General features: G+C 61.4%; 17 protein-coding genes and 1 pseudogene (1 of these 18 only partly in view). 4 read left to right on the forward strand and 14 right to left on the reverse strand.

Annotated elements, in window-relative coordinates:
• Positions 1 to 452: the final stretch of an alpha/beta fold hydrolase gene (locus tag LIX91_RS22045; protein ID WP_100071827.1), read on the forward strand. Its footprint begins 619 nt before the window's first position; the window shows 452 of its 1,071 coding nt (coding positions 620-1,071); the start codon falls outside the window, past its left edge; it ends in the stop codon at positions 450 to 452.
• A 26-nt stretch (positions 453 to 478) separates the two neighbouring features.
• Here the strand turns inward: LIX91_RS22045 and LIX91_RS22050 are convergent, their stop codons facing one another.
• The 4 genes from LIX91_RS22050 to LIX91_RS22065 form a co-directional block, all read right to left on the reverse strand.
• Positions 479 to 1,804 carry an NAD(P)/FAD-dependent oxidoreductase gene (locus LIX91_RS22050; RefSeq protein ID WP_226489150.1) on the reverse strand — a complete coding sequence of 442 codons (1,326 nt, stop codon included), beginning with the start codon at positions 1,802 to 1,804 and terminating at the stop codon, positions 479 to 481.
• A 40-nt stretch (positions 1,805 to 1,844) separates the two neighbouring features.
• Positions 1,845 to 2,513: a haloacid dehalogenase type II gene (locus LIX91_RS22055; RefSeq protein ID WP_046269344.1), complete on the reverse strand. Its 669-nt coding sequence runs from the start codon at positions 2,511 to 2,513 to the stop codon at positions 1,845 to 1,847.
• Positions 2,514 to 2,704: 191 nt separating this feature from the next.
• The gene (locus tag LIX91_RS22060; protein WP_226489151.1) at positions 2,705 to 4,060 is read right to left on the reverse strand and encodes an aspartate aminotransferase family protein; all 1,356 of its coding nucleotides are present in this window, start codon (positions 4,058 to 4,060) and stop codon (positions 2,705 to 2,707) included.
• 26 nt (positions 4,061 to 4,086) lie between these two features.
• Positions 4,087 to 5,172, reverse strand: coding sequence for a phosphotransferase (locus LIX91_RS22065; RefSeq protein ID WP_226489152.1), 1,086 nt, complete (start codon positions 5,170 to 5,172; stop codon positions 4,087 to 4,089).
• 288 nt (positions 5,173 to 5,460) lie between these two features.
• Between LIX91_RS22065 and LIX91_RS22070 the strand changes: the two genes are divergently transcribed.
• A complete protein-coding gene (locus LIX91_RS22070) occupies positions 5,461 to 6,144 on the forward strand; it encodes a GntR family transcriptional regulator (protein ID WP_100071831.1) in 684 nt (227 codons plus the stop codon).
• 155 nt (positions 6,145 to 6,299) lie between these two features.
• On the forward strand, positions 6,300 to 6,740 hold the full coding sequence (gene tspO / locus LIX91_RS22075; protein WP_226489153.1) for a tryptophan-rich sensory protein TspO: 441 nt from the start codon (positions 6,300 to 6,302) through the stop codon (positions 6,738 to 6,740).
• Between the two features lie 103 nt (positions 6,741 to 6,843).
• Here tspO and LIX91_RS22080 read toward each other — a convergent pair whose 3' ends face one another.
• From LIX91_RS22080 to LIX91_RS22105, 7 genes and pseudogenes are all read right to left on the reverse strand, one after another.
• Positions 6,844 to 8,022, reverse strand: a complete 1,179-nt coding sequence (locus LIX91_RS22080; protein ID WP_004404630.1) for a DUF2252 domain-containing protein — start codon at positions 8,020 to 8,022, stop codon at positions 6,844 to 6,846.
• A 195-nt stretch (positions 8,023 to 8,217) separates the two neighbouring features.
• Entirely contained in the window at positions 8,218 to 8,976 is a 759-nt protein-coding gene (locus LIX91_RS22085) for an NUDIX hydrolase (protein WP_226489154.1), read from the reverse strand.
• 215 nt (positions 8,977 to 9,191) lie between these two features.
• Positions 9,192 to 10,055, reverse strand: a complete 864-nt coding sequence (locus LIX91_RS25955; protein ID WP_410524763.1) for a methyl-accepting chemotaxis protein — start codon at positions 10,053 to 10,055, stop codon at positions 9,192 to 9,194.
• Positions 10,050 to 10,820 (reverse strand): annotated as a pseudogene (locus LIX91_RS25960) (MCP four helix bundle domain-containing protein); the annotation flags it as partial. The pseudogene LIX91_RS25960 and the gene LIX91_RS25955, both read right to left, overlap by 6 nt.
• Positions 10,821 to 11,297: 477 nt before the next feature.
• Positions 11,298 to 14,327, reverse strand: a complete 3,030-nt coding sequence (locus tag LIX91_RS22095) for an efflux RND transporter permease subunit (RefSeq protein ID WP_226489156.1) — start codon at positions 14,325 to 14,327, stop codon at positions 11,298 to 11,300.
• Positions 14,324 to 15,427: an efflux RND transporter periplasmic adaptor subunit gene (locus LIX91_RS22100; protein ID WP_226489157.1), complete on the reverse strand. Its 1,104-nt coding sequence runs from the start codon at positions 15,425 to 15,427 to the stop codon at positions 14,324 to 14,326. The genes LIX91_RS22095 and LIX91_RS22100 overlap by 4 nt, the downstream gene beginning before the upstream one ends.
• Positions 15,424 to 16,854, reverse strand: coding sequence for an efflux transporter outer membrane subunit (locus tag LIX91_RS22105; protein WP_003410521.1), 1,431 nt, complete (start codon positions 16,852 to 16,854; stop codon positions 15,424 to 15,426). The genes LIX91_RS22100 and LIX91_RS22105 overlap by 4 nt, the downstream gene beginning before the upstream one ends.
• A gap of 276 nt (positions 16,855 to 17,130) precedes the next feature.
• On the opposite strand from LIX91_RS22105, the gene LIX91_RS22110 reads away from it, so the two are divergent.
• The gene (locus LIX91_RS22110; RefSeq protein ID WP_103695826.1) at positions 17,131 to 18,465 is read left to right on the forward strand and encodes a diaminobutyrate--2-oxoglutarate transaminase family protein; all 1,335 of its coding nucleotides are present in this window, start codon (positions 17,131 to 17,133) and stop codon (positions 18,463 to 18,465) included.
• Positions 18,466 to 18,678: 213 nt separating this feature from the next.
• Here the strand turns inward: LIX91_RS22110 and LIX91_RS22115 are convergent, their stop codons facing one another.
• The 3 genes from LIX91_RS22115 to sypC all read right to left on the reverse strand — a co-directional run.
• The gene (locus LIX91_RS22115) at positions 18,679 to 20,640 is read right to left on the reverse strand and encodes a MacB family efflux pump subunit (RefSeq protein ID WP_226489158.1); all 1,962 of its coding nucleotides are present in this window, start codon (positions 20,638 to 20,640) and stop codon (positions 18,679 to 18,681) included.
• 2 nt (positions 20,641 to 20,642) lie between these two features.
• Positions 20,643 to 21,800: a macrolide transporter subunit MacA gene (gene macA, locus LIX91_RS22120; RefSeq protein WP_226489159.1), complete on the reverse strand. Its 1,158-nt coding sequence runs from the start codon at positions 21,798 to 21,800 to the stop codon at positions 20,643 to 20,645.
• 63 nt (positions 21,801 to 21,863) lie between these two features.
• Positions 21,864 to 50,072, reverse strand: a 28,209-nt coding sequence (gene sypC, locus LIX91_RS22125; RefSeq protein WP_226489160.1) for a syringopeptin non-ribosomal peptide synthetase SypC, incomplete at its 5' end; no start/stop codon positions are given.

Raw genomic sequence — 50,072 nt, forward strand, 5'->3', positions numbered from 1 at the left:
CCTGGAACAACGGCAACTACAGCGCGCAACCGCCGTCCCTACGCTTGGCCAACGCGATGTTCAGCATCGCTACCAGTGGCGGTACTCTGGCGTATCAGGCGGCTGCCCCGACCCGCGCTCAGGCCGACAAACTGGTGGATGAACGTCTCGGCGCTGCACAAACCGCCGACGCCAATGACTTTATCTACCAATGGCAATCTTCCGCCGACTTCAACGCAGCCCCCGGTCTGAAGAAAATCCAGGCGCCGGTGCTGGCCATCAATTCAGCGGACGATGAGCGCATCCCACCGGAAACAGGCCTGATGCAGGCCTCGATGAAAGAACTCAAGCACGCACGGCTATTACTTATCCCCGCCAGTGCCGACACTCGTGGTCACGGCACCACGAGCATGGCGAAGTTCTATAGCAAGGAACTCGGGCAGTTTATGCGCGAGACTGAAAAGGTGAAATAAATCCACCCCCTCGCCCCAGCTTCAGCTCAAAAGTCCGCCACCTTGCCCCAGGCGGACGTTTGAAAGCGGTCCGGATGATAAGGACGCGGATCAACAATGGGGCTCACACCGCTGACAATATCGGCAATAAGATGACCCGCGCCCGGACCAATACCAAAGCCATGCCCGCTGAACCCGGCCGCGATCACCAACCCCGGCAGGCTGGACATTTCGCCGATACCGGGAACGCCGTCTGGCGTACTGTCCACGTAACCGGCCCATGACGCCTTGATCGACGTACCCTGCAGTGCCGGCACCAGTTCCACCGCGCGCTTGTAAGTCAGCGCAACCGCAGAGGCGTCAGCGCTTGGGTCGAGAATGCGCATTCTCTCCATCGGCGTGGGCTGGTCCAGGCGCCAGCGCTTCAAGCTTTCGTGGCCTGCTTGCCAGCCTTCCAGCCCCCCAGGCGCCAGGTTGCGCCAGCGGCGCTGAAACATTGGCAGGAATTGTGTAGAGAACCTCAGCAACTGCGGCGTGATATCGACTCGCCCCCGGCCACTGATCGCCAGCGTGTAACTGCCATCAAAGCGGCGGGTCATGGACGCGCCGGTGGTATGCAGCGCACTGGGAATTTCCTGGCTCGGTGCGGTGACCGAAAGTACGGTCTGACGAATCGTCGCTTGCGGGAAGCGAATACCATACTGGCGACAGAACGAAGATGCCCAGGCGCCTGCGGCAAGCACCGCGAGCCGGGTGCGGATGGTGCCTTTTTCGGTGACGACTGCCGACAAGCGACCGCCTTCGGTCTCGACGCCCCGCACGGCGCAGTCCTGATGAACGCTACTGCCCAGTGCCATGATCGCGCGCGCGACTGCGGGGGCTGCGCGGGAAGGATCGGCAATGCCATCGGTGGGCGCAAACACCCCGCCTTTCCAAGGCTTGCCTGTTGCCCTGCCCCGTTCGGCGGCCTGCTCGGCGGTAAGCATCTGGGTCTGCACGTTGACGGTACGCGCAAACTCGCCCCAGCGCGCCCACCCTTCCAGCTCCTGGTCGTTGTTGCTCAGGTAGAGCAAGCCGCACCGCGTAAAGCCGGTCTGTTCACCGGATTGCTCGGCGAATTGCTCCCACAGTTCCAGGCTTTTGGTGGCCATCGGCAATTCACGCGCATCGCGATTCTGCTGGCGGCACCAGCCCCAGTTACGGCTTGACTGCTCGGCGCCTATGCGGCCCTTTTCGACCAGTGCGATCTTCATGCCGCGCCTGGCAAGGTAATAGGCGGTAAACGCGCCGATGATACCGCCGCCGATCACAACCACATCGGCCTCCGCCGGCAGATCTGCAGAGGTATGCACGGGAGTTAAAGGTGCTGGCATGTTCTGGTTATCCACATGAGTTCAAAAGAGAAACCTGTTGCTAGAGCCCGACCAGTCCGGCCAGCCCGCCGATATCCGCGATCTGGTGGTAGCCGAAAGCAGCATTGGCCGGCTGTTCATGCCCCCGGGCCACGAAGGCTTTGTGCTTGATCTTCATGTCGTGGGCCGACATCAGGTCATAGCGGAAGCTCGACGAAACGTGCAGCACATCCTCTGGCCCGCAGCCCAGGTTATCGAGCATGAATTCGAACGCCGCCAGACGTGGCTTGTAGGCCTGGGCCTGCTGGGCGGTGAAGACCTTGTGAAACGGTGCGCCGAGCTTGTCGACGTTTGACATGATCTGTTCGTCCATGGCGTTGGAAAAAATCACCAGGGGAATCTTGCCAGCGATTTTCGCCAAGCCCGCCGGCACATCAGGATGCGGCCCCCAGGTCGGCACGGCGTCGTAATACACCTGGCCTTCGTCGCGGTATTCGATGCCCCAACGCTTGCACGTGCGCGCCAAGGCTATCTTGAGAATCTGGTCATAAGGCAGCCAGCTACCCATGACCTGGTCCAGGCGATAGGCCGCGTAGTCCTTGATGAATTGTTCCATCCGCTCAACCGGTATGCGATCGGCAAACAGATCCCGCGTCAGGGCTGCGGTTTTGAAGTTGGTCAATGTGCCGTAGCAGTCGAAGGTGATGTACTTGGGGCGAAGATCGCTCATGAATGCGGTCCTTGATCAGTGATGAGGTCATTGCGGCGCAAACCGCTGTGGTGTGCCGAGCATCTGGTCCTCATGGGTTTATTACACCACCATGAGGCCGTAAATAAGCGCTTAAACGCAGGGCTGTCTGGTACAAAACGCCGTTTAACAGGCCCGCCTCGGCAGACTTTATCGAGGCGCCTGGGTGGGCTTCACAACTCGGCAAAAGCGCTTTCCAAGGCGTCAAGCAGGCGACCCGCCTCCCTTGCTGTCCAGATCAAGGGCGGGCGAATTTTCAGAATGCTCGCATCGGGTCCGGTGGCGGAAATGAGCACCCTTTTTTCCCGCAGATGGTTGACCAGGCGCAGAGCGGTCTGCATGTCAGGCGTTTTGCTGGCTCTGCCCTTTACCAGCTCGACGGCGAAGTACATGCCGGTGCCTCGCACGTCGCCAATCTGCTCATACCGCGCAGCCAGGTCTTTAAGGCCCGCCATGATCAGGCTGCCCACACGGTTGGCGTTGGCCATCAACTGCTCTTCGGTAATGACATCCAGCGTCGCCTGGGCGGCCGCAATCGCCACGCTGTTGCCGCCAAAGGTATTGAAATAGCGCATGTCGCGACCGAAGCTTGCGACCACCTCCGGACGCACCATCAACCCCGCCACCGGGTAGCCGTTACCCATGGGTTTGCCCATGGTGATGATGTCCGGCTCCACCGCGTGGCGCTGATGCCCCCAGAAATGCGTGCCGCTGCGACCGAACCCTGACTGGACCTCATCGGCGATGAACAAGCCTCCAGCCTTGCGCACTACCTCGGCGATCGGCCCGAATACATCGACCGGATCACAGAAAACGCCATCGGACGAGAACAGGCAGTCGGCAATGAACGCCGCGACGCCGCCGCCATGGCGCTGGATATCGCGGATCTGCGCCGCCACCTGGTCGGCCATGTAGCGACCCAGTGCTTCACGTGGGATGCGATAGGAGTCCGGAGCAGGCACCCGGCGCACGAACGGGTCGAGCTTGGCATTGATACCCAGCGACGGCGAAAAGGCTGCCACGGTCGCCGAGTTGCCGTGGTAGGCCTCGGCGGTGACGATGACCCCCGTATTGCCGGTGTGATGCCGTGCAATGCGGATGGCAAGATCGTTGGCTTCCGAACCGCTGCACGTGAACATCAAGTGCCCGTCGGCGCCCATCTCTCCGTCCGCCGTGGCGCGCAGCTGTTCGGCGTAGTCAAGAATGCCGTCCTGCATGTAACGAGTGTGGCTGCACAGCTTATTCATCTGCTCAGTGATGGCAGCGATAACGCGCGGATGGCAATGCCCCACCGACACCACGTTGTTGTAGGCATCCAGGTACTCGTTGCCGTCCTTGTCGTACAGATAAGCCCCTTTGCCACGCACGACCCCCACCGGCTCGTTATAGAACAACCGATAGGCAGGCCCCAGCAAATCGGTCCGACGCTGAATGTGTTCACGTGCAGCAACGTCGAGGCGATCGACGTTGGCAGGGTTGAAGCCGTTGGGCATGTCACCACGGATGGCCTGGATGTTTGAGTTGCTCATTTAAAACCCCCTAAGCAATGGATGAATCAGTGGGCGAAGTGCATCAGAAGCGCTGACATCTGTGACGGTGACCGGTTAAGCATCCAGTCCAGCTGGCCCCATCCCGGCGCCGCGTTCCTCAAGATGTAGGCACTGTTCTGCGGGAAAAGCTGCGAGCGCCAGGTGGTAATCAACGCTCTGGCAACCAGGCGCGCCATGGCCAGGTGCGGGATAAGGGCTAGCTCCTCAGGCGTGAGGTCGGAAACTTGCAGGTAGCCTCTGAGCAGATCCTTGGCGGGGGCAAAAATGTCGAGGTCCTGGCCGGGGTGCACTGCGAGCAACTGGTTCATCATGGCAGTGGACACATCGATGGCAATGGCAGTCTTGACCGTGTCGCCGAAATCGATGATCGCCCCGACGCACTGCGGGCGATGGGCATCGATGACGATGTTCGAGGTATTGAAGTCGTTATGCAGCACTTGTTGTCGGCACCCGGCGATCAAGCCCTCGACCTCGCCAAAGCGTTCCAGCGCCCGCTCCAGCGAGTGTCGACGCACGGGCTCTATGACACCATTGAGCAGGGGCTCAAGCACACGCAGGTGCTGCACATCCCAGCACACCTTGCGGGATTCTGCCGGGTGGGCAAAGTCGGCAGTCGCCAGCCTGAGGTGCGCGAGCAATTGGCCGATCTGCTCGCGCCCCTGGGTATTGAGGGTGGTTTTATCCAAGGGAGTGCCTGGCAGAAAGCTCAGAAGCCTCACCTGCCTTGACTCACCACTTTCCGTTACGACGGGGGTCAGGTATCCGCCGTCCAGCGCGGGGTAAACCCTGGGAATCGGCAATTGGGGCGCCCTGCGCCCAATATGCTGCATGACTTCGATTTGCAGCGAGAGCTCAACAGGAGCTTCCTGCGGGTTAGCGATCTTGAGCACATAAGACTGACCGCTTGAACAATCGCAGCGAAACGTATCGTCTTTTTCTGTGGCGAAGCGCGTCAACTGCGCGCTGATACCAAATTGCTCCAGCACAATGCGCCGGCCTTCTTCCAGCGACACTGGCGTGAAAGGCGCCGCCAAATCGCCCTGCAAGGCGATAAGGCTTTCGCTGAATTCTTCTTTTCCAATCACTTGCATCGCTGGACTCCTAGGCCGGCAAAGCCATGCATGGCACGACGTCGATGCGTAGATATTGTGCTACAACTATTTTTATTGGAAGCGAATATTTCGGTTGAAAGGCCTGATTTTCAGGTAATGTCTTTTAAAAAGGCATAATAATCATGTGGTTGAAATGATCTAAAAAAATTTCTAAAAATGAAATTGTTGTACAAATTAAAAAGAAGCTTGATCGCTTACTGGTGTGCGCACACCCAGTCGTACTAGAATCGCGCACTCTACCGAGCCCCAACCCCCGTCGTGGTTACCATGATTCTTTCCAGCGCGAACATCGAAACATCCCCAGCCAGGCTCTCGGCGGTCGAAGCACTGGCCGCGAAGCTCAAGGCCAGGATCCTGAACGGCGACTTCGAGCCAGGCGAATTCCTGCGGGACGTCAAGATGGCGGAAGAGTACGAAGTGGCGCGCAACACGTTTCGCAGTGCGGCACAGTTACTGGTGTCATTCGGCTTGCTGCTGAAAGTGCCTCATCGCGGATTCTGCATACCCGAGTTCGGCCCGGACGACGTCGTCGACATCGCCCGGCTGCGCGGGGTACTGGAAACTGAAGCAGTGCGCATGATTATCCTCAATGGCACGGTCCCGGCTGACGCGCTGGACGCCGTAGAAAGACTGCGCAATACCGCGCCCGATACCCCGCGCTCAGACATTGTCACCGCTGATGGTGACTTCCACCGGGCGATCATCCGCGCCAGTGGCAGCGCACGCCTGCAGCGCAGCTATGCCATGCTGGAAAGCGAGATTGAGCTGCTGCTGGTACTGCAACAGCCGTGTTATGAGGACCCCAAGCAAATCGTCAAGGACCATGAGCACTTGATAGCCTGCCTTCGCAGTCGCGACTTCGAAACAGCCCGCACTGCGTTTGTCGAGCATTGGGAGGATTTGAGCGCCAAGCTATTACGCGCACAGTTCGAGCGACGGCAATCGCTGTGAAGCCGTGCAGCATCGCTCGTCATTCAACGCTGGGAAATTGCACCCCTACGCCCTGCCCCTCACATCAAAAAAACGGACCTTTTCAACGCAAAGGCGTCCAACCTGGGTATCGCTAAGACCGATCAGCCTCATAAGCCCTCGACCCAGGACCACCCATGACCTTCTTCATTTTCCTTCTAGCCTGCTGCGCCGCCGGAGCAACCGGCATCATCTTCAAGCCGGGAGCATGGTACGAATCTCTTGAAAAACCGAGCTTCACCCCGCCTGACTGGGCGTTTCCGGTGGCGTGGACGACGATTTATCTGCTTCTCGCCTGGGCCGGCTATCGCCTGACGCTGATCCCCGGCAGCGAGATCGTGCTGGCCTTGTGGGCGGCTCAAATTGCGCTGAATACGCTGTGGACGCCGGTATTCTTTGGCGCGAACCGCCTCGATGCTGCGATGGTGATTCTGGTTCTGCTGTGGATCGTGGTTGCCGCGATGATCGTAATGGCCTTGCAGCTGGACATCATCACCGGGCTGATTTTGTTCCCCTATCTGGTCTGGCTCTCGGTGGCAGCGGCGCTGAACTTCTCCATTCTGCGCCACAACCGATAAGGGCCTGGCGCTGACTGCGTTATGCGTTATGCGTTCCTCAAGAATATGAGCGGAATATCGATTAACTGAATTCTGTTCCGCTCATCTCGGCATTCATAAGGCGCTACAGCGCGTAGCGCCGACAATGCTCAAGGTAGCCTTGCTCGTGACTGCCGACCAGTTGGACGACACTCGACCATAGCCAGGAGGGAGCGTCCAGGGTATCGGACCGATTGGCTTGCAGATCCCTGATCCACGCCGCGCGTGTGGCCAGGTCCATCTGTCTGGCGTGGGCGTTCCCAACCACTTTTGCGAGATACGCTGCGGCCTGCATGGCCTCTTGCTCAGTGAGCTCATCAAGTTCCAGCTTCATGTCCTGAGGAAGTAGCTCACGTATGAAGAACGAATGATCCAGCATTCGCACGGCAACCATTCGGCTGCCCAGGCCGGGCGACAGGTTGCGGGCGCCCTCCACTACCCGTTTGCCATTGTCTCTGGGCATGCGAGCCCTCGCCGTACGTGGGGCCGCCGCTGCGACGGCTTCCTTGACGTCGAGCAAGCAGAACTCTTCATCCTCTTCATCACCAACACCCATCAGCACTGCATAGCGAAGCAGGCCCAGAGAGCTGCATCCTTTTACCCAATAGGCGGAGTCGAGTAAGCGCACACGGTCATCCTGCGACCTGCCTTTGAGCGATGTCACCAGCGCATGAATCTCCGGCGTTTCACAAAGCTCCTTGATTGCATCGCGCTCCGCACGGGACAGTTGCCAGAAATGCTTGCCAAGCGGAATGGTCGGTTGCGTACCTTCGAAGCGTTCTTTGGCAAGATGCTTCCACGTGCGTTGCACCGCGCTGCGCATTCCGGCTTTCACTTGCGCAGGACGATCGGGCTCTTCATCGTCGTCGCCCATAAAAGCTTCTTCGTAGCCCTGCATCATCTCTTCCAGCATTCTTGCGGTGGTAACGCCGGGCAGATCCGAGCCTCGAGCAGCTGTCGCCAACGACAACCCAAGTCTCACCAGGTCATGGGCAGGATTACCGATCACGGCTTGATCGAGGTCGCGGATATGCATGTCGATGCGCCCTCTCGAATCCCCTGTGGGCCCCAGATTGCCGGCATGACAATCGCCACAGATCCAGACCGGCGGACCGCTGGGCAGACGTCTACCCGACTGGCTGTGAAGCCACTCATAGAACTGGGCGGTATTGCCTCGAACGAACGCGTGCGCAGATCGCGCCATTTTTAGATTGCGTAGATTGATGAGGGATTTGAGACGTGTATTTGGGCGAGGCGTTTTCATCGGAAAACCTTGAAGAGGGTTATTCCATTGACTCTTCATGTGACACGAATGTTTCAAGATATTTCAAATTTGATCAGTAGTCTCCATCCACTGCACAGCCCGACTCAGGCTACCCCGCTCCATTCCGGAACGCGTGCAATGCGCTAATTTTGCAGTGTCCGTGGGCAGTTCAATCCGCATGAATTGCCACAGACCTTAAAGCAGCGTTTCCGATTGATCACCCGTTGTGGTGAAAATCTCCTGTTTTTTATGAGCTCCGACATTGGCGGAATACTCGGTGGGAACGAGACCTTGGCTGAATGCGACATCCTTGAGCAACTGTCGGTTGGACATGCTATTGCTGTCGTCTGCCAGGTAGGCTTGCAACGCTACCCATTTGGCTTCCTCTATTTCGGCAGTGTCCAGGATGTTTATTCGCTGCGTCAGAGCCGTCATTCGGCAGATGAAGTGGATATTTGATTTGCCAAATTGGTAGGGATGTTTGGTAGTAAACGCCACAATGGATTCGAACTTCGATTCGATCCCGGTTTCCTCCAGCACCTCACGTTCGATTGAATCCTGAATTCGTTCAGCGTTGTCTACGTGCCCTCCCGGCAGCTTGAACCCCTGGGTGCCTCGCTCCTTCACGACAAGGAGTTCCCCTGCTTCATTAATCACGATGGCCCCCGCTCCTACAGTATGGGTAGGTATGAACGGGACGAATACCTGATCTAAAGGGCGCCGCACCAGAGTAAGTTGATCGGTCAGACAGCTATGGAAAGAGAACCCGGCAGCGGTGAAGATCGGAATACTCTGGGCATTGCTGATGGGCAGTGTGACCCAGGCCAGCGCCAGGTCCTCATTCTCGATGAGGATAACTAGCGCGTCGACAGCGTCTTGCAACGCTTGCGGATCATTTGGCAATGAAGCTGCGTTGACAATGATCCCGTTGAATCTGTCCCGTGTGAATTCCAATGTACACCTTTGGATTGGTCTATCTGCCAGGATTGTAATGAGGCGGGAGCAGCTTTGCGAATGCTCGCGGCTGGACAGGTAGACATTCTTAAGCAAGTCGCCTCTGCAAACTGGCAAGGTCGACCGTCAACAAGAAAAGAACAAGAGAAAGCAGTGTGTATTCCCGGTCAAAGCGGTCTAGACGATCAGACCGGAAATACACCTGCACAAACCCGTTAAAGCTTGAACTGCGCAACCATCGTGTTGAACGAAATCGCCAGCCGTGACAGTTCCTGACTGGATGCACTCGTCTGATTAGCGCCGGCTGCAGACTGTGCGCTCAGCTCCTGAATGTTGACCAGGTTGCGATCCACTTCGCGTGCGACCTGGGCCTGCTCTTCGGACGCCGAGGCAATCACCATGTTGCGCTCGTTGATCATCCCCACGCCGCTGGTGATTTTTTCCAGGGCGCTGCCGGCGCGCTGCGCGAGTTCCTGGGTGCTGGTGGCCGTCGCCAGGCTTTTGCTCATGGCAGCGACCGCACCGTCGGCGCCGGACTGCACGGTACCGATCATGCCTTCGATTTCCACCGTTGAAGCCTGGGTACGGTGTGCAAGGGCGCGCACTTCGTCGGCCACCACGGCAAACCCTCTGCCTTGTTCGCCGGCGCGTGCAGCCTCGATGGCAGCGTTCAGCGCGAGCAGGTTGGTTTGCTCCGCAATGCTGCGGATGACCTCAAGCACTTTGCTGATATCCCGGACGTGGCCAGCGAGCGTGGTCACAGACCCCGTCGACTCGGTAATTTCCCTGACCATCGTGCCGATGCCCTTGACGGTGTTATCTACCTGGCCACGACCGTTGGCGGCGTCGGTTGCCAGTGATTTCGACTCCTCCGACGTAGACACCGCATTGCGGGCTACCTCTTCAACAGCCGCTGTCATTTCGTTCACTGCCGTTGCAGCCTGTTGAATCTCGTCATTTTGCCGAGTAAGGCCGCGGGTGCTTTCTTCGGTGACCGCGCCAAGCTCTTCGGCTGCGGAGGCAAGCTGATCGGACGCGCTGGAAATCTCCTGAATGGTGCGTTTCAAATTGCCCTGCATCGTGCCGATCGCATTGAGCAGGTGCCCCGCTTCATCGCCTCGGGTGCTGGAAACGCTCTGGGTCAAGTCACCCGATGCAATACGTTGTGCAACTTCGATAGCACTTCTCAGTGGTCCGGTAATCATGCGAGTGATCAGAATACCCAACATGATCGCCACCACAAACGCGATGACAATACCCGCCGTCAACATGAATACCGAGTTGCTTTGCAGCCTGTCAGCGGCCTCTGCCCCCTCTTTGATCTGGCGCTTGTTGGAGTCGATCATGATCTGCAGGTAGCCGCGAGCCTTGTTGAACTCCCCATCGGCCAGCGCGTTGAGGCGATTGCGCGCGTCTTCCAGTTTGCCCGCCTGCTGCAGGTCAAAGATATTCTGGGAAGCAGACATGTAGGCTGACATCAGGGCGTCGTACTGGTCACCCGCTGCGCGCTCATCGTCTTCCTGCGGAGTGGCGCGGTAGACGGAATAGACCTTCTGCGCACGCTCCAGCTCGGCATTGATACTTTGGCGCATTTTCTCCGCCGTAGCCTTGTCCCGGGCATCGAGCAAACGATAAAGCCCGCGGTTATGAGTGGTCAGAGCGGTCATCGTCTCGTTGGTGTTGGCCACTGAAACCAGGTTATTCGAGAACGTCAGCTCAAGGGCATCGGAAAGCCGGTTGATACCGAGCATCCCCAGACCACCCACAGCCAATGTGATCATGGCGCAAACGATGAACGCGGCCATGAGTTTTTTAGCGAAACTGGTGCGATTTATCATGTTCATTGATTATCCATCATCGTTAAGTAAGGGGTCACTTCTGTCCGAGAGCCCTACTGCACTAGAGGCAAGTGGTTACACGTGGATTTTGCGCACTTTTGCTATAAGCGGTTCGTTGGGCTACAGAAATGGTCAGCCAATTTTCTGTGCCAGAGCGGAACCTGCCTATAACAACTAACGGCACCTCCGTGTAATGGCTATCTGCCGCTGGCTTGTGAGCTTTACAGGCCGCAAGGGGTGGAAAGTGCTGTTCATGGCACTTTAACCTTTCGCGATCCCTGACTTTATCGGCACTGATTGGATTTTATGAACAGGCATAGGGTGGAACGGACTAAATAAAGTGTTGATTAGATGAGGACGAGCACTGATGTGCTGGGTGAGTTCAGTAGAGTCCAGAGAGGAAACATATCGAAATGCGAATTATTCTCTCTGATGCTTATCCCTGTCAGGGCGCCTGCCTCAATGGCGGATTACACTGTTTTATCAAGGCCTGCGGAACAAACTTTTAAGCCTCTCATGACCATCATCGACATAAGTAAAGATAACGGGCACTACCAACAGGCTCAGTACGGTCGAGGCCAATAGTCCGCCGATGACGACCACCGCCATCGGCTGGCGGAAGCCAGACTCGCCACCCCATCCCAGTGCGGTCGGCAACATGCCTGCCCCCATCGCAATGGTGGTCATCAGGATCGGTCGGGCGCGTTTGTGGCAGGCGTCGATCAACGCTTCGTAGCGGCTTACGGTCGGCGCACGGCGAGCCATGATTGCGTACTCCACCAGCAGGATCGAGTTCTTGGTCACGATCCCCATCAGCATCAGCAAACCGATGACCGACGCCATGGAAAAACTCATCCCGCCGATCAACAGTGCCAACAGTGCGCCGCCAAGCGATAGCGGGAGCGCCGAGAGGATGGTCAGCGGCTGCATGAAGTCATGGAACAGCAATACCAGCACCGCGTAGATGCAGAATACGCCAACGGCCATCGCCAGACTGAAGTTGCCAAACAACTCGCTCATCAACTGCAACTCGCCCTGCTCCACCAGTTTCACTTGCGCTGGCAGGTTCTGCATGACCGGCGTTTGCCTGGCCTGTTCCATCACTTCGCCCAGATTGCTGCCATTGAGTTCGATGGACAGGGTGATATTGCGCAAGCGATCGATACGATCAATCTGCGCGGGGCCGCTGCCCATGCTGAGTTCTCCCAGCGACGCCAGCGCGATCTGGCCATCACGCCCGGTGACCCGCAACTGAGCGAGGCTCTGCAGGTCGGTACGTACTTGCGGCTGCATGCGCACCCGCACATTGACCTGGCGCTGGGACAGATTGATCTTGCCCAGGGACGAGCTGTATTCGCCATAGGTGGCCATGCGCAGGGTGTCGGCGATGTCCTGGCTGCTGACACCCTGCTCTGCCGCGCGGATAACATCCGGGCGCATCTGGATTTCCGGTCGTTGCACCGCCGCACTTGAGGTGACGTTGCCGATGCCTTTTATCTGGCGCAACTGCGGTTCAAGCGCGGCGGCGGTACGCTCCAGCAAATCGCCATCATCGCTGGCAAGGACGATGTCCAGCCGTTCGCCGCTGGCGTCACCACCGACCGTCACCCGCACACCAGGCAAACTGCGCAGACTTTCACGCATGCTCGCTTCCACCTGGGATTGTTTCAGGGCGCGTTGGTCACGCGGCAGCAGATCGACGGTCAGTATCGCGTTGCGATTGCCTGCACTGCCGGCATCGCCGCTGCCCGCCGAAATGAACACGTGGGCCACTTCAGGGATCGCACGCAAACGCTTCTCAGCCTGCAAGGCAATCTCGCCGGTCTGCGCCAGACTGCTGCCAGGTGGCAATTCCAGGCTGACGGTGCTGCTGGCAATATCCTGGGCAGGCAGAAAGCTGGTCGGCAGCAAGGGTATAAGCGCCAGCGAGCCGATGAATAAAGCGCCCACAATGGCCATGGTGGTTTTGCGGTGGCTCAGGCTGGTGTGAATCCAGCCCAGGTAACGCCTCATCAAACCGCCGTCGTGTTCGCCATGCGAGCGAGCCTTGAGAAAGTGCGCAGCCATCATCGGCGTCAGAAGACGGGCGACCAGTAACGAAAATATCAACGCAGCGCTGGCGGTCACACCGAACTGGCGAAACAGTTTGCCGGAAATCCCGCCCATGAAAGCGGTCGGCAGGAATACTGCGACCAGGGTCACGGTGGTTGCCAATACCGCAAGGCCGATCTCGTCGGACGCTTCGATTGCCGCCTGCCTCGGGGTTTTGCCCATGCGCAGGTGTCGCGCAATGTTTTCGACCTCAACAATGGCATCGTCGACCAGAATGCCGATTACCAGCGCCAGCGCCAGCAGCGAAACGGTATTGAGGCTAAAACCGGCAAAATACATCACGCCGAAGGTGGGGATGATCGACAAAGGCAGTGCCGTGGCCACGATCAAGGTCGCCCGCCAGTCACGCAGAAACCACCAGACCACCAGCACCGCCAGTAACATCCCTTCGTAGAGCAGCGCCATGGAGCCGCGATAGTTTTCCATCACCGGCTCGACGGCATTACTCGCCTCTTCAATACGCACATCAGGGTGCTGCCTGGCGAACTCACTGACTGCCTGGCGCAAATCCCTGGTCACGCCGACGTCGGAAAAGCCCAGGGAGCGGATGACCTGAAAGCCAATCACCGGTTTGCCATCGCGATACGCCAGGGTGGTGCGCTCGGCATGGGTATCGCGCACGGTGGCCAACTGCTGCACAGCGAGCATCCGTCCATCGCTGACGGGGATGCGGATAGCGCCCAGCGCCGCGGGGTCGTCAATACCGCCGAGGACACGCAGCGCCTGTTGACCGCTGCCCAGATCGCCTTGGCCGCCGGAATTGTCTTTCTGCATCGCACGCAAACGATCTGCAATGTCCGTCACACTCAGACCCAGACCGGCCATCAGCGCCGGATCAAGGTCAACCTGGACTTCGCGGTCCACGCCGCCCACCCGGCTGATCTTTGCGACACCACGCACGGTCAGCAGTTGTTTACTCAGCTCGTTGTCGACAAACCATGACAGCGCTTCTTCGTCCATACGTGGCGCATCGACCACATAGGTCAGCAACGCCGTGGTATTGGTGGTCAGGCGGGTTACCGATGGCGTATCGAGGTTGGCTGGCAATTCAGCCGCAGCGCTGTCCACCGCATTGCGTACTTCGTTGAGGGCTTCGTTGCCATCCTTGTCGATGTCGAAGATCACATTGATGAGGACACTGCCTTCGGTAATTTGCGTGGTGACATGCTTGAGCAGGCGCAGCGAGGTCAGCTTGTCTTCGAGTTTGCGCGCGACTTCGGTTTCCAGTTGCTCGGGGGCGGCCCCTTCCAGCGAGGCACTGATGACCACAGCAGGCAGATCGGTGTCGGGAAAGTCCTGGATGCCGAGACGCTCGAATCCGAGGAAACCAAACAGGGTCAGCAATAAAAACAGCATGACCGCCGGAACCGGGTAACGAATCGACAACGCGGAGATATTCATTGCGCTCGGGCCTCGGCGTTGACCAGCGTCACGCTGGCCCCGTCATTGAGAAAGGCACCACCACTGCGGACGATCTGAGCCTGCTCTGCCAGGCCGCCGAGAATTTCCAGCGCCGATCCACGACGCCGTCCGATCTCTACCACTTGCTGGCTGACGCGCATGTCCTTGCCCAGTACAAACACATAAGAGCGCCCATCGCGCAGGATCACGCTGGTGTCCGGAACCGTCAGCGCCGGGCTGGACGGCAGTTCGATGCGACCGCTGGCGTACATGCCGGAGCGGGCCATCGACCCTACCGGCAGGGATACGTAGACCAGCGCCCTGCTGGTCTTGCTGTCAAGCACTGGCGAGACCAGCCGCACGTGCCCTTCGACCTCATTACCGCCGGGCAGCTTCACACGGGCGAGGTGCCCGGCCTTGACGCCTGGCAGTTGCTGGGCATCCAGTTCCGCCTGCCACTCGATGCGGCCCTCCCGGATCATTCTGAACATTTCGCTGCCCGCCGACACCACATCGCCAAGCAAGGCCTTGCGCCCGGAAATGATTCCGTCATCCACCGCGACGATGCGCGTCTGCGTGAGCTTGATCCGGATGCTGCGCAGATCGGCATTCGCCGAGGCCAGGTCAGCTTCGGCGGTCTGCACCTTGACCCGGTACTCTTCCAGTTTCTGCTCGGACAGGGCGCCGCTCTGCCCTACCGAGGCCGCCCGTCTGGCATTGGAGCGGGCTTCCTGCAGTTGCGCAGAGGCCTGGGCGGCCGCTGACTTCTGCTTGTTTTCCTCGGCCAGCACGCTGTCATCGGCCAGGGTCGCCAAAACCTGGCCCTTCTTCACCTGATCGCCGATATCAGCTTTCAGGCTGGCGATACGCAAGCTTCCGGTCTCGGCACTGATCACGGCTTCCTGCCAGGGTGCTAGCGCACCGCTCGCCACCCGTTCCTGCGGCCAGTCTTCGCGGCGCGGTTGCACCGCCTCAACCGTCAGGCTGGTGGCCGGCGCGGCTGCGGCTGTCGGGGGCGGCTCTGCGCGGCCAGACAATAGCCAGCCCGAGACACCCAATACCGCCAGCGCCAGCAGCCCATACACACGTAACTTCCTCATACGCCGCCCCGCTTCGGTGTTTCACCGGCCAAACCTTCGCGACTGTCCTGCCATCCACCGCCCAGGGCCTTGTACAGGGCAATCCAGTAGCGCACCTGGTTTTGTTGCACGTTGATCAATTCGATTTCTGCCGACAGCGCCGAGCGTCGAGCCTCTTCGCGGTCCAGCAGGCTGGCATTACCGGCCTGCCAGTTGCGGTCTGTAGCCTCGAACGACGCTTCATAACCGTCGCTGGCCCGCTGCGTACTGGCTTGTGAACGCCGCGCCGCGTCCAGGCGCACCAGCGCCTGCTCGACCTCCATTACCGCCGTGCGCAGGGTTTGCCGGTAGGTCGCCAGCGCCGTGTCATAATCCGCCCGCGCAGAATCTACCGCCGCCCGGCGCTTGCCTGCATCGAACAGCGGAACAGTCAGTTGCGGGCCGAGGCTCCAGTCGCGGCTGAACACTCCGGTGGTGGTCCCCACTTCGAACGAGCCAACCAGACTCAGGCTGGGCAGACGATCAGCCTGAGCAGCGCCAATCTTCGCATTCGCTGCGGCCAGTTCGCGTTCGCTGGACGCCAGGTCCGGGCGCTGGCGCACCAGGTCGGCGGGTATTTCCCGTACATCCAGCAACGCAGGCTGCGGCAGTCGCGCGGGGTTATGGCTGAGCACTTCTCGTACCTGTTCCTCGTCGCTGCCGGTCAGCTCCACCAGACTCTTGAGCAGCACGTCGCACTCGCTCTGTTGTTTGATGAGAGTCGCATTGCTCGCCGCCGCACTGGCGTCGCTCAACGATGAGTCGGCGGCGGCGGTAAATCCGGCCTGAAACGACACGCGAGTCAGACGTGCGGTCTGCTCCTGGGATTGCGCCTGATCACGGTAAGCGTTCACCAGCATCTGGCAGCCGCGGTACTGCACGAAGTCATCACCGACCTCGGCGGCCAGTGATACGCGAGCGTCATGCCAGTCATTGACACGTGCTTCGAGCAGATTGCGTGAAGCCTCGTCGGTGCGTCGCAGTTTGCCGAACAGGTCCAGTTCCCAGGACGCATCGAGGGTTGCGCCGGAGGTCTTGCCGCTCTGACGCACCCCGCTCTGCCTGATGCCGGCGCGTGACTTGCTCAAGCCGCCGCTCACTTGAGGCAACCTGTCGGCAACGCTGTCGTCTACCGTCGCGCGTGCCTGGGCAATGCGCGCCAGAGCCTTGTCGAGGGACGGGCTGTCTGCCTGTGCCAGACGCAACAGGGTTGCCAGCGCAGGATCATTGAACTGTTGCCACCAATCCTGCAGCCCGACCATCGACGCGTCATGGGGCAGCGGCGCATGCCACTTGCTGGCAACTGCCACCGCAGGCAACTGGTAGTCCGGTCCTAGCGTGCAGCCGCTCAGCAGCGATACCAGAAACGTCGACAACAGGAAGTGACCAGCTGGTTTGCCAATAGACATAAAGCTCTCGAGGATTCCGGAACAGTGGTGTCTTGAGAAAGGAAGCAACGGGGCAGGAATCCGGACGATCAGGAGCGTTGTCGCGAGATTTCCTACAGCGCCACAAATCCCTTTCGTAGCATGCATTTAACGCTTGAGGCCGCGAGATGTCTGTCGTGGAATACGGGGACAGTCCGGCGGCGATAAGTTGGCGATCACCCTGAGGTTCTTACAGAATCGGGCCCTGCTCGAAGCGAGTAGCAATGCATCCGTACCTGTGCCAACAAGGGATCGACTATGGAAGAGTTAAGCAATCTCAAGAAACTGGAGTCGAATGCGCGTACCTACGCAGCGACCTTCCAGCAGCTGTTTGTCAGCGGCAAAGGCATGCGAGTCAAGGACGCCAACGGCCGGGAGTATCTCGACTGCCTGTCGAACGCTGGCACGCTGGCACTGGGTCATAACCCACCGGTAGTCCGCGAGGCGGTGATCGAATTCCTCAACAGTGATCATCTGCAGCAGGCCCTTGACCTGGCCACACCGGCCAAGCACGCCTTCGTCGAAGAACTGTTCGCGACGTTGCCAGCCAGCATGCGTGACAACAGCAAAATCCTGTTCTGCGGCCCCAGCGGTTCAGACGCGGTCGAAGCCGCCATCAAACTGGCTCGCCATTACACCCAGCGCTCGCCGCTGATGTCCTTCCACGGTGGTTATCACGGCATGACCGCTGGCGCATTGTCGGCCATGGGCAACCTCAACCCCAAAGCCGGCCTGCTGGCCCAGGGCACCCACTTCCTGCCCTTCCCCTATCGCTTCCGCTGCCCGTTCGGCACCGATGGCGAACACACAGACCGCCTTTCCATCGAGTACATCCGCACGGTACTCAGTGATCCGGAAAGCGGCGTGCCCAAACCGGCGGCGGTGGTGGTCGAAGTGATCCAGGGCGAAGGCGGCTGTATCGCGGCATCGGCCGAGTGGCTGCGCGCCGTGCGGGAGATCACCCGCGAGTTCGGCGTCTTGCTGATTGTCGACGAGGTGCAAACCGGACTCGGACGTACCGGCAACCTGTTTGCCATCGAACATTCCGGGATTACGCCGGATATTCTGGTGCTGTCCAAGGCCATCGGTGGCGGCTACCCGATATCCGTGATCGTTTATGCCGAGCATCTGGATACATGGGGCCCAGGCATGCACGCAGGTACATTCCGTGGCAATCAGATGGCGATGGTTGCCGGGGCTGCCACCATGCGTCATATCAAGGAACACGACCTGGCAGGCAATGCCTCGCGCCGGGGTGAACAGTTGCACAGCGGGCTGGAGGATATCGCCAGACAGTTCCCGTTTATCGGCGATGTTCGTGGCCGCGGGCTGATGCTTGGCGTGGAAATCGTCAAGCCGGCCAGCGGATCGCGTCCTGGGCCCGGCGATGGTGCACGTGCGCGGGCGATCAAGCTGGAGTGCTTCGACAACGGCATGATCATCGAGACCGGCGGACGCCACAGTGCAGTCGTGCGCTTCCTGCCACCGTTGAACATTACCGAGTCGGAAGTGGGCATGGTCCTCGACCGCTTCGAACAGGCCCTCAAGAGCAGTAGCGCCGCACGGGTTTCCAGCGTCAGCGCGGTAGGCTGAGCCCTCGCAAAAGCTTGCTCCGGAGGCTGACGCAGACGACAGATATCCGTCGACTGCACCAGCCTCTCGCGAGCAGGATCCCTGCCCTTAAGCTTCCAGCGTCGATCTCATACATCGATCTTTCTGACTCCGCCCGCACGCGCTTTTCGGTATGCGGTCGCGTACACGCGCGCCTATCCGATAGGCAGGACATCCTTGTCCTGCAATCCCTCGTCAATCCCGTGCCAGCGCCTCGATCGGATCGAGCTGTGCCGCGTTACGTGCGGGTACGAAGCCAAACACGATGCCGATCAATGTCGAGCAGATGAACGCCGTGACAATCGAGCCCACGGAGAACACCATCTGCCATTCCTTGACCAGCAGTGAAAACACATAGCCGATCACGAACGACAGGCCGATGCCGATAACCCCGCCTATCAGGCAGACCATCACCGCCTCCACCAGAAACTGCTGACGGATATCCGACTGACGTGCCCCGACTGCCATGCGAATGCCGATCTCGCGCGTCCGTTCCGTGACCGACACCAGCATGATGTTCATCACCCCGATACCGCCGACCGCCAGCGAGATCACTGCGATCAGCGACAGTAACAGGGCCAGCGACTGGCTGGTCTTCTGCACCGTTTGCATCACGCTGTCGAGGTTGTAGGTGAAGAAGTCCTTGGTTCCGTGACGCTTTTGCAACAGCTTGTTGACGTTGTCCTCGACCACCTTGCTTGGCTGTCCATCCTTGACCCGCACGGTGATGCCGTCCAGGTAGGTCTGACCCAGCAGGCGTCCGGAGGCGGTTTCGTAGGGCATCCAGATATTCAGGTTCTTGCTGGTGTCGAAGATGTTTTTCTTGTTCTCGGTCACGCCGATCACCGTACACGGCAGGTTGCCCACCAGGATCACCTGGCCCAGCGGGTCGACCTTGGGACCGAACAGGCGAATCCGCGTGTTGTGATCGATCACCACCACCTGTGCCTGCCGCCGGGCGTCATCCTTGTTGAAGCCCACCCCCAGGCCCAGTTTGGTGCCACGCACCTGGAAGTAGCTCGGGCTGACCCCGCTCACCGTTGCCGATACGTCGATATTGCGGTAGCGCACCAGCAGGTTGCGGCCGATATTCGGTGTGGCGCTGTCGATGTAGTACTCACTGCTCAACGCCGCCACATCGGACAGCGCCAGGGTCTGGATATCCATGGACTTGGTGTCGCCAAAGTCACTGCCTGGGAACACCTCGATGGTATTGCTGCCGATGGCCTGGATGTCCTTGAGCACATAGCGCTTGGCCCCTTCGCCGATCGCAACGATCGACACCACCGAGGTGATGCCGATGATGATCCCGAGCATGGTCAGCAGCGTGCGCATGCGGTGCGAGATCAGCGCCACCCACGCCATGACGAAGGCCTCCTGGAACAGGCCGATGTTGGCCATCAGCCGGTTGCCCTGCCTGGGTTTGGACGGCAGGCGCTCGGTGGCTTTTTCGTTGATGATCGGGCGATCGGTGTTGACCCGGTCGGCGATGATCTCGCCATCCCGCATTTCGATGATGCGCTCGGCGTGCGCTGCAACCTTCTCGTCGTGGGTCACCAGGATCACCGTGTGCCCGGCGCTGTTGAGCTCCAGGAGGATATTCATCACCTCCTTGCCGCTTACGCTGTCGAGGGCTCCGGTCGGTTCGTCGGCCAGAATGATCTCGCCGCCGTTCATCAACGCCCGGGCGATACTCACCCGCTGCTGCTGGCCGCCTGACAACTGGCTTGGCCGGTGCTCCAGATGCCCGGACAGGCCCAGACGCTCAAGCAGCTTCTGCGCACGCTCCACGCGCATGCCCTTGCCGGTGCCTGCGTAGATCGCCGGCATTTCGACATTCTGGATCGCCGCCAGGTGCGGCAACAGGTGATAACGCTGAAAAATGAAACCGAAGTGATCGCGACGCAGCTCTGCCAGCTCATCATCGGTCAGCGTACCGGTTTCACGCCCGTCGACCTTGTAGCTGCCGCTGTTGGCGTGGTCCAGGCAACCCAGCACGTTCATCAGCGTTGACTTGCCGGAACCCGAGGCCCCGGTAATGGCAACCAGCTCGCCGGCATTGATCGTGAGGTTGATGTCATTCAGCGCGATGAAGTCTTTTTCGCCGGCGACGAAACGACGGGTTATACCCTTGAGTTCCAGAAGAGCTCGACTCATGGTCAGGCCCCCGCTGTCGCTGGTGTAGCCGACGGTTCACCGATCACCACCTGGTCACCCTCGGCAAGGCCGCTCTTGATCTCGACCCGCACGTTGTTATTGATACCAGTCTGTACATTGCGGCTCTGGGCCTGGCCCTGCGCGTCCATCACGCGCACCGGGAAGCTGCCGTCGCCATTCTTGTCGCCCAGGGCCGCAACAGGCACAGTCAAAACGTCCTTGGCCTTTTCACGCACGATATGCACTTGAGCGGTCATCGAAATACGCAGACGGTGATCAGGGTTGGGGACGTCGAACAATGCGTTGTAGAACACCGCACTGTTTGGCTTGCTGGTGCTGCTGGATTGCGCATCAAGGAAGTTTTGCGGCGCGGGCTCCGTACCCTTCAGCTTGGCGTAATAGCGTTTTTCAGCATCACCGAGGATGGTGAAGTACACCTCTTGCCCGGGGGTGATATGAATCACGTCGGCCTCGGAGACCTGGGCCTTGACGGTCATGGTGTCCAGATCCGCCAATTTGAGAATCACCGGTGTCAGTTGGCTGGCGATCACAGTCTGACCTTCCTGCGTCACGATACCCACCACATCACCACTGATCGGCGCGACGATACGGGTGTAGCCCAGGTTGATCCTGGCGGTCTCGATCTGGATTCTTGCGTCGCGCACCTGTGCCTCCAGCGATCGCAGATTGGCAGCCCTGACCTCGAAGTCCGATTGCGCCGTATCGAAGTCCTTCTGCGAGATCGCGTCATCCGCACGCAGTTGCTTGTAGCGTTGGTAAATGGCTTTGGCGTCCTTGAGCTGCGCGACAGCCGCATCTTTCTGGGCGATCAGGTTCTGTTCGTTGACCTGCGACTGGCGCAGGGTGTTCTGCAGCACCACGGGATCGATTTCCGCCAGCCACTGACCCTGTTTGACCTTGTCGCCCAGATTGACCTTCAGGGACTTGAGCTGGCCCGAGACCTGCGAGCCGACGTCAACCTGTTTGATGCCTTGCAGCACCCCGCTGGCCAGCACCGAGTTTTCGATGTCGGTGCGTTCGACCTTGGCGGTCAGGTACTCCGGAGCTTTTTCCGGGGACTGGACGCTGTAGGCAATACCCGCTGCAAGAACCAGCAGCACGACAACGACGAGCACTTTGCGAAACTTCAACTTTTTCATAGAAAGCCACGAATGTGTTGAGGATTGACCCGGCGATCAGCCGCCGGGCTTGAAGAAGCGACGTTATTCATGGGGTAGCCACCAGTTCGCCAGATGCCGTACATGCTGCGCCTTGAGGATGGTGAAATGGTTGCCCGGCCCACGCCAGACAGTGAGATCCGGGGCACACCGGCGCCAGCCGCTGACCATCGCCTGTTGTTCGCGCTGATTGCCCGCCGCATCCAGCACCGGGTCATCGGCCAGCACCAGACGCACCGGCCCGGTGTAGATCTGCGATGGTTGATAACGTGTGCGCAGGGCCGTACCGAAGGCCCGTGCAGGCCCGCGCATTGCGTCCGGCGACGAACGCTGCGGCAACATCCCTGCGCGCACCATCCCGGCATGCAACAAGCGCATCTGGCCGACATCGTCCTGGGCCCGGAAGGCCGCACGATCGATGCCCAGCAACTTGCCCGCAGCCAGTTCCATGGTCTCGATCAAACGTTCCAGCACGCCTATCGCGGTGTAAGGTTTGCCCACCACCCCGTTGCCGCCCGGTGACTCGCTGTCGATCAGAGTCAGCGAAGCCACTTCGCGGCCATGTGCCGTCAGGCGCTGGGCCATTTCAAACGCCACCCAGCCGCCGAACGAATGACCCAGCAGATGCACCGGCCCTTCGGGGTGAGTGCTGTCGAGTGCTTGCAGATACGCTTCGGCGGCAGTTTCCACCAGGCTGTAAGGCACCGTGCGGCCATCCAGCCCGCGCGGTTGCAGCCCGTGGATCGGCCAGTGCGGGCCCAGTGCATCGGCCAGGCCGATGAAGCCGGTCACACTGTCCCCTGCTCCCGGTACACAGAACACCGGCGCGTGATCGCGACGTCCGCCCTGAATCGTCAGCAACGGCCGGTGGGCGCTGTCAGCCCCCCGTGGCCGATCGGGCAGATCAGCCAGCGCCTGGCTGATCGCCTGACCCAGGCCCTCGATATGCGGCGGCTTCATCATGCTCAAGTGATCGCCCGCCACCTTGATACTGCGCAACTGACTGACTGACAGTACGCTGTCCCAACCCAGGTAACCGCTGTGTTTCTGCGAGTTGGGTTGCCACTCGCTGGCAGTGAACAGGTGCAGCGGCACGCTGTTGGGGTAAACCGTGTAATTGGCCTGCGCATGACCGTGGGCCACCTCACGGTCGAGGTACTGGCAAAGACCCTCGTTCGTGTAGAGGTCCAGCTCCGGCGGCAGTGCACCCTGCTCACGGCAGTGCTGCAGGAGCCCGGCGAAATCAAAGGCCTGCCGGTTTGCACGCACTCGCTCCAGGGCCTCCAGAGCCTGCTCGCATTCGCCTCGGGCTTTCCAGAACTGCTCGCAGTGTTCCAGCAGGTGCTGACGGTGGGCGGTCTGCAGGTCCCAGCGCTCGCGACCCTGATCCACCAGACGCGGCATGTAGGTGTCGAGCATGCCGATAAATTCCACCTCCTCGTCCATGCCCTCCAGCTGGATGGCGATTTCGTAGGCCAGAAGCCCACCGAAGGACCAGCCCGCCAGGCGATAAGGTCCGTGCGGCTGAACGCTGCGCATCGCACCCAGCAAGCGCGTCGCCAGGCATTCCATGGTCAGCAACTGTTCCTGACCGAGCGGGATGCCGCTCAACCCGTAGACCGGAATATCGCTGTCGATGTGAACCGCCAGCGCCGCGAAGTGCACATCCTGGCCGGTGAATTCGTGGACCAGGAACAGCGGACGCTGGTTGCCGGTGGTGCGCACCGGCACCAGTTGCTCATGAAGCTGCGCTGCAACCTCTTGGCTGCGGCTGCCCAGCAAGCTGGCCAGGGCCGCCACACTGGCATGCTGGAAAACGTCGGCCAGGGACACCGGCAAACCACTCTGCACCAGTTGGTTGACCAGTCGCACGGCCATCAGCGAGTGACCGCCGAGATCGAAGAAGCTGTCATGACGTCCCACCTGCTGTAATTCGAGTACCTCCGCCCAGGCTTTCGCCAGACGAATCTCCAACTCCCCTGCCGGGGCTTCAAACGCATGGCTCGCGAACTGATCCGCTGTCGGCGCTGGCAATGCCTGGACATCCACCTTGCCATTGAGCGTCAGCGGCAAGTCTGGCAGGCAGATGAATACGCTCGGGACCATGTATTCCGGCAAGCTGGCGCTCAGTTGTGCACGCAGGGCCTCCGACTCGAGGGCTTCAACGTCAGCGTGCACGGTGTAATACGCCACCAGACGCGTGTCGCCCGGGCTGTCTTCGCGCGCCACCACCACGGAGTTGCGCACGCCATCGCACCCATGCAGGCTGCTTTCGACTTCCCCAAGCTCGACGCGGAAGCCGCGGACCTTCACCTGACCATCATTGCGCGCCAGGTATTCGAGGTTGCCGTCCGGCAACCAGCGCGCCAGGTCGCCGGTGCGATAGAGCCGCGCGCCCGCCTGCTGACTGAACGGGTCGTCGCTGAAGCGTTCGGCGGTCAGTTCCGGGCGGTTCAGGTAGCCAAGCGCGACGCCAACACCGCCGATGTAGATCTCGCCGACGCTGCCCATCGGCACCGGCTCGCCGCATGCGTCGAGCAGATAGATGCGCACGTTGGCGTTGGGTTTGCCGATTGGCAGGCTCAAGGTGCCCGGCTGCACGTCGAACACTTCGTAACGCGTGGCGCAGGTCGTGCCCTCGGTCGGGCCGTAGCCGTTGAACAGGCGCACCTGGGACGAATGCTCACGTACCCGGCGGAACGACGCCGGATCCGCCCGTTCGCCACCGCACTCCAGCATGCGCAAGCCCGCCAGAGCCTCGGGAATCAACCCGGCATACAGGTTGAACAAGGCGGTCGAACTGAACATCACCGTCACTGCATGGCGTTTGAGCAAGGCGGCAAAGGCTGCCGGTTCAAGCAACACGGAGGGCTCGACGATTATCGACTGACCACCATTGAGCAACGCACCCCAGATCTCCGGGCTGCTGGCGTCGAACGCCGGGTTGGAGGAAAACGCCACGCGGTCATCGGCACGGAAGTCGTAGTTGTCCCGCACCAGCCGCACAATGCCGTTGTGGGTCACGATCACGCCCTTTGGTATGCCGGTGGAACCGGAGGTGTAGATGATGCACGCCGGCGTTTCGCCTGCTACTTCATCTGCAAGGGTGACTGGCCCCTGTTTAGCCACTGCCAGATCCAGAGTGTCCAGATCGAGTCTCGGCGTCGTTTCAGGTGCCGTCAGCTCGCTGCGGGTCAGCAACAGGGTTGCTTCGCTGTCCTGGAGCATGAAGCGCACACGTTCGTCGGGGGCCAGGCGATCCAGCGCCAGGTAAGCCGCGCCGCACTTGAGCGTGGCCAGCATACCGGTCAGCAGCTCCACCGAACGATCCAGCAGGATCGCCACTCGGGTTCCCGCTTGCACGCCGCGCTGGCGCAAGTGCTGAGCCAGGGCGTTGGCGCGGCTGTCGAGTTCGGCGTAGGTCAGCGTCTGCTCACCCTGACGGGCCGCAAGCGCCTGAGGTCGAGATGCTGCATGCGCCTCGAAAAGGCGATGCATCAGCTGACCCTGAGGGTAAGCACGGTCGGTTGCATTAAGACCGCTCAACAGGTGCTCGCGCTCGACCGCATCCACCAATGGCACGTGTTGCAGTATGCGGTGTTCATTGGCGACCATGGCTTCCAGCAGGCGTTGGAAATAGCCCAGATAACGGACCATGGTACTTTCGTCGAACAGCGCCGTGGCGTATTCCAGCGTGCCGATCAATTGATCGCCAACCTCGGTCATGTCCAGCACCAGATCGAACTTGGCCGTGTGGTCGTTCACCGCCACGCCTTGCAGGTTCATGGTGCCCAGCGCCAGATCGGACGTTTCGTTGTTCTGCCAGGACAACATGGCCTGGAAGATCGGGCTGTGGGACAGGCTGCGTTGCGGACGAACCACCTCGACCACCTGTTCGAACGGCAGGTCCTGATGAGTCTGCGCCGCCAGCGTCTGACGCTTGACCTGCTGCATCAACGCTTCGACGCTGGGTGCGCCGGACAGATCGACGCGTATCGCCAGGGTGTTGACGAAGAACCCGATCAGGTCCTCCACTTCGGCACGCAGTCGATTGGCCACCGGTGTACCGATCACCACATCGTCCTGACTGGCCAGACGCCCCAGCAGCGAGGCCCATGCGACCATCACGGTCATGAACAGGGTGCTGCCATGCCGCTGGCTCAGGGCCTTGAGGCCGCTGGTCAGCTCCGCATCAAGTACCAGGCCGCGAATGTTGCCGCTGTAGTCCTGTTGTGCCGGGCGTGGCCGGTCGGTCGGCAAGGTCAGCAAGGCTGGCGCGCTACCCAGGGTCTGCTGCCAGTACTGACGCTGTTGCTGCAGCACGTCGCCGCTCAGCCAGTTGCGCTGCCACACGGCATAGTCGGCGTATTGCACCGGCAAAGCGGGCAACGGATCTTCGGCACCGGCACTGAACGCCGCATAGAGCGCACTCAGCTCACGGGTCAACACATCCGCAGACCAGCCGTCGGAGACGATATGGTGCATGGTCACCAGCAACACGTGATCGTCCTCGGCCATGCGCACCAGACGCCCGCGTACCAGCGGACCGTTGAGCAGATCGAAGCCCTCGTTGGCCTCGGCAGCGGTGATGGCGAGCAGTTGCTGTTCAGCATCCGCCTGCCCGGTCAGCACCTGCAGTTGCAGGCTGAAACCGATATCGGCCGGGGCGATGCGCTGCACCGGATCCTGGTCCTGCTCTTGCACAAAGGTCGTACGCAGCACTTCGTGGCGGGCGACGATACGGTCCAGCGCCCTCTCCAGCGCAGGGTTATCCAGAGTGCCACGTAGACGCAGCCCTGCCGGAATATGGTAAGCCGCGCTGCCGCCTTCCAGCTGTGCGAGGAACCACAGACGCTGCTGGGCAAACGACAACGGCAAGGTCTGGTCGCGAGGCACCGGTACGATAGGTGGCTGAACGCTGTCTTTGGCTTCGGCGAGTATCCGTGCCATGGCGGCCAGTTCAGGCTGAGCGAAGATATCCGCCAGGCCGAGCTCGACGCTCAAGTGCTGGCGCACCTGGGAAATCAGACGCATCGCCAGCAGCGAGTGGCCGCCCAGTTCGAAGAACTGGTCGTGACGGCCCACCTGTTCCAGGTCGAGCAGGTTCTGCCAGATCTGCGCCAGCGCCAGCTCGGTGTCGCCTTGCGGCTCCACGTGTTCGCGGCTGGCAAAGGCCTCGGCTTGCGGGGCTGGCAAGGCGCTGCGGTCAAGCTTGCGGTTCGGCGTCAACGGCAAGGCGTCGAGGACCACGAACGCACTCGGCAGCATGTACTCGGCCAACTGCGGCGCCAGCTCAGCGCGCAGGCTGGCGGCATCCAGGTCCGCTTGTGGCTGGGCGATCACGTAGGCCACGAGTCGTTTATCTCCCGGATTGTCTTCCCGAGCGATCACCACCGCTTCCTTGACCCCGGCGCAATTGCCCAGACGTGCCTCGATTTCGCCCAGTTCGATACGGAAACCGCGCACCTTGACCTGGAAGTCGTTACGCCCCAGGTACTCGATACGACCGTCGGCCATGTAGCGCGCCAGGTCACCGGTTTTGTACATCCTGGCCTCAGGGCTTTCTCTGAACGGATCCGCCAGGAAGCGCTCGGCGTTGACCTCGGCAAGGTTCAGGTAGCCCCGCGCCACGCCATCGCCACCGATGAAAATCTCACCGGCCACGCCGTATGGCACTGGCTGCTGGTGAGCATCAAGCAGGTAGATACGCGTGTTGGCCATTGGCTTGCCGATGGTCGCGTTGCCGCTGCCCTCGCTGCCGGCCACGGCGTCGTGGCTGACGTAGGCGGCGGTGCAAGAAACGGTTGCCTCGGTCGGACCGTAGGTGTTGATCAGGCGAGTATGCGCCGGGCGTACCTCGTCCCAGAGCTTGAGCTTCTGCGCCGACAGTGCGTCACCCGTGACGTTGATCAAGCGCACATGCTGCAGACGTTGCTCAGCGACATGCGGCTGTTTGTGCCATTCGGCCACCAGCGTATGCCAGTGCGCAGCGGTCAGGTGCAGGACGGTGGGTTTAATGCCGTGGGTTTCAGTTCCTTCGATGCCAAAGATCTCGCGACTTGGCGCCAAAGTGGCACCCGCCAGCAAGGCGGGGAAGATTTCCTCCACCGACAGGTCGAAGTTCAGGGTGTTCTGTTGCAGCACGGTGTCGGTTGAGGACAAGTCAAACAGCCGCACCGCATCGACGCTGTAGTTGACCAGGCCACGATGCTCGATCATCACGCCCTTCGGATTGCCGGTGGAGCCCGAGGTGTAGATCACATAAGCCAGGTTGCTAACGCCGAGGGCTTCCACCACCGGGTTATCGTTTCGCTCGGTAAAGGTGGTGCGCTGATCGTCGTCGAGCAACACCACTGGCAAGGTCAGGGTCGGCAAGCGCTTGCGCAGATCACGCTGGGTCAGCAATGCTGCTGGCTGGCTGTCGTTGATCATGTAAGCCAGGCGCTCGGCCGGATAGGCCGGGTCCAGCGGTACATAAGCAGCACCGGCCTTGAGCACACCGAGCAGGCCGACCATCATTTCCACGCCGCGCTCGACGCAGATCGCCACGCGATCATCAGGGCCGATGCCCAGGCCGATCAGGTGGTGAGCCAGACGGTTGGCCTGACGATTCAGTTCGGCATAACTCAAACGTTGCGCCTGGAAGGCCACGGCGATGGCGTCGGGCTGTGCCTGAACCTTTTCTTCGAACAGTTGATGAATCGTGGCGTCTTGCGGGTAAGGCACGTCGGTGGCATTAAGGTCGACCAGCAGATGCTGGCGTTCCACCGCATCAAGCAATGGCACTTGTTCCAGCAACTGGCGGTCGTCGGCGACCATCGCTTCGAGCAAGCGTTGGAAGTAGCCCATGTAGCGCTGCAGGGTGCTCTCGTCGAACAGTGCCGTGGCGTATTCCAGCGTGCCGATCAATTGATCGCCGACCTCGGTCATGTCCAGTGTCAGGTCGAACTTGGCCGTATGGCCAGCCACTGCGACGCCCTGCAGGGTCATGTCGCCAAGCGCCAGATCGGACGCTTCGTTGTTCTGCCACGACAACATGGCCTGGAAAATCGGACTGTGGGACAGGCTGCGTTGTGGGCGAACCACCTCGACCACCTGTTCGAACGGCAGGTCCTGATTCGCCTGGGCGGCCAGGGTCTGCTGTTTGACCTGCTGCAACAGGCTTTGCACGCTCGGTGTCCCCGAGAGGTCTACACGCACGGCCAGGGTGTTGACGAAGAACCCGATCAGGTCCTCCACCTCGGCGCGCATGCGGTTGGCCACTGGTGTACCGATCACCACGTCGTCCTGACCGGCCAGACGTCCGAGCAGCGCAGCCCATGCGGCCATGACCGTCATGAACAGGCTGCTGCCATGCCGCTGGCTCAGCGCCTTGAGGCCACGGGTCAGGTCGGCGTCGAGTACCAGCCCGAGCAACTGACCGCTGTAGTCCTGTTGCGCGGGACGTGGCCGGTCGGTCGGCAAGGTCAGCAAGGCCGGCGCGCCGGCCAGAGTCTGCTGCCAGTACTGGCGCTGTTGCTGCAGCACGTCGCCGCTCAGCCAGTTGCGCTGCCACAGCGCATAGTCGGCGTATTGCACCGGCAACGCAGGCAACGGATCCTCGGCGCCTTCGCTGAACGCTGCATAGAGCATGCCCAGTTCACGGGTCAACACGCCGGCGGACCAGCCGTCAGAGACGATGTGGTGCATGGTCACCAGCAACACATGGTCGTCATCGGCCAGGCATACCAGGCGTCCACGTACCAGCGGGCCGTTCACCAGATCAAAGCCCTCTTCGGCCTCTTCTGCGGCGATGGCAAGCAGTTGTTGTTCCGCATCGGCCTGCCCGGTCAGCACCTGCAGTTGCAGGCTGAAGCCGATATCGGCCGGGGCGATGCACTGCAGCGGATCCTGGTCCTGCTCCTGGACAAAGGTCGTACGCAATGCCTCGTGGCGCGCAACGATACGGTCCAGCGCCCGCTTCAGGGCGACTTGATCGAGGCTGCCGCGCAGACGCAGACCGGCCGGAATGTGATAAGCCGCACTGCCGCCGTCCAGCTGCGCGAGGAACCACAGGCGTTGCTGGGCAAACGACAGCGGCAAGGACTGATCGCGGGACACCGGCACGATGGGTTGCTGGCTGCTGCCGGCAGCGTGCGCCACTACCTGAGCCAGCGCCGCCAGTTCCGGTTGGGCGAAGATGTCCGCCAGGCTCAGCTCGACGCCCATGCGCTGACGCACCTGGGAAATCAGGCGCATTGCCAGCAGCGAGTGCCCACCCAGTTCGAAGAAGTGGTCATGACGCCCTACCGCTTCCAGGTTGAGCAGGTTCTGCCAGATCTGCGCCAGGGCTTTTTCGCTGGTGCCTTGCGGGGCGACATGTTCGCGACTGGCATAGGCGTCGTACGCTGGAGCTGGCAAGGCCTTGCGATCGAGTTTGCGATTCGGTGTCAGCGGCAGTGCATCAAGCAGCACGAACGCACTTGGCAGCATGTACTCGGCCAGTTGCGGCGCCAGTTCGGCGCGCAGTCTGGCGGCGTCCAGGTTTGTTTGTGGCAGGGCGATCACGTAGGCCACGAGGCGTTTTTCGCCGGGATTGTCTTCCCGAGCGATCACCACCGCTTCCTTGACCCCTTTGCAACTGCCGAGACGCGCTTCGATTTCGCCCAGTTCGATACGGAAACCACGCACTTTGACCTGGAAGTCGTTACGCCCCAGGTATTCGATACGGCCGTCAGCCATGTAGCGTGCCAGGTCTCCGGTTTTGTACATCCTGGCATCAGGGCTGTCGCTGAACGGATCCGCGAGGAAGCGCTCGGCGTTGACCGCTTCAAGGTTCAGGTAGCCGCGTGCCACGCCGTCGCCACCGATGAAGATCTCACCGGCCACGCCGTATGGCACCGGCTGCTGATGGGCGTCGAGCAGGTAGATGCGGGTGTTGGCCATCGGCTTGCCGATGGTCGCGTTGCCGCTGCCTTCGCTGCCGGCCACGGCGTCGTGACTGACGTAGGCCGCAGTGCAGGACACCGTCGCTTCGGTCGGCCCGTAAGTGTTGATCAGGCGCGTGTGTGCCGGGCGCACCTCATCCCAGAGCTTGAGTTTCTGTGCCGACAATGCGTCACCTGTGACGTTGATCAGGCGTACCTCGGCCAGGCGTTGTTCACCAGCCTGCGGCTGGTTGTGCCATTCGGCGACCAGGGTGTGCCAGTGAGCGGCGGTCAAATGCAGGACGGTCGGGTAAATGCCGTGATTTTCAGTTCCTTCACTGCCGAATATCTCGCGGCTTGGCGCCAGGGTGGCACCGGCCAGGAGTGCCGGGAAGATCTCCTCCACCGACAGGTCGAAGTTAAGGGTGTTTTGTTGCAGCACCGTGTCGCTCTGGGACAGGCCAAACAGTCGTGCCGCATCGACGCTGTAGTTGACCAGACCGCGGTGTTCGATCATCACGCCCTTGGGATTGCCGGTGGAACCGGAGGTGTAGATCACATACGCCAGGTTGCTCACGCCGAGGCTCGGTACGATCGGGTTGTCATCACACTCGGTGAAGCCCTGGCAATGCTCGTCGTCGAGCAGTACCAGCGGCATGGACAGCGCAGGCAAACGCTCCTGCAAGCCGCGCTGGGTGAGCAACGCCGCTGGCTGGCTGTCGTTGATCATGTACGCCAGGCGCTCGGCCGGGTAAGCCGGGTCCAGCGGCACATAGGCGGCACCGGCTTTGAGTACACCGAGCAGCCCGACGATCATTTTCACTCCGCGTTCGACGCAGATCGCCACCCGATCATCCGGACCGATGCCCAGGCCTATCAGGTGGTGAGCGAGACGGTTGGCCTGACGGTTCAGTTCGGCATAGCTCAAGCGCTGCGCCTGGAAAGCCACGGCGATGGCGTCGGGCTGTGCCTGGACCTTTTCTTCGAACAGCTGATGAATCGTGGCGTCTCGCGGGTAAGGCACGTCGGTAGCGTTAAGGTCGACCAGCAGATGCTTGCGTTCCACCGTATCGAGCAGTGGCACGTGTTCAAGCACCTGGCGGTCATCGGCGACCATGGCGTGCAGCAAGCGCTGCAGGTAGCCCAGATAACGGGCGATGGTGCTTTCATCGAACAATGCGGTGGCGTATTCCAGCGAACCGAACAGCTGGCCCTGGGCTTCGCCGATGTCCAGCGAGAGATCGAACTTGGACAGCGTATGGCCTGCGCTCAGGCTTTCCAGTTGCAGATCGCCGAGGGCGAAATCCCCGCCGCCCATGTCCTGCCAGCTGAGCATGGCCTGGAACACCGGGCTGTGCGACAGGCTGCGCACCGGCTTGATCACTTCCACCACTTGCTCGAATGGCAGGTCCTGATGGTCCTGCGCGCCTAACGTGTTGGTCTTGACCTGCGCGAGCAGCGTTTCTGCCGTGGGTTTGTCGCTGAGGTCGACGCGGATCGCCAGGGTGTTGACGAACAGGCCAACCAGTCCTTCGGCTTCACTGCGTGTGCGGTTGGCCACTGGCGTGCCGATGACCACGTCGTCCTGGCCGGACAGACGTCCCAGCAGCGCGGCCCAGGCGGCCATGACGGTCATGAACAGGGTGCTGCCGTGACGTTGGCTCAATGCTTTGAGGCCGCGAGTCAGATCTTCGTCGAAAACGATGGGCAGCACCGCGCCGGCATAGTCCTGCTGCGCCGGACGTACCCGATCGGTAGGCAACATCAGCAGCGCCGGAGCGTCTGCCAGGGTTTGCTGCCAGTAATCGCTTTGTTGCTGCAGCAGATCGCCGCTCAGCCAGCGACGCTGCCACACCGCGTAGTCCAGGTATTGCAGCGCCAGTGGCGCCAGCGGGTCGTCCTGGCCCTGACTGAATGCCGCATAGAGCGCGGCCAGTTCACGGGTCAGCACGCCAATCGACCAGCCATCGGAAACGATGTGGTGCATGGTCAGCAGCAGGACGTGATGGTCCTCCGCCATACGAATCAGGCGGCCGCGGATCAACGGGCCCTGTTCCAGATCGAAGCTTTGCAGCGACTCTTCACTGGCCAGTGCCTGAAGCTTCTCTTTAGCATCCACCAACCCTTGCAGATCGTGCAGTTGCAGGTTGAAGCCGGCATCTGCCGGGCTGATCCGTTGCAATGGCTGTTCGTCATCGCCCTGAATGAAGGTGGTGCGCAAGCCCTCATGGCGCGCCACGATGCGCTCCAGCGCCCGTTGCATCGCCGCGCGATCCAGCTCGCCACGCAGGCTCAGGCCGACGGGCATGTGGTAGGCCGCGCTGGCGCCTTCCATCTTGGCGAGGAACCACAGGCGTTGCTGGCCGAACGACAATGGCCAGGCCTGATCGCGTGCCACCGGCACGATATCCGGCAGGATGCTGCGTCCGGCTTGCGCGATGGCCAGCGCCAGGGCGTTCAGTTCGGGGTGGGCAAACAACGCGGCCAGGCTCAGTTCGACGCCCAACTGCTGGCGAATCTGCGAAATCAGGCGCATCGCCAGCAACGAATGGCCGCCCAGCTCGAAGAACTGGTCGTGACGACTGACACGTTCAACCTGGAGCAAGTCGCTCCAGATTCGCGCCAGCAGGGTTTCGGTTTCGCCTTGGGGAGCTTCGTAACCACGACGAATCAGCGCATCGGCTTCCGGTGCCGGCAAGGCCTTGCGGTCCAGCTTGCCGTTCGGGGTCAGTGGCAGTGCATCAAGCAGCACATAGGCTACCGGAATCATATGCGCCGGCAGTTGTTCCTGCAGCCAGCCGCGCAGGCTGTCGATGTCCACCGGAGCATGCCCTGCGCTCAGGGTGTAATAGGCCACCAGACGCTTGTCACCCGGTACATCATCGCGGGCAGCCACCACAGCTTCATGAATGGCTGGGTGTTTGGCCAGGCATGCATCGATCTCACCCAGTTCGATACGGAAGCCACGGATCTTCACCTGATCGTCGTTACGACCGAGGTATTCGATATTGCCGTCCGGCAGGTAGCGCCCCAGGTCGCCGGTACGGTACATGCGAGCCGCTGGCTGCGGGCTGAACGGATCCTTGAGGAAGCGCTCGGCAGTGAGGTCGTCACGGTTCAGATAACCCCGCGCCACACCCGCGCCACCGATATAGATTTCACCCGCAACACCCAGTGGCACAGGCTGCTGTTGCTCGTCCAGCAAGTAAAACTGTGTATTGCCAACCGGCTTGCCGATGTGCGGAGCGAAGCCGTCGTCGCGATCCATCGCCACCCAGCTTGAGTAGGTGGTGGTTTCAGATGGGCCGTAGAGATTGCACAGGCGCTGCACGCCGGTCTTCTCGAACAGCGATTCCACCAGGCTGCGTTTCAGCGCTTCACCCGCCACGTTCACGGTGTGCACCGATTCCGGCAGGCCGTTGACTTCCAGCAGCGCATTCAGCGCCGACGGTACGGTGTTGATCAGGCCGATATCGTGCTCGCCGTATTGCAGTTCAAGGACGTTTTTCACCACGTTGATGCTGCCGCCCGAGGTCAGCGGCGCAAAGCACTCGTAGACCGCGAGGTCGAAGTTCAGCGAGGTAGAGAAGAGTGTTTTTTCCAGAGCAGACGCATCGAAAGCCGTGTGCGCCCAGGTCAGGAAATTCACGGTATTGCGATGTTCGATCATCACGCCTTTCGGCAAACCGGTCGAACCGGAGGTGTAGATCAGGTACGCCAGATGCGCCGAAGTCAGCCCTGGCACCTGCGGATTCTGGACGGATTCGCCCTGCCAATTGCTCAGATCAAGATTGATCACAGGTACCGAAATGTCGGCCAGCAGGCCCTGAGTCGCGGTTTGAACCAGTACTGCAGCCGGAGCGCTGTCCTGCAACATGTAAGCGATGCGTTCTACCGGATACGCTGGATCCAGCGGCACATAGCCGCCACCCGCCTTGAGAATCGCCAGCAAGCCGACGACCATCTCCGCACCGCGCTCTACGCAGATCCCGACCCGCGAATCCGGCTGCACACCCTGCTTGCGCAAGGCGTGGGCCAGGCGGTTGGCCTGCTCGTCAAGCTCGCGGTACGTCAGACGCTGCTCGCCGTGGACCACTGCCAGCGCCTGGGGCGTGCGTTCTACCTGTGCTTCGAACATCCCATGGATGGTCTGCTGTTGCGAGTAATCCAGCGCAGTAGCGTTCAGGCCATGCACCAGATGCTCACGCTCTGCCGCCGACAGAACCGACAAGCCTGCCAGCGGCACCTCGCCGGACTGCTCCAGTGCGCTGACCACATTTTCCAGAGTGGTCTGCACATACGCGCAGACGCGTTGCGCGTCGATGCTGGCACTGGCTTGAATCGTCAAACTGAAGCCCGTTCCCTCATCGTTTACTGAAAGGGTCAGCGGATAGTTGGTGCGTTCTTCGCCACGCAGGCTTTCGATGCCTTGCCAGGCGTCCAGTGTCTGCTGGTTGGCCCCAGCGGCGACATGCCGGTAGTTGAGCAAGGCGCTGAACAGCGGCGTTGAAGCGGACACGCCACTGCAACGCTGTGCCAGTACCAGCGAGGCGTGTTCATGGGCAAGCAGCCCGCTGAGCCTGGCGTGGGTAGCCTTCAGACCGCTGCGCACGCCCTGCTCGCCCAGCGTGACACGCAACGGCAAGGTGTTGATGAACATCCCCAGCGCCCGGTCAGACCCGGCACCACCCTGCAGGCGGCCGAGCAGTACGGTGCCGAACACCACATCATCTTTGCCTGACAAGGCGCCCAGAACACGGGCCCATGTCAGGTGATACAGACTGGCGGAGCTGACTCCGAACTGACGGGCCTGCAAGCGCAGGCGGCGGCTCAGGTCCATGTCGACCGACTGGTGCGCTTCCTCGATACCGCGACCATCGCCCTGCACGTCCAGCAGGCCGAACGGCAGTGTTGGCTCATCGATGTCACCGAGCATGTCGCGGAAAAACGCTTCGTGCTCCTCGCGGCTCACGCCGAGCATGGCCTGCGCCACGTAATTGCGGTAAGGCACGGACGGTGGCAGAGAAGCTTGCTGCCCGAGCATGTACGACTCGATTTCGCTGGTGAGCGTGCGCAGCGACGTGGCGTCGTCCACCAGGTGATGGAACAACAGCATACCCAGCCAGCGGTCGTTCTCCGCGTCATGTGCATAACCGATGCGCAGCATCGGCGCCTGACGAATGTCGAGGCGCGTGTGACGAGGGTCCAGACGCTTGAGCAGTTGTTCGGCGATGTCGCCATCGGCCGGGTTCAGTACCAACTCATCCATACCCAGAGGCGCTTCACGCCAGATCACTTGCACCGCTGCATCGAGACGCTCCCAAAGCACAGCGGTGCGCAGGATATCGTGCCGGTCGATCACGCCTTGCAGTGCCTGGGCGAAACTGTGCAGACGCTCGAGGCTGTCAAAGGCAAACAATGCGTATTGCAGGTACGGGTCACCCTCGGTCGCTGCAAGGTGGTGATACAAAATCCCTTCCTGCAGCGGCGCCAGCGCGTAGATGTCCTGCACGTTGGCCAGACCGCCGGGCACACTTGCCACCACGCGGTCGATGTCATCCTGGCTCAGCGCGGCCAGAGGCAGCATCTCCGGGGTGATGCGCTCACAGCCGGCGGGAATAAGGTTGGCGGGTACTTCTACTGCACCCTTGCCGCCCACCGCTGCCGCCAGGGCGGACAGTGTCGGCTGACTGAACAGCACGCGCACATCGGCAACCAGATCGATCTGGCGCATGCGCTCGATCAGTTTAACGGCCAGCAGTGAGTGGCCGCCCAGTTCGAAGAAGTTGTCATGCCGCCCGACCTGATCCAGTTGCAGCAGGTCTTGCCAGATCCGCGCAATGGCCATCTCGGTGTCGTTTTCAGGTGCTGCGTAGCCACGACTGGCCAGCGCCGAGCGGTCGGGCACCGGCAACGCCTTGCGGTCGAGCTTGCCGTTGGCCGTCAGTGGCAACTCATCGAGTTGCACGTAGGCCGCGGGCACCATGTGCTCCGGCAATGTACCCTGCAGATGCTCGCGCAGGCTTTCGATGTCCAGCAGGCTTTCCGGCTGCTGCGCCGTGACATAGGCCACCAGACGCTTGTCCCCGGGCACATCCTCACGACACAACACCACGGCATCGCGGACGTCAGGATATTCAGCCAGGCGCGCTTCGATCTCGCCCAGTTCGATACGGAAACCACGAATCTTCACCTGCTCGTCGTTGCGCCCCAGGTATTCAAGGCTACCGTCGGCCAGCCAGCGGCCCAGGTCGCCGGTACGGTACATCCGCTCATTCGCTGCGTGGCTGAACGGGTTATCGAGGAAACGTTCGGCGGTCAGTGCTTCACGGTTCAGGTAGCCCCGAGCCACACCGGCGCCGCCCACATACAGCTCACCGACCACACCCACCGGCACAGGTTCGCCGCGGGCATCGAGGACATACAGTTGCAAGTCGGGAATGCGCCTGCCGATCGGGCTGGCGCCGAGACGCTGGGCGTCTTCGGCCTGCAACGGGTAATAGGTCACATGCACCGTGGTTTCGGTGATGCCGTACATGTTCACCAGTTGCGTGCGTGCGTTCGCTTGCCGGGCGTACCACGGCTTGAGCATCGCCGTTTCCAGCGCTTCACCACCGAAAATAACCTGACGCAGCGAATGTGCCCGGGTGTTTTCAGCCTGGGCAGCAATCAGCTGACGGAACGCACTTGGCGTCTGGTTGAGCACCGTCACTCCGGCACTGCACAGCAGGTTATAGAAGTCTTCGGGCGAGCGGCTGACCAGTTGCGGGACGATCAACAGACGGCCGCCATGCAGCAATGCGCCCCAGATTTCCCAGACCGAGAAGTCGAAGGCGAACGAATGGAACAGCGCCCACACGTCCTGCTCATTGAAGCTGAACCACTCTTCGGTGGCCGAGAACAGCCGCGCAACGTTGCGATGCTCGACCATCACACCTTTGGGCAGACCGGTGGAGCCGGAGGTGTAGATCACGTAAGCCAGGTTGGTGGGCTTTACCGGCACCTGCGGATTGCAGACGGATTCGCCCTGCAAGTCATCGTCGAGACTGATCACCGGCACTTCCGAGGCCGGCAAGGTGCCCTGCACTGACCGCTGACTCAACAACGCTACTGGCGCGCTGTCACCAAGGGTGTAGGCCAGCCGTTCAAGGGGGTATGCAGGGTCCAGTGGCACGTACCCAGCGCCGGATTTGAGAATGCCCAGCAAGCCGATGATCATCGCCGGGCCGCGTTCGACGCAGATCGCCACCCGATCATCCGGACGAACGCCGTGAGCCAGCAGGCGATGGGCAACCTGGTTGGCGCGGGCGTTGAGTTCGCCATAGCTCAGGGTCTGCTCTTCGAACATCAGCGCCACGGCGTCTGGTTGTTGCGCGGCGCGGGCTTCGAATTGCAGATGAATCGGTGTCTCGCTCGTGTAGGTGCTGCCGGGCTGCTTGTACTGTTCAAGCAACTGCTCGCGCTCGCTGTCCGGCAGTATGGAAATGGCGTGCAACGGGGTCTGCGGCGCCTGCTCCAGCGCGTTGACCAGATTGCTCAAGGTTTGCTGCATGTAGGCGCAGATACGTGCGCCATCGATCAGGGGTACAGTCTGTACGGTCAAAAGGAAGTCTTCGCCCCGGTCATCGACGTTGAGGGTCAGTGGATAGTTGGTGCGTTCTTCATCGCCCAGCGCCAGCGCATGCATGCCATTCCAGGCCGTCAGCGTCTCATCGGTCACGGCAACGCTGGTGTGGCGATAGTTGAGCAGCGCGCTGAACAACGGAGCCGGTGCGACCACGCCACTGCAACGCTGGGCCAGCGCCAGAGACGCGTGTTCATGCCCGAGTAATGCGGTCAACCGCTGGTGCGTGGCCTTGACCCCGTCACGCACGCCTTGGTCGCCCAGGCTCACACGCAGCGGCAAGGTGTTGATAAACACGCCAAGCGCCCGGTCTGAGCCTTCGCCGCCTTGCATCCGGCCCAGCAGCACGGTGCCGAACACTACGTCGTCACGCCCCGAGGCCTTGCTCAACAGCTGCGCCCAGGCCAGGTGGACCAGGCTCGCGGCACTCACTCCCAGTTGGCGGGCCTGAGCGCGCAAACGACGGCTGAGCTCCAGATCCACCGCCAGGCAGCCTTCTTCGATGTCATGACCGTCACCTTGCACCTCCTGCAAACCAAACGGCAGCGTCGCCTCGTCAACGTCACTCAACATATCGCGGAAGAACGCCTCATGTTCCTCCTGGCTCATGCCCAGGCGGACCTGAGCGATGTAATTGCGATATGGCACCGTCAAGCCCAGTTGAGCACCCTGCCCCAGCAGGCAGGCCTGCATCTCATGGCGCACTACTTCCAGTGTTGTATGGTCCATGACCAGATGATGGAACTGCAGCCAGCCCAGCCAGCGCTGGTTTGGCTCGTCCCAGGCATGTACAAGACGCATCATCGGCGCTCGACGAATGTCCAGACGCTGGTGGCGGGCGTCGAAACGCTGGTGCAACTGTGTCGCGACGTCGCCGCCTTGCGGATCCGGGTCAAAGCTTTCACGCGTCAGCAACGCCTGACGCCAGACCACTTGCATCGGTTCGTCCAGTCCTTCCCAGACCAGTGCGGTGCGCAGAATGTCATGGCGCTGGATCACGAACTGCAAGGCGCGGGCAAAGTCGTCGACATGCTCCTGGCTGTCGAAGGCGAACAGCGATTGCAGCAAATACGGATCTCCGCGCTCAGCGCTGAGGTGGTGATAGAGGATGCCCTCCTGCAACGGCGACAGCGGGTAGACGTCCTGCACATTCGCCACGCCGCCCGGCACGCTGGCGACCACCTGGTCGATCTGCGCCTGGGTCAGGTCGGCCAGCGGCAGCAGGTCCGGGGTGATGTGTTCGCAGTGCTCGGAAATCAGATTGGCGGGCACCACGATTTCCGTGCCACCGCCAACTGCCGCTGCCAGTGCCGCCAGGGTCGGCTGGCCGAACAGCACGCGTACGTCCGAGCTTAAGCCCGACTGACGCATACGCCCGATCAGGCTGACGGCCAGCAGCGAATGACCGCCCAGCTCGAAGAAGTTGTCGTGACGACCGACCTGGGCAACGCCCAACAGGTCTTGCCAGATAGCCGCGATCTGCGTTTCGGTTTCGCCTTGTGGGGCTTCATAGCCACGGCTGATCAGTGCGTCGGCTTCCGGTGCCGGCAGGGCCTTGCGGTCCAGCTTGCCATTCGGGGTCAGTGGCAGTGCATCGAGCAGCACATAGGCCACCGGGATCATGTAGGCCGGGAGTTGTTCCTGCAGCCAGCCGCGCAGGCTGTCGATGTCTACCGAAGCCTGCCCTGCGTTCAGGGTGTAATAAGCCACCAGACGCTTGTCGCCGGGCACATCTTCGCGAGCATTCACTACCGCTTCGTGGACGGCCGGGTGTTTGGCCAGGCGTGCATCGATCTCGCCCAGTTCGATACGGAAGCCACGGATCTTCACCTGATCGTCGTTACGACCGAGGTATTCGATATTGCCGTCCGCCAGATAGCGCCCCAGGTCGCCAGTGCGGTACATGCGTGCTGCCGGGTTTTGGCTGAACGGGTCTTTGAGGAAGCGTTCGGCAGTCAGGTCGTCGCGGTTCAGGTAGCCCCGAGCCACACCGGCACCGCCGATGTAGATTTCACCCGCGACACCCAGTGGCACAGGCTGTTGCTGTTCGTCCAGCAGGTAAAACTGCGTATTGCCCACTGGTTTGCCGATGTGCGCAGCGAAGCCGTCTTCGCGATCCATCGCCACCCAGCTTGAGTAGGTGGTGGTTTCAGATGGGCCATACAGGTTGCACAGGCGCTGCACGCTGGTCTTCTCGAACAGCGACTCAACCAGACTGCGCTTCAGCGCTTCGCCGGCCACGTTCACGGTATGGACCGATTCTGGCAGACCATCGACGTCCAGCAGTGCTTTAAGCGCCGACGGTACGGTGTTGATCAGGCCGATATCATGCTCGGCGTGTTGCAGTTCAAGGACGTTTTTGACGACTTCGATACTGCCGCCCGAGGTCAGCGGCGCAAAGCACTCGTAGACCGCGAGGTCGAAGTTCAGCGAGGTGGAAAACAGTGTTTTTTCCAGTGCAGAGCCGTCAAAAGCCGTGTGTGCCCAGCTCAGGAAGTTGACGGTGTTGCGGTGTTCGATCATTACGCCTTTCGGCAAACCGGTCGAACCCGAGGTGTAGATCAGGTACGCCAGATGCGCCGAAGTCAGCCCCTGCACCTGCGGATTCTGGACGGATTGGTCCTGCCAATCGCTCAGATCAAGATTGATGACAGGCACCGAAACGTCGGCCATCAGGCCCTGAGTAGCTGTTTGAACCAAAACTGCCGCCGGAGCGCTGTCCTGCAGCATGTAGGCAATACGTTCTGCCGGGTAAGCCGGGTCCAGCGGCACGTAACCGCCGCCCGCTTTGAGAATCGCCAGCAAACCGACGACCATTTCCATGCCGCGCTCAACGCAGATGCCGACGCGGGAATCCGGTTGCACGCCCTGCTTAATCAACGCATGCGCCAGACGGTTGGCCTGTTGGTTAAGCTCGCGATACGTCAGGCGTTGTTCGCCATGGACGACTGCCACCCCTTCCGGCGTGCGCTTGACCTGCGCTTCGAACATCCCGTGAATGGTCTGTTCGTTCTCGTAAGCCAGCACGGTGTCGTTGAACGCCACCAGCAACTGCTCGCGCTCGATAGCTGGCAGGATCGACAAACCTTGCAACGACGTTTCTGGCGTCTGCTCCAGCGCAGTCAACAGGTTTTCCAGCGCCGTGTGCATGTAGCCGCACACACGTTGCGCGCCGATTGACGAAACCACCAACGCCGTCAGGCTGAACCCGTCGCCCAGATCATCGACGTTCAAGGTCAGCGGGTAGTTGGTGCGCTCTTCGCCGCTGAGGACCGCAATGCCCTGCCAAGCCTGCATGGCCTGGTCGGATACACTGCCGACCCCGCTATGGCGATAGTTGAGCAGTGCGCTGAACAAGGGCGCCGGCGCGGCAACCCCGCTGCAACGCTGGGCCAACGCCAGTGAGGCATGTTCGTGACCGAGCAAGGCAGTCAGGCGCTTATGAGTGGCCTTGACCCCGTCACGCACGCCCTGCTCGCCCACCGAAACCCGCAGCGGCAAGGTGTTGATGAACATCCCCAGGGCCCGCTCGGTTCCTTCGCCACCTTGCATCCGGCCCATCAGGACGGTGCCGAACACCACATCCTGCCTGTTTGAAACCTTGCCCAACACTTGAGCCCAGGCCAGATGCACCAGGCTCGCGGCACTCACCCCTTGTTGCCGGGCTTGAGCACGCAGGCGCAGGCTCATTTGAGGGGCCAGCGCCAGGCTGGCTTCCTCGATGTCACGCCCTTCACCCTGCACATCCTGCAAACCGAACGGCAGCGTCGGCTCGTCGATGTCGCCGAGCATGTCGCGGAAGAACGCTTCGTGGTCAGCCTGGCTGACACCCAGGCGTGCCTGGGCCACATAGTTGCGATACGGCACGGGTACCGACGCCGCCAACGTGTCGGCCTCGCCCGCCAGCCATGCCTGCATTTCATGCTTCACCACTTCCAGCGCCACGTGGTCCAGGGCCATGTGATGGAACAGCAACATCGCGCAGATGCGCTGGTTGAGCGGGTCTTCGGCATAGGCCACGCGCATCAACGGCGCCTGGCCTATGTTCAGACGGTAATGGCGCGGGTCAAAGCGGCTGTGCAGTTGCGCACCGATATCGCCGTCTGCCGGATCGAGCTCAAGTGCGTCAAGGTGCAACCGGGCCTGACGCCAGACCACCTGCACCGGTGAATCGAGACCGTCCCATACCACGCTGGTGCGCAGAATGTCGTGGCGATCGATGACCATCTGCAAGGCCTGGACGAAGGCGTTCAGACGCTCGCTGTCAGCGAACGCGAACTGGGTCTGGAGCACATAGGGGTCGCCGATTTCGGCGGCCAAGTGGTGGTAAAGAATGCCTGACTGCAGAGGCGCCAGCGGGTAGATGTCCTGCACATTGGCCACGCCGCCCGGCACGGTGGCGACGACTTGATCGATCTGCGCCTGGGTCAGGTCGGCCAGTGGCAACAATTCAGGCGTAATGCGTTGGCAGTCCTCGGTGATCAGGTTGGCGGGCACCACGATCTCGGTGCCACCGCCCACCGCCGCGGCCAGTGCAGCCAGGGTGGGCTGGCTGAACAGCACGCGCACGTCGGCGCTCAGGCCCAACTGGCGCATGCGCCCGGTCAGGCTCACCGCCAGCAGCGAATGGCCGCCGAGTTCGAAGAAGTTGTCGTGACGCCCGACCTGTGCGATGCCCAGCAGGTCTTGCCAGATAACCGCGATCTGCTCCTCGATTTCGCCTTGCGGCGCTTCGTAACCACGGCTGATCAGCGCGTCACCGTCTGGTGCTGGCAGCGCCTTGCGATCCAGCTTGCCATTCGGCGTCAGTGGCATCGCCTCAAGCAGTACATAAATGGCCGGAACCATGTATTCCGGCAACTGTTGCTGCAGGTGACCGCGCAGGGTTTCGATATCGACAGCAGTGTGCTCGGCAGACTGCGTGTAGTAAGCCACCAGACGTTTATCGCCCGGTACATCTTCACGAGCAGTGACTACGGCTTCATGGACCGCCGGGTGTTTGGCCAGAGCGGCCTCGATTTCGCCGATTTCGATACGCAAGCCGCGGATCTTGACCTGAAAGTCATTGCGGCCCAGGTACTCCAGCGCGCCATTGGCCAGCCAGCGTCCCACATCGCCGGTTTTGTACAGGCGTGCCTGCGGGTCTTCGGAAAACGGATCGGCGATGAAACGCTCGGCACTCAGCTGCGGCTGGTTCAGGTAACCCCGTGCTACGCCGATGCCGCCAATGTGCAGTTCACCGGCCACGCCCATTGGTTGCAGCTGGCCTTGGGCATCCAGCACGTGCATCTGAATGTTGGCAATCGGGCGACCGATGGGCACGCTGTCGCCCGGATCCGTCGGGCGGCATTCCCAGGCGGTAACGTCGATGGCCGCTTCAGTCGGGCCATACAGGTTGTGCAGTTCAACGCCCTTAAGGTGTTGCTCGAAGCGGCGCTGCAACGCACGCGGCAAGGCCTCGCCGCTGCACAGCACGCGGCGCAGTTGCGGGAAGTCGCGGGTCGAGCGGTGTTCCAGAAACACATCGAGCATCGAGGGCACAAAGTGCAGCAGGGTAATGCCCACGTCACTCATTACCTGCGCCAGGTAGTCAGGCTCCTGATGGCCACCGGGACGTGCCATGACCAGCTCGGCACCGGCCAGCAGCGGCAGGAAAAATTCCCAGACCGACACGTCGAAACCGAACGGAGTCTTTTGCAGCACGCGATCCTGACTGTTCACCTGATAGGCGTCGCGGGCCCATAGCAGGCGGTTGACCACGCCCAGGTGTTCGTTCATCACGCCCTTGGGCTGCCCGGTGGAACCCGAGGTGTAGAGCACGTAGGCCAGATCATTCGGCTGCAGGCCCAGGGCTTTGGCATCCGGGTTGTTGATCGGCTGTGAGGCAAGCTGGGCGCTGTCATCGTGGCCATCGAGCACCAGCGCCGGAACGCTAAGGGCTGGCAGACTTGCAAGCAGATCCTGGCTGGTCAGCAGCGCACGGGGGGCGCTGTCGCTGAGCATATAGGCCTGGCGAGCGCTGGGCAGGTCAGGGTCGATCGGCACGTAGGCGCCACCGGCCTTGAGGGTACCCAAGAGCGCCACGACCATTTCCGGTCCGCGACGCAGGCTGACCGCAACCCGCGTATCCGGCTCCACGCCCAGTTCGATCAGGCGATGGGCGAGCTGGTTGGCCTGTTGATTGAGTTCGGCGTAAGTGAGCAACGGCCCGCTGTCGCCGCTTACGGCGCAGGCATCCGGACGCTGGGCGGCCTGTTGTTCGATCAGTTGGTGGATCAGGACATCGCGCGGATAAGGGTGCGCAGTGTCATTAAAGCCCGTTAGCAAAAGCTCGCGCTCGTCATCCGGCAGTATCGGCAGGCTGTTCAGCGCTGCTTGCGGCGTGTGTTCCAGTGCTTGCACCAGGCTGCGCAGTGCAACCTGCATGTACTCGCCGATGCGCTGGGCATTGATTTGCTGGACGGCCTGAATGGTGAGCATGAAGTCATCGCCCAGGTCATCGACGTTCAGGCACAACGGATAGTTGGTGCGTTCCTCCATACTCAGGGTCTGAATGCCCTGCCAGGCTGACAATGTTTCGGTCGAGGCCGCACCACCGTTGCTGTGGCGGTAGTTGAGCAAGGTGCTGAACAGCGGCAGCGAACTCGGCACGCCGCTGCAGCGCTGGGCCAGCGACAGTGAGGCATGCTCATGTCCCAGCAGCGCCGACAGGCGCTGGTGAGTGATCTTGACCGCCGCCAGAGCGCTCTGGCTGCCGACGCTGATGCGCAGCGGCAAGGTGTTGATGAACATGCCCAGCGCCCGGTCGGCACCATTGCCGCCCTGCATCCGGCCCATCAGTACCGTGCCGAACACCACTTCTTCACGGCCCGACACCCGACCTGCCACCTGAGCCCATGCCAGGTGCGCCAGACTGGCAGCGCTAACCCCCAACTGCCGCGCAATGCTGCGCATACGGCTGCTCAGCTGGCTGTCGAGCACCTGATGCACTTCCTCGATACCACTGCCATCGCCCTGCACATCCTGTATGCCGTAAGCCAGGGTCGGTTCGTCGATGTCGCCGAGCATGTCGCGGAAAAACGCTTCGTGCTCTGCCTGGCTGATACCCAGACGCGCCTGGGCCACATGGTTGCGATAAGGCACCGGGGCCGGCAATTGCTCGATCTGCCCCTGCAGGCTGGCCTGCATTTCCTCCACCACCACTTCCAGCGAGGTGTGATCCAGCGCCAGATGGTGGAACAGCAACATGCCGACCAGACGCTGGTGGGTGCTGTCCTCGGCATAGGCGATGCGCATCAGCGGCGCCTGGCCGATGTCCAGGCGATAGTGGCGCGGGTCAAAACGCTCGCGCAGTCGTGTCAGCACGTCACCGTCGAGTGGATCGATGGTCACTTCTTCCAGGCTCAGTTTCGCGTTGCGCCACACCACCTGTACCGGCTGCTCAAGCCCTTCCCAGACGACGCTGGTGCGCAGGATGTCGTGGCGTTCGACCACGCTCTGCAAGGCCGCGGCGAAACCGGCCAGGCACTCGCGATCATCGAACGCGAAAAGCATCTGCAAGACATAGGGATCACCTTCGTCTGCGGCCAGATGGTGATAGAGAATGCCTTCCTGCAAGGGGGCCAGGGCATAGATGTCCTGGATGTTGGCCAGGCCGCCCGGTACGCTGGCGACGACCCGGTCAATCGCCGCCTGATCCAGATCAGCCAGCGGCAGCATGTCCGGGGTAATACGCTCGCAGCCCGGCACGATCAGGTTATCCGGCACCTGTACTTCTGTGTGCCCGCCCACCGCCGCGGCGAGTGCGGCCAACGTAGGCTGGCTGAACAGCACCCGCACATCAGCCGACAGGTCGATCTGGCGCATGCGCTCGATCAGTTTGACGGCCAGCAGCGAATGCCCGCCCAGCTCGAAGAAATGATCGTGGCGGCCAACTTGTGGCACTTGCAGCAGAGACTGCCAGATCTGCGCGATGGCGATCTCGACATCGCCTTCGGGCGGCGCGTATTCACGCATTGCCAGTGCCTGCGCATCCGGCGCGGGCAACGCCTTTTGGTCGAGTTTGCCGTTGGCCGTCAGCGGGAAGCTGTCCAGCGCCACAAAAGCACTGGGCACCATGTAGTCGGCCAGGGACAGCAGCAACCGCGTACGCAAGTCAGCCGCTACGATCTCGTGGCCGGGCGCAGCGATCACATAGGCCACCAGGCGCTTGTCACCCGGTTGATCTTCGCGGACCAGCACCAGCGCTTCGCGGACCGTCTCGCAGGCGGCCAGCACCGCCTGAATTTCTCCCAGCTCGATACGGAAACCACGGATCTTCACCTGGTCGTCGTTGCGGCCCAGGTAATCGAGACTGCCGTCAGCCATCCAGCGACCCAGGTCACCGGTTCGGTACAGACGCGCCTGAGGATCCTTGCTGAACGGGTTCGCCAGGAAACGCTCGGCTGTCAGCGCTTCACGGTTCAAGTAGCCCCGCGCGACACCGGCGCCGCCGACATACAGCTCGCCGACAACACCCACCGGCACCGGCTCGCGGCGTGCATCAAGCACATACAACTGCAAATCGGGAATGCGTACACCGATAGGACTCACGCCCGCACGCTGCGCATCTGCCGCCACCAGGGGGTGATAGGTCACATGCACCGTGGTTTCGGTGATGCCATACATGTTCACCAACTGCGTACCGGCGTTGATCACCCTGGCGTACCAAGGCTTGAGCATCCCGGTGTCCAGCGCTTCGCCACCAAAAATCACCTGGCGCAAGGAATGTCGCTGATCGCTCTCGCCCTGGGCGTTGAGCAACTGGCGGAACGCGCTCGGGGTCTGGTTGAGCACCGTCACTTCTGCGTTGCACAACAGCGCGTAGCAGTCTTGCGGGGAGCGGCTGACCAGCTGCGGCACGATCAACAAACGCCCGCCGTGCAACAGCGCGCCCCAGATTTCCCAGACAGAGAAGTCGAAAGCGAATGAATGGAACAACGCCCAGACATCCTGCTCGTTGAAGCCAAACCAGCTCTGGGTGGCCGAGAACAGCCGGGCCACGTTGCGGTGCTCGACCATTACGCCCTTGGGCAGGCCGGTCGAACCGGAGGTGTAGATGACGTAAGCCAGGTGGCGCGGGCTGAGCCCGGTCAGCTGTGGATTGTGGCCCGGTTGGGCCTGCAACGCCGGACTGTGCAAATCCACGCGTGGGCCGTCGAACGTGCCCAGCAGCGCCAGACCCGCAGCATCGGCCAGCACCGCCATCGGGGCGCTGTCCTGCAACTGGTAGGCAATACGCTCGGCCGGATAGGCCGGGTCAATCGGCACGTAAACCGCACCGGCCTTGAGCACCCCGAGCAGACCGACAATCATTTCCAGGCTGCGCTCTACGCAGATCGCCACCCGGTCATCCGGCTGCACGCCCAGGCCCAGCAGGTAATGGGCCACCTGATTGGCGCGGGTGTTCAGCTCGGCATAGGTCAGGCTGCTGTCTTCATAGTGCAGGGCCACGGCATTCGGCTGCGCCACCACCCAGGCTTCGAAGGTACGGTGAATCAGGGCGTCATCGGCCTGCAGCGCATGCGGGGTGTTCCAGCTTTCCAGCAGTTGCTGGCGCTCGATCCCGGGCAGGATACGCAGCGCTCCCAGTGCTTCGTCCGGGGTCTGTTCCAGTGCCTGCACCAGATTTTCCAGCACGCAGTGCATGTAGGTACACACACGCTTGGCACCGATCTGCCCTTCGGCCATGACGGTCAGGTTGAAACCTTCGCCCAGGTCATCCACGCACAAGGTCAGTGGGTAGTTGGTGCGTTCTTCTCCGTGCAACGCCTGGATGCCTTCCCAGGCGACCAGCGCCTGATCGCTCGCGCCGAGATCACCGGTATGGCGGAAGTTGAGCAGCGAGCTGAACAATGGCGTCGAAGCGGGCACACCACTGCAACGCTGGGCCAGTACCAGCGAGGCGTGTTCATGGGCCAGCAGACCGCTGAGTCGTGCGTGGGTGGCTTTCAGACCGCTGCGCACACCCTGCTCGCCCAATGTGACACGCAGCGGCAAGGTATTGATGAACATTCCCAGCGCCCGGTCGGACCCGGCACCGCCTTGCAGGCGACCGAGCAACACGGTGCCGAACACCACGTCCTCTTTGCCGGACACAGCGCCCAGAACACGAGCCCAGGCCAGGTGGTACAGGCTGGCGGAGCTGACCCCGAGTTGACGAGCCTGCACGCGCAGACGTCGGCTCAGGTCGACGTCGACCAACTGGCGCACCTCCTCGATACCGCGCCCGTCGCCCTGCACGTCTTGAAGGCCGAACGGCAGTGTCGGCTCATCGATGTCACCGAGCATGTCGCGGAAAAACGCCTCGTGCTCTTCACGGCTGACGCCGAGCATGGCCTGCGCCACATAATTGCGATAAGGCACGGACGGCGGCAGCGAGGCTTGCTGACCGAGCATGTGCGCCTCGATTTCGCTGCTCAGAATACGCAGCGACGTGGCGTCGTCCACCAGGTGATGGAACAGCAGCATGCCCAGCCAGCGGTTGTTCACCTCGTCCCTGGCATAACCGATACGCAGCATCGGCGCCTGACGGATGTCCAGACGCGTGTTACGCGGGTCGAGACGCTTGAGCAACTGTTCGGCAATGTCGCCATCGGCCGGGTCCAGCACCTGTTCATCCAGACCCAGGGTCGCTTCACGCCAGACCACCTGCACGGGCGCGTCGAGACGCTCCCAAAGTACCGCCGTGCGCAGGATATCGTGCCGGGCGATCACGCCTTGCAGTGCCTCGGCGAAGCTGTGCAGACGCTCGATATTGTCAAAGGAAAACAGTGCGTATTGCAGGTACGGGTCACCTTCGGCCGCAGCAAGGTGGTGATACAAAATCCCCTCCTGCAACGGCGCCAGTGCGTAGATATCCTGCACGTTGGCCAGCCCGCCGGGCACGCTGGACACCACACGGTCGATATCATCCTGGCTCAGGGATACCAGCGGCAGCATGTCCGGGGTGATGCGCTCGCAATCGGCGGGAATAAGGTTGGCGGGTACTTGCACTGCACCTTTGCCGCCCACTGCTGCCGCCAGGGCAGACAGGGTCGGCTGGCTGAACAGTACGCGTACATCGGCAACCAGATCGATCTGGCGCATGCGCTCGATCAGTTTCACGGCCAGCAGCGAGTGGCCGCCCAGTTCGAAGAAGTGGTCATGCCGGCCGACCTGCTCCAGCTGGAGCAGGTCTTGCCAGATCCGTGCAATCGCCATCTCGGTGTCGCCTTCGGGCGCTTCATAGCCACGACTGGCCACCGCCGAACGGTCGGGAGCTGGCAGGGCTTTGCGGTCGAGTTTGCCGTTGGCCGTCAGCGGAAACGCTTCAAGGCTGACAAAGGCGCTCGGCAGCATGTACTCGGCCAGCGACAGGCGCAGTTGCTCGCGCAATTGGGTGGCGTCCAGTTCGACGCCCGCGGTGCCGATAACATAGGCCACCAGACGCTTGTCGCCCGGTTCGTCCTCACGGACCAGCACCATGGCATCCTGTACACCGTCACACGCGACGAGTTGCGCTTCGATCTCGCCTAACTCGATGCGGAAGCCACGAATCTTGACCTGTTCGTCATTCCGGCCCAGGTACTCAAGGCTGCCATCGGCCAGCCAGCAACCCAGGTCACCAGTACGGTACAGGCGCGCACCCGGCGCCGTACTGAACGGGTTGTCGATGAAACGTTCGGCCGTCAGTGCTTCACGGTT

The sequence above is a fragment of the Pseudomonas sp. B20 genome (assembly GCF_020515755.1).
GTDB lineage: Bacteria > Pseudomonadota > Gammaproteobacteria > Pseudomonadales > Pseudomonadaceae > Aquipseudomonas > Aquipseudomonas syringae.

Coding starts and splice junctions, on each gene's coding strand:
- LIX91_RS22050 (WP_226489150.1), bottom strand. CDS start 1,804: ATGCCAGCACCTTTAACTCCCGTGCATACCTCTGCAGATCTGCCGGCG.
- LIX91_RS22055 (WP_046269344.1), bottom strand. CDS start 2,513: ATGAGCGATCTTCGCCCCAAGTACATCACCTTCGACTGCTACGGCACA.
- LIX91_RS22060 (WP_226489151.1), bottom strand. CDS start 4,060: ATGAGCAACTCAAACATCCAGGCCATCCGTGGTGACATGCCCAACGGC.
- LIX91_RS22065 (WP_226489152.1), bottom strand. CDS start 5,172: ATGCAAGTGATTGGAAAAGAAGAATTCAGCGAAAGCCTTATCGCCTTG.
- LIX91_RS22070 (WP_100071831.1), top strand. CDS start 5,461: ATGATTCTTTCCAGCGCGAACATCGAAACATCCCCAGCCAGGCTCTCG.
- tspO (WP_226489153.1), top strand. CDS start 6,300: ATGACCTTCTTCATTTTCCTTCTAGCCTGCTGCGCCGCCGGAGCAACC.
- LIX91_RS22080 (WP_004404630.1), bottom strand. CDS start 8,022: ATGAAAACGCCTCGCCCAAATACACGTCTCAAATCCCTCATCAATCTA.
- LIX91_RS25955 (WP_410524763.1), bottom strand. CDS start 10,055: ATGCAGGGCAATTTGAAACGCACCATTCAGGAGATTTCCAGCGCGTCC.
- LIX91_RS22095 (WP_226489156.1), bottom strand. CDS start 14,327: ATGAATATCTCCGCGTTGTCGATTCGTTACCCGGTTCCGGCGGTCATG.
- LIX91_RS22100 (WP_226489157.1), bottom strand. CDS start 15,427: ATGAGGAAGTTACGTGTGTATGGGCTGCTGGCGCTGGCGGTATTGGGT.
- LIX91_RS22105 (WP_003410521.1), bottom strand. CDS start 16,854: ATGTCTATTGGCAAACCAGCTGGTCACTTCCTGTTGTCGACGTTTCTG.
- LIX91_RS22110 (WP_103695826.1), top strand. CDS start 17,131: ATGGAAGAGTTAAGCAATCTCAAGAAACTGGAGTCGAATGCGCGTACC.
- LIX91_RS22115 (WP_226489158.1), bottom strand. CDS start 20,640: ATGAGTCGAGCTCTTCTGGAACTCAAGGGTATAACCCGTCGTTTCGTC.
- macA (WP_226489159.1), bottom strand. CDS start 21,800: ATGAAAAAGTTGAAGTTTCGCAAAGTGCTCGTCGTTGTCGTGCTGCTG.